The following is a 56,383-nucleotide window of genomic DNA, read 5'->3' as shown; positions in this document are numbered from 1 at the left end:
GCCCAGGACCTGGCGAAAATGCTCGGTCTTGAGCCCCAGCCCGGCGCGTTGCGGCAGGCTGGGGGCGGTCGCCCGAGTGGCGGGATGGAGGGGAAGTGGTACGGCCATGTTCATCATCGACACTCAGGCAGACGGCTGTTTTACGACTTGGCTTTGTAGGCTTGCAGCTGGCCGAAACCGGTAGGCGAGGTGCTGCTGGCGGTTTTCTCGCAAGTACCTTTAGGGACCAGCTTCCAGGCGTTGGCCTGATGATCGACTTTGCTGGTGCCGGCACAGGTGGTGCCTGCGCCCGCGGCGCAATCGTTCTTGCCTTTCATGGCGACGCCAAAGCATTTCTCCATATCGTCGGCAGCCTGGGCGGTGGTCGGCAGGGCGGCGATGCTCAAGGCAGAACCGAGGGCCAGGGCCAGGGCGGCGGCGGACAGGGTGCGAGTGGTAGCGGTCATGGTGTTTCTCCAGAAAATTGGTTGGAAAGGCAGGCTTTCGTGCCTGCTTACCCCTCTAGAGAAAGGTCGCTGGGGTTTGTTACAGCCCAGGCGAAAAAAATCCAGTTGTAGCCGCTGCCGCAGGCTGCGATCGACCGCGCAGCGGGCGCCGTTCTTGAGGCCGCCGCAAGGTCCTGCGGACCTTATCGCAGCCTGCGGCAGCGGCTACAGGTCGATTTCCAGGCAAAAAAAACGGCCCCGAAGGGCCGTTCTTTGTTGCAGCGGATGCTCAGCCGCCCAGATAGGCTTCGCGCACCTTGGGGTCGGTCAGCAGGGCTTCACCAGTGCCCTCCATCACCACCCGGCCGTTTTCCAGCACATAGGCACGGTCGGCGATCTTCAGCGCCTGGTTGGCGTTCTGCTCCACCAGGAACACCGTCACGCCGTCGCGGCGCAGCTGTTCGATGATGTCGAAGATCTGCTGGATGATGATCGGCGCCAGGCCCAGGGACGGTTCGTCGAGCAGCAACAGCTTGGGCTTGCTCATCAGCGCACGGCCGATGGCGAGCATTTGCTGTTCGCCGCCGGACATGGTGCCGCCGCGCTGGTTGAAGCGCTCCTTGAGGCGCGGGAACAGCGCCAGGACCTTGTCCATCTGCTCCTGGTAATCGCCCTTGTCGGTGAAGAACCCGCCCATGGCCAGGTTTTCCTCCACGGTCAGGCGGGCAAACACCCGACGACCTTCCGGTACCACGGCAATGCTTTTGCGCATGATATGCGACGAGTCCTGGCCGACCAGTTCTTCACCCATGTAGCGGATGCTGCCGCTATGGGCTTGCGGCGAGCCGCACAGCGTCATCAGCAGCGTGGACTTGCCGGCACCGTTGGCGCCGATCAGCGTCACGATCTCGCCCTGACGGACTTCGACGTTGACGCTGTGCAGGGCCTGGATCTTGCCGTAGAAGGTGGAAACGTTTTCGAACTGCAGCATTTACGCTTCCCCCAGGTAGGCTTTGATCACTTCAGGATTGTCGCGGATCTGCTCCGGTGTGCCGTCGGCCAGGGGCGTGCCCTGGTTGATCACGACGATGTGGTCGGAAATGCTCATGACCAGTTTCATGTCGTGTTCGATCAGCAGCACGGTGACGTTGTGCTCTTCACGCAGCACGCCGATCAGCGCCTTGAGGTCTTCGGTTTCCCTGGGGTTGAGGCCGGCGGCCGGTTCGTCGAGCATGAGGATCCGCGGACGGGTCATCATGCAGCGGGCGATTTCCAGGCGCCGTTGCTGGCCGTAGGCCAGGGTGCCGGCGGTGCGGTTGGCGAACTCTTTCAGGTTGACCTTTTCCAGCCAGTATTCGGCAAATTCCATCGCCTCGCGCTCGCTCTTGCGGAACGACGGGGTCTTGAACAGGCCGGACAGGAAGTTGGTGTTCAGGTGGCGATGCTGGGCGATCAGCAAGTTCTCGACCGCCGTCATGTCCTTGAACAACCGCACGTTCTGGAAGGTGCGCACCACGCCCTTGAGGGCGATCTTGTGGCCCGGCAGGCCCTGGATCGGCTCTCCGTCGAGCAGAATGCTGCCGCCGGTTGGCTGATAGAAACCGGTCAGGCAGTTGAACACGGTGGTCTTGCCGGCGCCGTTCGGCCCGATCAGTGCAACCACCTGCTTTTCTTTCACGGTCAGGGCCACGCCGTTGACCGCCAGCAAGCCGCCGAAGCGCATGCTCAAGTTTTCGACTTTAAGGATCTCGCGGCTCATTTGCGCAGCTCCATGTGTGGGCGTTGCATCGGCAGCAGACCTTGTGGACGCCAGATCATCATCAGCACCATCAGGGCGCCGAACATCAACATGCGGTATTCACTGAACTCACGCATCATTTCCGGCAGCAGGATCATCACCACGGCCGCCAGGATCACTCCCAGCTGCGAGCCCATGCCGCCGAGGACGACGATGGCGAGGATGATTGCCGACTCGATGAAGGTGAACGACTCCGGCGTCACCAGGCCCTGGCGGGCGGCGAAGAAGCTGCCGGCGAAACCGGCGAAGCTCGCACCGAGGGTGAAGGCGGAGAGCTTGATCACGGTCGGGTTCAGGCCCAGCGCGCGGCAGGCGATTTCGTCTTCACGCAGCGCTTCCCATGCACGGCCGATCGGCATGCGCAGCAGGCGGTTGATGATGAACAGCGCGCCGAGCGCCAGCAACAGGGCCACCAGGTAAAGGAAGATCACCTTGTTGATGGAGTTGTATTCGATGCCGAAGTACTCGTGGAAGGTCTGCAAGCCCTCGGCGGCCCGGCGTTCGAAGGACAGGCCGAAGAACGTCGGTTTCTCGATGTTGCTGATGCCGTTCGGGCCGCCGGTGAGGTCGGTCAGGTTGCGCAGGAACAAGCGGATGATCTCGCCGAAGCCCAGGGTCACGATCGCCAGGTAGTCACCGCGCAGGCGCAATACCGGGAAGCCGAGCAGGAAGCCGAAGGTGGCCGCCATCAGGCCGGCAATCGGCAGGCAGATCCAGAAGCTCAGGCCGTAGTAGTGCGACAGCAGCGCGTAGCTGTAGGCGCCGACGGCATAGAAGCCGACGTAACCGAGGTCGAGCAGGCCGGCCAGGCCGACGACGATGTTCAGGCCGAGGCCGAGCATCACGTAGATCAGGATCAGCGTTGCGATGTCCACCGCGCCACGAGAGCCGAAGAACGGCCAGACCAGCGCGCCGAGGATCAGCGCGATGATGACGTAGCGCTGGGTGGTCGGCAGGGTCAGGAAGTTGCTGGCCTTGGCTGGGATCAGCGGCATGCCCGGCGAGGATTTCCACGCCTTGCTGATCTGCTGGTTGAACAGCACCCGCAGGAACATCAGCACCGAACACACGGCGATGGTCGCCAGGATGGCGGGGCTCGTGCCATGCACTTCCAGGTTGATGCCGACGATGGTCAGTTTCAGACCGAGTACCGGGTAGGCCACGGCCCACACCAGCAAGGCGCTGAACAGCGCCTGTTTAAGATTCCTAGTCATACTTTCTCAACCTCCGGACGGCCCAGAATGCCGGTCGGACGGAACAACAGCACCAGAACCAACAAGCCGAAAGCCACGACGTCCTTGTACTGGTCGCCGAAGATATCGGCGCCAAAGGCTTCCGCCACCCCAAGCACCAACCCGCCGAGCATGGCGCCGGGGATGCTGCCGATCCCGCCCAGTACCGCGGCGGTGAAGGCCTTGAGACCGACCAGGAAGCCGGCATTGGGGTTGATCACGCCGTATTGCATGCTCAGCAGCACGGCCGCGATGGCCGCCAGCGCGGCACCGATGACGAAGGTCAGGGCGATGATGTTGTTGGTGTTGATGCCCAGCAGGTTGGCCATCTTGATGTCCTCGGCGCAGGCACGGCAGGCGCGACCCAGGCGAGAGCGGGAGATGAACAGCGTGAGGCCGAGCATGGCGACCAGGGTCACCACGAACACCACGATTTGCATGTAGGAAATCAGCACTTCATGTGCGCCACCTGGCCCGATGGAGAAGTTGCCCGGGATCAGGTTGGGGATGGATTTGTCCTTGGAGTCCTGCGATAGCAGAACCGTGTTCTGCAGGAAGATCGACATACCGATTGCGGAAATCAGCGGGATCAGACGGTTGCTGCCGCGCAGGGGGCGGTAGGCGATCCGTTCGATGCTGTAACCGTAGGAACTTGTCACGACGATGCTCGCGATGAAGGCTGCGGTCATCAACAACGGGACACTGTCGAGTCCCATCATGGTCAGCCCAGCGATGGCGATGAACGCCACATAGGAACCGATCATGTATACCTCGCCGTGGGCGAAGTTGATCATTCCAATGATGCCGTAGACCATCGTGTAGCCGATGGCGATCAGGGCATACGTGCTGCCAACGGTAAGACCGTTAACCAGCTGTTGGAAAAAGTGATAGAGGTCAGGCATTACAGCGCTCCTAAAAACCTGATACGCATTTCACTGGTGGAGTCATTTTCCCGCCTGCGCCCCGTGGATCTGCATCCACTTCGGGTCAGGTTTTGCCAGCGAACCGCTGATGACGGTTTTGAGATTTTCAGGTGGGCGGGCTTCCGGATCACGGAAAACAGGCCCAATACGTTCGTAAAACAAAGCCCACGGCACGCCGTGGGCTTTATTGGCAGTCAGTCAGGCAGGGCCTTATTGAGGCGAGACTTCGGTTTTAGGTTTGCCGAAGTGCCACTCGTAGACCACAAATTTGAAGTCTTTCAGGTCGCCCTTGGCGTCGAAGCTCAAGTCGCCGGTAGGGGTCTTGAAAGTACCGGCGTGGATGGCTTCGGCCACTTTGACCGGGTCTTCGCTCTTGGCGGCAGTGATACCGCCGGCGATGACTTCAACTGCGGAGTAGGAAGGGAATACGAACGGACCGCTCGGGTCTTCTTTCTTGGCCTTGAACGCATCCGCCAGGGCAATGTTGGCCGGGTCCTGGTCGAAGGATTTCGGCAGGGTCACCAGCAGGCCTTCGGAAGCGTCCTTGGCGATCTGCGAAATGGAGTCGTTACCCACGCCTTCCGGACCCATGAACTTGGCCTTCAGGCCTTTTTCCTGGGCTTGGCGCAGGATCAGGCCCAGCTCCGGGTGGTAGCCGCCGTAGTAGACGAAATCGACGTTGGCTTGCTTGAGCTTGGCGATCATCGAGGAGAAGTCTTTGTCGCCGGCGTTGATGCCTTCGAACACGGCAACCTTGGTGCCTTTCTTCTCGAGGGTCTGCTTCACGGCAGTGGCGATACCTTCACCGTATTGCTGCTTGTCGTGCAGCACGGCAACGATTTTCGGTTTCACGTGGTCGGCGATGTAATTGCCGGCGGCAGGGCCCTGGGCGCTGTCCAGGCCGATGGTGCGGAACACCATCTTGTAACCGCGGGTGGTGATGTCCGGGCTGGTGGCGGCGGGGGTGATCATGACCACGCCTTCGTCTTCGTAGATGTCCGAAGCCGGTTGAGTGGAGCTGGAGCACAGGTGACCGACCACGAACTTGACGCCGTCGTTGACGACTTTGTTGGCTACGGCCACGGCTTGTTTCGGATCGCAGGCATCATCGTATTCGACAGCCTGGAGTTTCTTGCCATCGACGCCGCCCTTGGCGTTGATTTGCTCGATAGCCATTTTGGCGCCACTGAACTGCATGTCGCCGTACTGGGCTACAGGGCCGGTCTTGGGGCCGGCGATGCCGATCTTGATGGTGTCAGCTGCGAACGAATGGCTGGCGACTCCGGCCAGAACCATAGCGGCAAACAGTTTGGAAATCTGCTTAGTAGCCTTATTCATAGTGCTCCACTCTTACTGTTGTAATTTTTATAGTCCTGGCGCCGTAGCAGCAGAACCGGGTCAGATATCTCTTGGGATACCCCCGGAAAATGCCCCCGGCAACTGTACCGGTACAGTGTAGAGCGCCGATTGTCAGCCTGGGAAGCTGGCGCCAGGGGGCAAAATCAGGGGGTGTCGCTTTATTGAAAGAAAAAGACAGAATCGCGGCGGGGGTTTGACCGTATTTACCGAGCAATCCTTGGCTTTCCTGCACTTCTCTATCGTTGACGCATTTGCAACCGGGTTTGTCTGCCAGAGCACCGACGTTATGATTGCGCCGATTTCTTTTCGGGACAGGCCCATGACTCAAGAACCTAGCACCCTCTATGCCAAGCTGCTTGGCGAAACCGCATCTATTACCTGGAAGGAGCTGGAGCCGTTCTTCGCCAAGGGTGCCCTATTGTGGGTCGACGCCGACCTGGATTTGATCGAGGCAGCCGAGGCCATGGCCGAGAACCAGGCCGAGAAAGTCTCTGCCTGGCTGGCCGCCGAGAAGGTTGGGAAAGTGTCTGCGACGCGGGCGCTGGATTTGGTGGAGCGCGATCCGCTGTTGTGGGCGGTGGTGGTTTCGCCGTGGATCCTGGTCCAGGAAAGGGCATCGACCGAAGATTGAGCACCAAAAGAGTGCCTGGTTTTCCCGGGCAAAAGTGTGTAGCCGAGTAACCGCGTCCACGGTGATGGCAAGTTGCCCGTGGAGAAAGGCCCCACCGATTCAGGCTGACGGTGACGTAAGCGGAATGGGAACAGTTTGCAAGGCAGCCTGAGGGCTGCCTGATTGTTCCTGGATAAACGCCACTAAACGCCATTCCCTGTAGGAGCGAAGCTTGCTCGCGATGGCGTCCAGCCAGTCGACATCGCTTCAGCCAGGTGCCGCTGATCGCAAGCAATCGAGCGTCGACCGGCTGCTCCTACAGGTGAGGGGGCAGCTGTCAGTAAGCCGTCCTGCCCGTGTGGTTGTTCAGCGAGATGACCTTGGTCTTGCCGATGCGGTGGCGGTAAATCTCGCGCAGGTACTTGATGGCCTTCTTCACGCAATCGCGAGACAGGCGGATGTCATTGATCGAGACGAACTTCTCCTTGTCGTTGATCAGCTCGCGGTACTTCTTCTCATACATCGGCTTGATCGCGTACCAGTTGGTGTCGAGGATCTTCGCCGGGTTCTCGAACTCGTTGAGCAGCTCGTCGATGCGGCTTTCATCGAAGTCCTCGCTGACGATGAAATCGAGGATCGAGTTGTCCAGGGTTTCGTCGAAGCGGTACGGGTTGCGGGCGAAGCAGCGCTTGATAAAGGCCACGATCAGGGTCAGGAAGTCATCCGACAGGCATGGGCTCTTGGCGATCAGGGTGGTCAGCGAGAGGTTGGCCGAGGCGCCGATCACCAGGGCGTAACGCTTGAGGGTGGTGTTGGGGAACAGGCTGTTGAGGTGGGTCTTGAGCCGGTTCAGGTCCATGTAAGACAGCTTGTAGTCCTTCGGCAGGGAGACGATCGACACCACCGACGAGCAGTTCTTGAAGAAATGCAGGTCGTGCAGGGCGGCCGCGTCGTAGCCGGAAGCCTTGTATTGCTCCAGCGCCGCGCGATAACGCTTGGATTCGATCGGCAGCAGGCTGATGCCCTCGATGGCCTGGGTCACCTTGTTGAAGTGCGGCAGGTCGATGGAGCGGAAAAACAGGTCGTCGATGTTCAGGCGCTGCGGCTCTTTCTCGAACACCTTGAACTTGTCGCCGGTCGGTACCGGGGTTTCCGGGACCACGGACTCGGCGTAGGCGATCGCCACCGGGCCGGCCAGGCTCATGAACAGGTCGTTGGCATCCAGGCGGATGGTCTCGCCGATGTCGATGCCGGCACGCCGGAAATAGTTCTGGTCGTAGTCGGTGGTTACCGCCTGGGCCGTCAGGATGTTGAAGATCTGCTGGGAGATGTACTGGTTGGCGTGCTTCTCCATGGCGTTGACGTCGATGTTCTGGATGTTGCCGTCATCGCTTTCTTCGGCGTAACGCATGATGTCGTTGGAGATCAGCATCATCGCGTTCCATGGGCGGATGCGCCCCATGACGCTGGCTTCGCTGCTGTCTTCGTTGGCGAAGTTGTAGGAGAAGTCCCATTCCTCCGACAGGTATTTGCACAGCAGGCGTCCGGCATTGATGTGCAAGGCTTCGGACATCTCGCTGCGGTGATCGGAGATGTTCGGCAGTACGCAGATGCCGCTGGTGAAGATCGGCTCGAAGACGAAGGAGTGGCCGCTCTTGCTGTCGTGCTCGTCGACCGGCTTGGTGTCGAACGTCTTGTTCATGTACGAGTATTGCTGGGCCAGGCCGAACTCCGAGGCCATCCCCGAGCCGGTGCCGCCGCCGGCGCTGAAGATCGAGAAATACAGGCGCGACTGGTTGGCCTTGATGCCGCAGGAGTCGATCAGGTACGAGTGGATCATTTTCCAGTCGGGGCTGGAGAAGCGCTGGGTGTCCTTGTTGAGGATGATCTTGGCCAGGTACTGGCCGAGGATCGGCGCGTTACCGGCGCCGCCGGCATGGACTTCCGAAAGGTCCATGATCTTCATCTTGCTGTAGTCGCGGATAAAGCCGCTTTTCTCACCCTTGCGCGAAAAGCGGATGCGCCCGGCGATGTCCTTGTCCAGGTCGCCCAGCATCACCAGCGGTTCGACCAGGAATACCGGCTTGCTGGCCTTGCCCTGGCCCAGGCGCAGGTTGTGGCGGATCCACTGGCCGGGGCTGTAGCCCTTGTCGGCATAGGCCTTGTCGTCGTTGTTGAATTCGTTGAGGTAGAACTTGCGGGCGTTGTACACCAGCTCCGCAACATCCAGGGCGATGTTCGAGCCGCAGCGGCCCAGGCCGATCAGGCAGACCGAAGGAAACTCCTGCTCGCGGCGCGCGTCGAGCTCGTCTTCCAGATGCGGCGCGCGGGGGAACACCGAATCGCGCAGGCCGTCGAGGTTGTCGAGGATGCGGTCGGTATTGGTCTCGGTGAAATAAAGGTATTGCTGGGGCGCCTGCGGGCGCGAACTGGACAATGGCTTCGAATCTGAAAAGCTCTGGCTGCCCGCGGTCAGCGTCAGTTCGGATACTGCGTTGGCAGAATTGTTTTTAGAAGTCATTGTGCGCCGTGTGCCTGGACTGGTCGGCTCGGTGATCGGATGTCAAAGAGCCATCAAGTGGGATTTCGCGACTTTACAGTGCGCTATTGGCCCCAGCGAGGGATAAGTCTGATGGACGCTAGGGGGAATCCTTTCCTAAGTTCAGATAAATCGGCCAGTTTTCGGTGTTCTTTAATCAAAAGGAGGCAAAATGATGGCAATGCTACCCACCCTTGGGTTCGCCGGTATTGGCCTGATGGGCTTGCCCATGTGTCGTCGCCTGCTGGCGGCGGGTTACCCGCTGGTGGTGTGGAACCGCAACCGGGAAAAATGCGCGCCGCTGCTGGCGGCAGGCGCGACACTGGCCGAAACCCCGGCCCAACTGTGTGAATCCGCGGACCTGGTGTTGCTGTGCCTGGCCAATACCGAGGTGGTGCGCGAGGTGGTGTTCGGTGCCCAAGGCATCGCCCAGGGCGCCCGGACCGGCCAATTGCTGGTGGACCTTTCCAGCCTGGAGCCGACCGCCACCCGGGAAATGGCCGCGCAATTGGCCAGCAGCACCGGCATGGGCTGGGTCGATGCCCCGGTGTCCGGCGGCACGCCCGGTGCCGAGGCCGGCAGCCTGGCGATCATGGTCGGCGGCGAGGCGGCGGATATCGAGCGGGTCCGGCCGGTGTTGCTGCATTTGGGGCAGCGGGTGACTCACATGGGCGGTGTCGGTGCCGGCCAGGTGACCAAGGCCTGCAACCAGATGATCGTCGCCTGCAATGCGCTGGTGATTGCCGAAGTGGTGGCGCTGGCCGAACGTTCCGGGGTCGATGCCTCATTGCTGGCCGAGGCGCTGGCCGGTGGCTTCGCCGATTCCAGGCCGTTGCAGATCCTCGCCCCGCAGATGGCGCAAAGCCGCTTCGAGCCGATCAAGTGGCACGTGCGCACGTTGCTCAAGGATCTGGACGGGGCGGTGAAATTTTCCCGCGAGCAGGGCTCGGCCACGCCGATTAGCGGATTGGCTGCACAACTGATGCGCCTGCATGGCGGCCAGGGCTATCTGGAGCAGGATCCCGCGACCCTGGTCCGCCTGTATCGCGAACCGGCGTCAGAGGGCTGAGCGCGGGGAAGATAGGCAGCATGCGCTGCTCGATTTCGTCGATCACCCCGGGCAGTTCCTCCAGGGGCATCGCCCGGCTGAGCAGGTAACCCTGGATGAAGTCGCAGCCGTACTGGGCGAGAAACTCGTACTGCTGCAGGCTTTCGACGCCTTCGGTCACCACCTGCAGGTGCAGGGTATGGGCCATGACGATGATCGCCTGGACGATTTCCTTGTCCTGGGTCGACTGGGGCACGTCCTGAATGAACGAGCGGTCGATCTTCAGGGTGTTGAGCGGCAGGCGCTTGAGGTAGGCGAGGGACGAATAGCCGGTGCCGAAGTCGTCGATCGACAGCGACACGCCAAGATTGCGGATCTGCCGCAACAGGGTCACGGTGCTGTCGATATTGCCCATCAGGGCGTTTTCCGTGACCTCCAGCTCCAGGCGCTGCGGCGCGACACCGGCGCTGTCCAGGGCGTTGGCGATCTCCTCGGCCAGCTCCTCCCGCGCCAGGTTCAACGCCGAGCAGTTGACGGCGATTTTCAGCTCGGCAAAACCGTGGCGGGACAGCGCAGCCAAGTCCTCGCAGGCCTTGCGCAGCACCCAGTTGTCCAGTTCGGCGATCAGCCCGTTGGCCTCGGCGATCCCGATGAAGCGGTCCGGGGCCAGCAGCCCGTGCAACGGATGCCGCCAGCGCACCAGGGCTTCGAGCTTGCTGACCTTGCGGCTGCCCAGGTCGTAGATGGGTTGGTAATACAGGGCCAGCCCGGCTTCGGTGCGCAGGGCGTTGCGCAGTTCTTCCTCCAGTTGCAGCTCCAGGCTCGCGCGGGTTTTCAGGTTGGTACTGAAGAAATGCAGGCTGTTGCGACCGCTGCCCTTGGATTGATAGAGCGCCAGGTCGGCATGCTTGAGCAGCTCTTCGCTGGTCCTGCCATCGTCGGGAAAGACGCTGATGCCGATGCTGGTGGTCATCACCATGCGCCTTCCTGCCAGCTCGATGGGTTCCTTCATCTTGTTCATGATGCGCTGCGCCATGTGCTGGGCCTCGTCGCGCTCGCTCAAGCTCATGAGGATGCAGAACTCGTCGCCGCCGAAGCGCGCCACCACGTCTTCATGGCTGCGGGTGGAGCTTTTGATATGGCCGGCAATCACCTTCAGCAGTTCGTCGCCAGCATCGTGGCCGAGGCTGTCGTTGATCCGCTTGAAGTGGTCGATGTCGAGGAACATCACCGCCAACATGCCGCCCTGCACGGTCTTTTCGATGAGTTTTTCGGCGAACAGCTGGTTGAAGCCGCGGCGATTGATCAGGTTGGTCAGGGCGTCGTAATGCGCCACCTGCTGCAGCGCCACCCGGGCCTGGTCGAGTTGGCTCAGCAGCGTGTTGACCCGGCGCAGGTCCTGTTCCTTGTATTGCAGCTTCTTGTCCGCCAGGGCCGCGCTGATGCTGCTGCCGATGATCAACAGGGCAATCACGGCGATGGTCAGGCCCAGTTGCAAGGGGTTGTTGTCCACCGCTACGGGGGGCGTGCCCGCCGCCGGCATCACCAGTTTCAACGACCACATGCCGGTGAAATGCATGGCGACTATGCCGCCTCCCAGGAGCAGGCTGGAGGCATATTTGAGCAACTGATGGAACATGCCGCTGCCATTGCTCAGGTAGCGCGACAACAGCAGCGCGACCAGGCTCGCGCTGATGGCGATGGCAACGGACAAGCCGAAGAGGTCGGGCTGGTAATAGGCCGTGGCCTGCGAGCGCATGGCCGCCATGCCGACGTAATGCATGGTAGAGATGCCCAGGCCGATCCAGACCGACGCCAGCAGATAGCGCCACAACTGCAGCCGGGGATGGCTGAGGGTTTTCATCGCCAGCCAGGATGCAATCACCGCGATCAACAGCGACAGCAGGGTCATCGGCAGGTCGTAATGGGTTTTGATGGGTATCTGCAACGCCAGCATGCCAATGAAATGCATGGCCCAGATGCCGCCGGCCAGGCAGAAGGCACCGACCCAGCGCCAGCGTTGCTGGGCCTCGGGAACGTCGACATGACGCACCCGCTCGGCCATGTCCAGGGTGGCGAAACTGCCGGCGCAGGCCACCAGGTATGCGAGGAGCACCAGCACGGGGTTGTGGTTGCAGGTGAGCAATACCTGCCCGCCTGCGGGGAGCTCGGTAAAAAAATGCAGACCAAGCCATTCCATCGCAGGCTCCGTTTCTAGAGTCATCCTGAGCCAGCCCTGGCTGACCAATGGGGTTGAGTATAGAAAGCCGAGGCAAGGCCGGGAGCGGTGCTGGCAAATTGACTTAAATGATTTTGTAATTCAGCCAATAGCCAATAGAACTAAGCGCTCTGTTCGAAGTACAGCGTCGGTTCCAGGGGCGCCAGCCCGAATGCCGCACGCGCCGCGTCGCAATCGACGTTCTGCTGGCCATTTTCCCAGGACGCCTCGAACTCGCGGCAAGTGCTGGAGCGCTGGTGATAGATCGAACAACTCACTTCTTTGCCGACTTCGCCGGTCAGCGCGGTGCAGCGGGTCGGCTTGCAATCGGTACCGAGCATGGCGACCCGGCTGGGGCTGATGGAGGCCACCAGGTCGTCAGGGACCGTTCCGCCGGAAGAGGCGCATTCACCCCAAAAAAAAGACACACGAAAGTGTGAACAGCAGGCACCGCAATTCAGACACGGACTGGCTTCGGACATGGGCGTATTCAAAGGGGAGGAGTTTGATGAGGGGGGCAGCAAGGCCGCTATTCTAGGCTTCGCAACGGCCTTGGGAAGGGGGCGCGCGAGGTATTTTTCAGGCCCTGCGCAAGCCCTTGAAAAATCGGGTTTTAGCCCCGGTATCCGGGGGCTTGCGCGGTGTTCGGCGGGAGGCGATTGCAGCCGCTGGTCGGATGCTGGACGTGGCCCACGAGCGGCGTTGCGGATTGCCCGATATCAGCCTTACGAATCATTACAGACAAGCGCGACGGGGCTGACTAGATTGCAAGTTCCAGGCTCGGTTGCGTCTGGCCGAATAACAATAAAGAGACCGACCCATGCAGAACTCGACCCAAGCGGCGAATGCCTGGCGCATTCTGTTCCTGTTGTTCCTGGCTAACCTGTTCAACTTCTTCGATCGCACCATTCCGGCCATCATCATCGAGCCGATCCGTATGGAATGGCACCTGAGCGATTTCCAGATCGGCATCATCGGTACCGCCTTCACCATCGTCTACGCCATTGCCGGTCTGCCCCTTGGGCGCATGGCCGATACCGGTTCGCGCAGCAAACTCATGGGCTGGGGCCTGGCGGCGTGGAGCGGGCTGACCGCGGTCAACGGCCTGGTGGGCAGTTTCTGGAGTTTCCTTGTCGTGCGCATGGGCGTCGGTATCGGCGAAGCCAGCTATGCGCCGGCGGCCAACTCGCTGATCGGCGACCTGTTCCCGGCGCATCGCCGGGCCCGGGCCATGGGCATCTTCATGCTGGGCCTGCCGCTGGGCCTGTTGCTGGCGTTCTTCACCATCGGCGCGATGGTCAAGGCGTTCGACAGCTGGCGCGCGCCGTTTTTTATCGCCGCGGTGCCGGGGCTGTTGCTGGCGGTGTTCATGTTTTTCATCAAGGAGCCCAAGCGCGGGGCGGCGGAAACCGTCGCGGTGTCCCAGGAGCGCGTCGACCGGCCGATCCGCCGGGTGCTGGCGATCCCGACCTTTCTCTGGCTGGTGCTGGCGGGGCTGACCTTCAACTTCGCGACCTACGCCTGCAACTCGTTCCTGGTGCCGATGCTGCAGCGTTATTTCCTGATGCCGCTGCAGGAGGCCGCGGTGGCGACCGGGGTGATAGTCGGGGTCACCGGCCTGGTTGGCCTGACGCTGGGCGGCTGGGTCGCCGACAAGATTCACCAGCGCGTCGCCAATGGCCGGTTGCTGTTCGCGGCCTTCAGCATGCTGGTCTCGACGCTGTGCACCGCCTGGGCCCTGCATGCCGGGCGCATTGAAATCGGGGTGTTCGTCGCGGTGTTCAGCCTCGGCTGGCTGTTTGCCTACAACTTCTATACCTGCGTCTACACGGCGATCCAGGACGTGGTCGAACCGCGCCTGCGGGCCACGGCCATGGCGCTGTTCTTTGCCGGCCTGTATCTGTTGGGCGGTGGCCTGGGGCCGGTGGTGGTGGGGGCATTGTCCGACCACTTCGCCCATTCGGCGATGTACGCCGCCGGGGCGGGGCAGATGACCGAGGCGTTCAAGGCAGTCGGCCTGCACGACGCCATGTACCTGATTCCAGTGGCGTTGCTGCTGACCATGCTGTTCCTGTTCCTGGCCTCGCGCTGCTTCGTGCGCGATGCGCAGCGGATGAAGGACGGGCTGGTGCCGGGCGAACCGGCAGCGGCTGCGGTGGCGGCTTGAACAGTGCTTTGTAGGAGCGAGGCTTGCCCGCGATGAACGATGACGCGGTAAAGCTGTAGAACGCGTTGCGACCATCGCGGGCAAGCCTCGCTCCTACAGACGCAGATAAAAAAAGGCCCGCATTGTGCGGGCCTTTTTATTTACCGGAAGGGCAGGGGGATCAGCCCGCCACCAGGACCCGGATCGCTTCCAGGCGCAGCGCCGCTTTCTCAAGCATCGCCAGGCCTTGTTCGCGTTGTTGGCGCAGGGCCACCAGCTCGCTGTCGCGCACGGTCGGGTTGACCGCCTGCAACGCGGTCAGGCGCGCCAGTTCTTCGTCGGTATCGGCGGCCAGGCGACGTTGTGCCTCGGCCACGCGCTCGGCGTGACGCGGGGCGATCTTCGCTTCGCCGGCGTTGATCTTCGGCGTCAGCTGGTCGCGCTGGGCCTGGATGAACTTGTTGGCGCTGGCCCGTGGCACGCTTTCCAGCTGGTCGTTGAGGGTCTCGAAGGCGACGCGCGCCGACAGGTCGTTGCCGTTGGCGTCCAGCAGGCAGCGCAGGGCGGCCGGTGGCAGGTAGCGGCCCAGTTGCAGCGAGCGCGGGGCTACCACCTCGCTGACATACAGCAGCTCAAGCAGCACGGTGCCGGGTTTCAGCGCCTTGTTCTTGATCAGCGCCACGGCGGTGTTGCCCATGGAGCCGGACAGCACCAAGTCCATGCCGCCTTGCACCATCGGGTGTTCCCAGGTGATGAACTGCATGTCTTCGCGCGACAGCGCCTGGTTGCGGTCGTAGGTGATGGTCACGCCTTCGTCGTCGCCCAGCGGGAAGCTGGCGTCGAGCATTTTTTCGCTCGGCTTGAGGATCAGCGCGTTGTCCGAATGGTCTTCGCTGTCGATGCCGAAGGCGTCGAACAGGGTTTCCATGTAGATCGGCAGGGCGAACTGGTCGTCCTGCTCGAGGATCGCCTCCACCAGCGCATCGCCTTCGCCAGCGCCGCCGGAGTTGAGCTCCAGCAGACGGTCGCGACCGGTGTGCAGCTCGGCTTCAAGACGCTCGCGCTCGGTGCGCGCCTCGTCGATCAGCGCTTGCCACTCGCCATCGTCGGCTTCTTCCAGCAGCGGCAGCAGGCGCGGGCCGAACTGATGCTGCAGGGCGTTACCGGTCGGGCAGGTGTTGAGGAAGGCGTTCAACGCTTCGTGGTACCACTGGAACAGGCGCTCTTGCGGGCTGGTTTCCAGGTACGGCACATGCAGCTCGATCACGTGTTTCTGGCCGATCCGGTCGAGACGGCCGATCCGCTGTTCCAACAGGTCTGGGTGCGACGGCAGGTCGAACAGCACCAGGTGGTGAGCGAACTGGAAGTTGCGGCCTTCACTGCCGATTTCCGAGCAGATCAGCACCTGGGCGCCGAACTCTTCGTCGGCGAAGTAGGCGGCGGCGCGGTCGCGCTCGAGGATGTTCATGCCTTCGTGGAACACCGTGGCCGGAATGCCGGAGCGCACGCGCAGGGCGTCTTCCAGGTCCATGGCGGTTTCGGCGTGGGCACAGATCACCAGGACCTTGGTGCGCTTGAGCATCTTCAGTTGGTCGATCAGCCACTCGACGCGTGGGTCGAATTTCCACCAGCGTTCTTCTTCGCCGGCGTCCGGCTGGGCCTGGAAGCTGACTTCCGGGTACAGCTCGGCGTGCTCGCCCAGTGGCAGTTCCAGGTATTCGTCCGGGCATGGCAGCGGGTACGGGTGCAGCTTGCGTTCCGGGAAGCCTTGCACCGCGGCGCGGGTGTTGCGAAACAGCACGCGGCCGGTGCCGTGGCGGTCGAGCAGCTCGCGCACCAGGCGCGCGCTGGCCTCGCTGTCGCCATCGTTGACGGCGGTCAACAAGGCTTCGCCTTCGTTGCCGAGGAAACCATGGATGGTCTGGTGCGCTTCGGGCGACAGGCGGCCCTTATCCAGCAGCTCCTGCACGGCTTCGGCCACCGGGCGATAGTTTTCGCTCTCGGCACGGAAGGCGGCCAGGTCGTGGAAACGGTTCGGGTCGAGCAGGCGCAGACGGGCGAAGTGGCTGTCCTGGCCCAGCTGTTCCGGGGTAGCGGTGAGCAGCAGGACGCCGGGGATCACTTCGGCCAGTTGTTCCACCAGCGCGTATTCCGGGCTGACCTGGTCTTCGTGCCACACCAGGTGGTGAGCTTCGTCGACCACCATCAGGTCCCAGCCGGCGGCGAACAGCGCGTCCTGGGCTTTCTCGTCGTCCACCAGCCATTCCAGGGCCACCAGGGCGAGCTGGGTGTCCTCGAAGGGGTTGGCGGCATCGCTTTCGATAAAACGTTCTTCGTCGAACAGTGCGACCTGCAGGTTGAAGCGCCGGCGCATCTCCACCAGCCATTGGTGCTGCAGGTTTTCCGGCACCAGGATCAGCACGCGGCTGGCGCGGCCCGACAGCAGTTGGCGGTGGATCACCAGGCCGGCTTCGATGGTCTTGCCCAGGCCCACTTCGTCCGCCAGCAGAACCCGCGGCGCGATACGGTCGGCGACTTCACGGGCAATGTGCAGCTGGTGGGCGATAGGCTGGGCGCGTACGCCACCCAGGCCCCACAGCGACGATTGCAGCTGGCGGCTGGTGTGTTCCAGGGTGTGGTAGCGCAGGGAGAACCAGGCCAGCGGGTCGATCTGCCCGGCGAACAGACGGTCGCTGGCCAGACGGAACTGGATGAAGTTCGAGAGTTGGGTTTCCGGCAGGGTGACGACTTCGTTCTGCCCGTTGAGGCCGTGGTAGACCAGCAGGCCGTCGACGTCGTCGACTTCGCGCACGGTCATTTTCCAGCCTTCGAAGTGGGTGATGGTGTCACCCGGGGAAAACCTCACGCGAGTGAGGGGCGCATTCCGTAGCGCATACTGGCGAGTGTCGCCAGTGGCCGGATAGAGCACGGTCAGCAAGCGGCCGTCCTGTGCCAGAACGGTGCCTAGACCTAGCTCGGCTTCGCTGTCACTAATCCAGCGTTGCCCCGGTTGATACTGCTGCGCCATGCTGCCTGACTCCCGCCTTGAAAAAGCCGACTATGTTAACGGATCGGCGCCCTCAGGCCAAAGGACTCTAACAAAAACAACTACGCTGGACGGTAGCGTATCGGGCGTATTTGTCGGGCTTGGGCACGATCGGGTGACGACTGGGTCACAACTTTGCGACCGATGGCTCAAGTCGCCCCCACAGCAGCCGACAGCCTGCCGACAGGAGACCAAATAATATGCTGCCCCCGATGCTGCCCTTGAGTGCCGTGCCAGTGACCTCCCAGCAGGACCCCATCCGGCCGCGCCCGGATATCCCGCCGGTGGTGTCGGTGCAACAAAGTTCCAACGAAAGCACCATCGACTTGCAGAAGCGCGATGCCGAACAGTCGGCACTGCTGCTGCGCGAAGAGCAGCAGCGCCAACAGCAAAAACGCCAGCGCCAGCGCGAGGCCGAGGAGGATCCCGAACTGCACCTGGCCGTGCCTGGGGACGAGCTGAATGCCGACAACACCGTGCCCGTGGTGCCGCTGATCGAGGATGCGCCACGCCAGGGGCTGTGGGTCGACGTCGAGGTTTAGAGGTCGCGGCTTCAATACTGGCGATCGCGGAGTCGGCTGATCCTCTGGGGGCGGCGGGATCGCCAGCCTGTCGGTTTTAATTGCACTCAATGTCGGCCGATCACTGTTCAGTCGCCGCGTCACGCCGCATTATTGGCAAACCCGCAAAGGCCGCAGCTCTTCTATATAGAAGCTTCGGTCGACATTGACCTGAATGATGCAAGCCAACGCCATGAGCCAAGACGACAATCTGATCGACCTGAATGCCGAACGTGCCAAGCGTGTGCATGACCTGAAGGAAAAGCGCCTGAATGAAGTGCGCCAGGCGTTCGAACAGGCAATGCCCCTGGGCAAGCCGAAGAAGAAGCCGAAAAAACCGAAAAAGCGCTGAAATGGGCGCGATCCGTTGATGTAAATCAGTTATTCCCCCTCCTCGTCGCCCGGTCTTGGGCGACATTGACCCCGGTCAATTTTCCCCGCCGCCTCTTTGGTTAACTTAGCCCCATCAACAACCGGGCAAGAGCAGGAGGCCAGTCATGTTTTTCGACAATGTGGTGATCGCCGGAGTGCTGACTGTCGGCCTCATGGTTCTGTTTTTCGCCGGGTTTGGATTTTTCATCTGGAAAGATGCGCATAAACGCAAAAAACCTTAAGTCTTTCCGGTAACGAGCACGCAAGGCATTTTGGGCAACTTCGGTTGCCCTTTTTTTTGCCTGTGTGTTTTGTAGGCGCGAGGCTTGCCCGCGATGGCGTCCGCTTTGCGCGATACAGGTCTCCAGGTAGAACGCGGAATCAGCTTTCAAGACTGCCTTGCAGCCCATCGCGAGCAAGCTTCGCTCCTACAGAGGTCGATCATTTATTTCAGGCATAAAAAAAGGTGCGACCCCTGGGGGCGCACCTTTTTGCTGGGGCTGAACGAATCAGCTCGCGAGGGCTTTCGACGCCAGCCAGAACAGGCCGCCCGACAGCGCCACGGTCGCTGGCAGGGTCAGCACCCAGGCCAGCAGGATGGTCCGTACGGTGCCGCCTTGCAGGCCGCTCTTGTTCGCAACCATGGTCCCGGCAACACCCGAAGACAGCACATGGGTGGTCGATACCGGCAGGCTGAAGATGTTGGCCATGCCGATCAGGCCGGCGGCGGTGATCTGTGCCGACATGCCCTGGGCGTAAGTCATGCCTTGCTTGCCGATCTTTTCACCGATGGTCTGCACCACGCGTTTCCAGCCGATCATGGTACCCAGGCCAAGGGCCAGGGCCACGGCCAGGATCACCCAGAACGGTGCGTATTCGGTGGTGGCGGTCAGGTCTTTGCGCAACTTGTCCAGGTCAGCCTTTTCACGGGCCGCGAGGTGCGGCAACTTGCCGACTTTCTTCGCGGTATCGTCCAGGCAGAGCAGGTAGCGACGCACTTCGATGCGGCTTTCGGCCGGCAGCGAGTGATAGTCGGCGACGCCCTTGAGGGTGCCCAGCAGCGCGGCGATGGTCGGTTCGGTCTGCTGCGGGTTGCAGCGGAACTTGCCCGGCAGGTCGTCTTTCACGCTTTTGCCCAGGGCCAGGAACTCGCCCAGGGAATCCTGGTTGCGCTGGTAGAACTGGCTCAGGTGCAGGGTGGCGTCGCGGGTGCGTTCGATCTGGTAGGTGGTGCTATTAAGGTCGAGCACGAACTGCGCCGGAACGATACCGATCAATACCAGCATGATCAGGCCGATACCTTTCTGGCCGTCGTTGGAGCCGTGCACGAAGCTGACGGCCATGGCCGAGATGACCAGCACCAGGCGGTTCCAGAAAGGCGGGTGTTTCTTGTCGTCGACCTTGCGGCGTTGTTCCGGGGTCTTGTGCATCTTCGAGATCGGGCGCCACCACTTCAGGCCGATCAGCACCAGAGCGGCAATCAGGAAGCCGGCCATGGGCGAGAACACCAGGGAAGCCCCGATATCGAACGCTTTCTGCCAGTTCACGCCATCGCGCAGTGGGATGTCGTTGAGCAGGGTATTGGCCAGGCCGACGCCGAGGATCGAACCGATCAGGGTGTGCGAACTGGAAGCAGGAATACCGAAGTACCAGGTGCCCAGGTTCCAGGTGATGGCCGCGGCCAGCAACGAGAAGACCATGGCCAGGCCGTGACCGGTGTTGACATTGATCAGCAGCTCGACCGGCAGCAGGTGGACGATGGCATAGGCCACGCCGACACCGCCCAGCAGCACACCGAGGAAATTGAATACACCGGAAAAGAATACGGCCAGGTGCGGCGGCATGGCTTTGGTGTAGATAACAGTGGCAACCGCATTTGCGGTGTCATGAAAGCCGTTGATGAACTCGTAGGCGAGGACAAAAGCCAGGGCGAGCAAGAGGCTCACAAGCACCCAAGCATCCAGTCCGCTGAATAAATCGATCATGAAGGTTTTCTGACCCGGTCATAAGGGGGCGCGATTATGCCAGAAAACCCTGGTAATCGATGCACTAGGTGCTGGTTGGTAACATTCTTCAACGAAAAAGCTGGAGGCAGGCCAATGGCCATGCCGTTTTTCGGGGCATGGGCAAGCCATTGATTTTATTGGGGCTGATCTTCGGGGGCAGGGATGCAACGTTCAGCCAAACGTCTCAAACACGTGTATGAAATTTCAATTTCATGACGGTTTTTGAGCTCTTTTGTGGCTATTCGCCGCAGCCCCGGAAGGCACCTGCCAGCCTGGCGATCAGCTTTTACCCGCAAGGCTACCCAGCGGGACGAACCTGGGGGAGAGCAGCGTCACGGCTGTTCGGCCTTGAGTTCTTTTTCCATCTTTTGCAGTTCTTGGGTAAAGGCCTGATCAAGAATGCTGGCACGCTTGCGCCAAGGTTTGCGTTCTGGTTCGGGCTGGGCGGCGTAAGTGGTGACTTCGCCTCCGTAAACTTCCTTGTAACGTTGTTCCTGGCGCTCAAGTTCAGCGCGCAGTTCGTCTTTCGTCACAGTGTTACCTAACTGAGTTGAGATAATTCCGATGATACGCATTGCCTCGATCGGCTTTATCAAACCGCCTTCGTACTCGGCTCGCTTATTGAAGCCAGGTGGCGATGGGTTTGCAAAAACCGCTTCTTGTTGCATGCGGCCACGGCATCGGACAAGAACAGCTGTCGTAGCAACAGTTACTTTTTGGCAAGCGCACTGGCCGGGCATATTCAGATGAGCGTCAAGCGCTTGCAGCAGGAGGCGTCATTTACCGATACGCAACCTGGTGATACTGCCGAACGCAAGAAAACGCCGGTGATCACTTTACTCATTATAGCGGCGGCCATGAATAACTCTATCGGCAATAAGTTAAAAATCATCAACTAAATATCAGGGTTTTGTTACACGAAAGTTTTAATCCGGATGACAGAGTGTTCCCACGCAGTTCTGTAACAAGGCCTGACAAGTTGCATGGATTAAACCCGCAAAGCGAGACTTTATTGGCGGCGGAAAACAGTCATGGCCGCGGCACGGCCCTGAGGTGCGATCGATTGCGATTATCGGTCGACGGTTCGATAATCGCCCAATGTTGGCCGTGCAGGCTTGTGCATCCTCTTCAGTACGGCTTGTAATAAGCCGGACTTCCGTCGTAGAGAACCTGAAATGAACGATCAATTGCGTAATTCCTTCGCTTCCGTGGCGCCTCCGATTGTCGCTTCGCCGGCCAAGCGGATCCAGGCGCTGACCGGTGATCCGGATTTCATGACTTCTCTGGCTCGCGGCCTGGCGGTGGTCCAGGCCTTTCAGGAGCGCAAGCGCCATCTGACCATCGCGCAGATCAGCCATCGCACGGAAATCCCTCGCGCGGCGGTGCGCCGCTGCCTGCATACCTTGATCAAGCTTGGCTATGCGACCACCGATGGCCGTACCTATTCGCTGCTGCCCAAGGTGCTGACCCTGGGCCACGCCTACCTGTCTTCCACGCCGCTGGCCGTGTCGGCCCAGCCTTACCTGGACCGCATGAGCGAACAGCTGCACGAAGCCTGCAACATGGCCACCCTGGAGGGCGACGACATCCTCTACATCGCCCGATCGGCCACCACCCAGCGCCTGATTTCGGTCGATCTTTCGGTCGGTGGCCGCCTGCCGGCGTATTGCACGTCCATGGGGCGGATCCTGCTAGCGGCGCTGGACGACGCCTCGCTGCGCGAATACCTCGAGCATGCCGACCTGCAAGCCAAGACCAGTCGAACCCTGCACACCCCGCAGGCGCTGCTCGAATGCCTGCAGCAAGTCAGGCAGCAAGGCTGGTGCATTGTCGATCAGGAACTGGAGCAAGGCCTGCGCTCCATTGCCGTCCCGGTATACGACGCTTCGGGCCAGGTTTTGGCCGCGCTGAACGTCAGTACCCACGCCGGCCGCGTCAGCCGCGCCGAGCTGGAGCAACGCTTTTTGCCGGGGCTGCTCAGCGCCAGTCGCGACCTCAGCGCCCAATTGTTCGCTTGAGGGCTGCCTGCTTAAGCTGTTCGATAAACGCACAGATCCGCGCTTGCTGAATTGACGCTCTTTCCCTTGCCTCATTAATGTCGCGGCAGCGTCATCCGGCCATTGGAGCATCACCTCCGATGGCTGCGTGGCGACCCCATAATAATGAAGAGGCCAACCCCCATGAGCATCGCCCGCGCGCCCAGCCGTGTCCCTTTGTCCTGCCTTCGCCTGCCGAAGGCCTGATCTGCCAAGACCCTTTTCGAGTTGAACCGCCCAGCCCAGCTGGCACCTGTTCGCCTGCGTTTTTTCGCGTGGAATAAAAATAATGAACCAGCCTCAATCCGCTGTAGGGAACTGCCTCGACGTGCAGTCCTTTATCAATGCCCAGCCGCTGTCGCGCTATCAGTGGCGAGTAGTGATCCTGTGTTTCCTGATTGTTTTCCTCGATGGCCTGGATACCGCGGCCATGGGTTTCATTGCGCCGGCGCTGTCCCAGGATTGGGGCATCGACCGCGCCAGCCTCGGCCCGGTGATGAGCGCCGCGTTGATCGGCATGGTCTTTGGCGCGCTGGGCTCCGGCCCGCTGGCTGACCGCTTCGGGCGCAAAGTGGTGCTGGTGGGCGCGGTGCTGCTGTTCGGCGCCTTCAGCCTGGCGTCGGCCTACAGCACCAATGTCGACCAGTTGCTGGTACTGCGTTTTCTCACCGGCCTGGGCCTGGGCGCCGGCATGCCCAATGCCACCACGCTGCTGTCCGAATACACCCCCGAGCGCCACAAGTCGTTGCTGGTGACCAGCATGTTCTGTGGCTTCAACTTGGGCATGGCCGGTGGCGGTTTCATTTCCGCCAAGCTGATCCCGGCATTCGGCTGGCACAGTTTGCTGCTGATCGGCGGGGTCTTGCCGCTGATCCTGGCGCTGGTGCTGCTGGTCTGGCTGCCGGAGTCGGCGCGTTACCTGGTGGTGCGCAATCGGGGCACGGACAAGGTGCGCAAGGCCCTGGCGCCAATCGAGCCGGGCACGGTCAACCAGGCGTCGAGCTTCAGCGTGCCGGAACAGAAGACCGTGAAGGCGCGCAACGTGTTTGCGGTGATTTTCTCCGGCACCTACAGCGTCGGCACCTTGCTGTTGTGGCTGACCTATTTCATGGGGTTGGTGATTGTCTACCTGCTGACCAGCTGGCTGCCGACCCTGATGCGCGACAGCGGCGCGAGCATGGAGCAGGCGGCCTTTATCGGCGCGTTGTTCCAGTTCGGTGGCGTGCTTAGCGCCGTGGGGGTGGGCTGGGCCATGGACCGCTTCAACCCGCACAAGGTCATTGGCACCTTTTACCTGCTGGCGGGCGTCTTTGCCTACGCGGTAGGGCAAAGCCTGGGCAACATCGCCTTGCTGGCGACCCTGGTGCTGGTCGCCGGCATGTGCGTCAACGGTGCGCAATCGGCGATGCCGTCCCTGGCCGCGCGTTTCTACCCGACCCAGGGCCGCGCCACTGGCGTGTCGTGGATGCTCGGCATCGGTCGCTTCGGTGCGATCCTCGGTGCCTGGATGGGCGCTACGCTGCTGGGGCTGGGCTGGAACTTCGAGCAGGTGCTGACCGCGCTGGTGATCCCGGCGGCGCTGGCAACCACGGCGGTGGTGATCAAAGGCATGGTCAGCCATGCGGATGCGACCTGAGCGAATGAGCAAAGCGCTCCCTGAAGGGAGCGCTGAATACCTGTAGCCACTGCCGCAGGCTGCGATAAGGCCGAAGGCCTTCAGCGATCCTGAGATATTCGCGACCGTTCTCCGAACGCGGCCCGGGTCGATCGCAGCCTGCGGCAGCGGCCACAACACAATCGATAGTCAGACAACAATCTGTTCGATAAACGAACACTCAGTCGATTATCGGATTGTTTGGGTTTTTCCCCCGGCTTAATCTTCAGTCACTCCGGCGCATCCTCCGGCGCCTTTTTCTTCCAATCGCTCAATAACAATCGGGAGATCCCCATGGCTGAAATCCTTTCGCTGCACGACGCGGTGAAGCAGTTCGTCAACGACGGCGATACCGTCGCGCTCGAAGGCTTCACCCACCTGATCCCGACGGCCGCGGGTCATGAAATCATTCGTCAGGGCAAAAAAGACCTGACCCTGGTACGAATGACCCCTGACCTGATCTACGACCAGTTGATCGGTGCCGGTTGTGCCCGCAAGCTGATTTTCTCCTGGGGCGGCAACCCGGGCGTGGGTTCCCTGCATCGCCTGCGTGACGCGGTCGAGAAGCAATGGCCCCATGCCCTGGAAATCGAAGAACACAGCCACGCCGACCTGGCCAACGCCTATGTGGCGGGCGCCTCGGGCCTGCCGTTCGCGGTGTTGCGTGCGTATGCCGGCTCCGACCTGCCGAAGGTCAACCCGTTGATCAAGAGCGTGACCTGCCCATTCACCGGCGAAGTGCTGGCGGCCGTGCCGTCGGTGCGCCCCGACGTCACCGTGATCCACGCGCAGAAAGCCGATCGCAAGGGCAACGTGCTGCTGTGGGGCATTCTCGGCGTGCAGAAGGAAGCGGCTCTGGCTGCCAAGCGCTGCATCGTCACCGTGGAAGAGATCGTCGACGACCTGAACGCGCCGATGAACGCCTGCGTGCTGCCGACCTGGGCCCTGAGCGCGGTCTGCCATGTGCCGGGCGGTGCTCATCCGTCCTACGCCCACGGCTACACCGAGCGCGACAACATCTTCTACCAGGCCTGGGACCCGATCGCCCGCGACCGTGAGACCTTCACCGCCTGGATCAACGAATACATCCGCGGCAGCGCTGATTTCAGCGAATTCCAGGCCAAGCTGGCCGCCGCAACGGGGGCCAAATAATGACTTACTCCACCAATGAAATGATGACCGTTGCCGCCGCCCGCCGCCTGCAGAACGGCTCGGTGTGTTTTGTCGGCATCGGCCTGCCGTCCAAGGCCGCCAACCTGGCGCGCCTGACCTCGTCGCCGGACGTGGTGCTGATCTACGAATCCGGCCCGATCGGCGCCAAGCCCAGCGTGTTGCCGCTGTCCATCGGTGACGGCGAGCTGGCCGAGACCGCCGACACCGTGGTGCCGACCGGCGAGATCTTCCGCTACTGGCTGCAAGGCGGGCGCATCGACGTCGGCTTCCTCGGCGCCGCCCAGGTCGACCGTTTCGGCAACATCAACACCACCGTGGTCGGCGACTACCGCCAGCCGAAAGTCCGCTTGCCGGGCGCCGGCGGTGCGCCGGAGATCGCCGGTTCGGCCAAGAGCGTGCTGATCATCCTCAAGCAGTCGTCGCGTTCGTTTGTCGACAAGCTCGACTTCATTACCTCGGTCGGTCACGGCGAAGGCGGCGATTCGCGCAAGCGCCTGGGCCTGCCAGGGGCCGGGCCGGTGGGGATCATCACCGACCTGTGCATCATGGAGCCGGAAGCCGGCAGCCATGAATTCGTCGTCACCTCGCTGCACCCGGGCGTGACCCGCGAACAGGTGGTGGCCGCCACCGGTTGGCCGATCCGTTTCGCCGAGCAGGTTGCAGAGACCGCCGCGCCGACCGAAATCGAATTGACCGTCCTGCGTGACCTCGAGGCCCGCACCGCCGCGGCCCATGGCCAGACCCCGGGAGAAGCCTGATGCGCGACGTGTTTATCTGTGACGCCATTCGTACCCCTATCGGCCGCTTTGGCGGCGGCCTGTCGACGGTGCGGGCCGACGATCTGGCCGCCGCGCCGATCAAGGCGCTGATCGAGCGCAACCCATCGGTGGACTGGAACGCGGTGGACGAGGTGTTCCTCGGCTGCGCCAACCAGGCCGGCGAAGACAATCGCAACGTGGCGCGCATGGCGCTGCTGCTGGCCGGCCTGCCGGAAAGCATTCCGGGCGTGACCCTCAACCGCCTGTGCGCTTCGGGCATGGATGCCATCGGCACGGCCTTCCGCGCCATTGCCAGTGGCGAGATGGAGCTGGCCATCGCCGGCGGCGTCGAGTCGATGTCCCGTGCGCCCTTTGTCATGGGCAAGGCCGACACGGCCTTTTCGCGCAACATGAAACTCGAAGACACCACCATCGGCTGGCGCTTCATCAACCCGCTGATGAAGGCCCAGTACGGCGTGGATGCCATGCCGCAGACCGCCGACAACGTCGCCGATGACTACCGGGTGTCGCGCGCCGACCAGGATGCGTTCGCCCTGCGCAGCCAGCAGCGCACGGCCGCGGCGCAGGCCGCCGGGTTCTTCGCCGAGGAGATCGTGCCGGTGCGCATCGTCCACAAGAAGGGCGAGACCGTTGTCGAGCAGGACGAGCATCCGCGGGCCGACACCTCGCTGGAAACCCTGGGCAAGCTCAAGCCGGTCAACGGCCCGGACAAGACGGTCACCGCCGGCAACGCCTCGGGCGTCAACGACGGGGCGGCGGCGCTGATCCTGGCGTCGGCCGAGGCGGTGAAAAAACACGGCCTGACTGCCCGGGCCCGGGTGTTGGGCATGGCCAGCGCCGGCGTCGCGCCACGGGTGATGGGCATCGGCCCGGTGCCGGCGGTGCGCAAGTTGACCGAGCGCCTGGGCGTGGCGGTCAGCGATTTCGATGTGATCGAACTCAACGAAGCCTTCGCCAGCCAGGGCCTGGCGGTGTTGCGCGAACTGGGCCTGGCGGACGATGCGCCCCAGGTCAACCCCAACGGCGGCGCCATCGCCCTTGGCCATCCGCTGGGCATGAGCGGCGCGCGCCTGGTATTGACCGCGCTGCACCACTTGGAAAAAACCGGTGGCAAGAAGGGCCTGGCAACCATGTGCGTCGGTGTCGGCCAGGGCCTGGCACTGGCCATCGAGCGCGTGTGACGCGCTTCTTATAAGAACGAGGATCGAGCATGACCGACAAGCCCGGTTACCGGCGCCCGCAATCAGGTACTCAGCCTGATTACCTGCACCCGGCCTACAAATCCACCAACACCCGCTCGCCGTCCAAGCCGCTGGTGTTCCTGCCGCATTCGCTGTCGGAAATCACCGGCCCGACCATCGGCGCCGATTACCTGCAGGACAAGGACAACGACCTGACCGCCCAGCATGCCGGCGAGCCCCAGGGCGAGCGCATCATCATCCACGGCCGGGTGCTGGACGAGAACGGCCTGCCGGTGCCGGGGATCCTGGTGGAGATCTGGCAGGCCAACGCCGCCGGCCGCTACAACCATGAGCGCGACCTGCACGACGCGCCGCTGGACCCGAATTTCACCGGCACCGGGCGCACCGTCACCGACGCCGATGGCTGGTACCAGTTCCAGACCATCAAGCCCGGCGCCTACCCCTGGGGTAACCACCACAACGCGTGGCGTCCGGCGCATATCCACTTCTCGCTGTTCGGCCCGAGCGTCCTCACGCGCCTGGTGACCCAGATGTATTTCCCGGGCGACCCGCTGCTGGCCTACGACCCGATCTACAACTGCGTGCCGGACACCCGCGCCAAGGAACGCCTGATCGCCAGCTTCGACCTGGAGAAAACCATTCCGTCCTACGCCCTCGGCTACCGTTGGGACATCGTCTTGCGCGGCCGCGATGCCACGCCGATGGAGAAATAAGATGACGCTGACCGCGACCACATCCCACACCGTCGGCCCGTACTACCACATCGGCCTGACCTGGCTGAACCGCGAAGACCTGACCCAGGCCGAGACCCTCGGCGAGCGTGTGGCAATCACCGGCCAGGTAGTGGACGGCAACGGCGATTTCGTCAACGACGCCATGCTGGAAATCTGGCAGGCCAATGCCGCCGGTAAATACGACCACCCCGAAGACGATCAGGCCAAGGCCCTGGACCCCAACTTCCAGGGTTTCGGCCGGGTGCCGGTGGATGGAGAAGGGCGCTTTCGCTTCACCACCATCAAGCCGGGCAGCGTGCCGGGCCTGCAGGGTTCGACCCAGGCGCCGCACCTGGTGGTGCTGGTGTTTGCACGGGGCCTGGTCAAGCACCTGCTGACGCGCATCTATTTCGACGGCGAGCCGGCCAACGCCGCTGATCCACTGCTGGCCCGCGTGCCTGAAGAACGTCGCGCCACCTTGTTGGCCAAGGCCGATGCGACGGGCCACTACCAGTGGAACGTGATCCTGCAGGGGACCGAGGCGGAAACCGTGTTCTTCGATTACTGAGTGTGCCTGGGGGAGGGGCCGCGAGCTGGTTAGCGACAGGGCCGGAGCGGCCATTCCCCCAAGGTCGTCTTGTGGAACGGGACTGTTACAAAGTATGTCTAGACTCCACAACGTCCCCAAAGAGTGAGAATCCATGACAACGTTAACCAGTCACTACACGACCGAGGAACGCAGCAAGAGGATCTTCGCGATCGTCGGCGCCTCCTCCGGCAACCTGGTCGAATGGTTCGATTTCTATGTCTACGCCTTCTGCGCGATCTATTTCGCCCCGGCGTTTTTCCCCTCCGACGATCCCACGGTGCAACTGCTCAATACCGCTGGCGTGTTCGCCGCCGGGTTCCTGATGCGACCTATTGGTGGCTGGCTGTTCGGTCGGGTGGCCGACAAGCACGGGCGCAAGAATTCCATGATGATCTCGGTGCTGATGATGTGCGCAGGCTCCCTGGTCATCGCCTTCCTGCCGACCTACGCCAGCATCGGCGCCTGGGCGCCGGCGCTGCTGCTGTTGGCGCGGCTGTTCCAGGGGCTGTCGGTGGGCGGGGAGTACGGCACCACCGCGACCTATATGAGCGAAGTCGCGCTCAAGGGCCAGCGTGGGTTTTTCGCCTCCTTCCAGTACGTGACCCTGATCGGCGGGCAACTGCTGGCGGTGCTGGTGGTGGTGATCCTGCAGCAGTTTCTCGACGAGGCGGAGCTCAAGGCCTGGGGCTGGCGGATTCCGTTCGTGATCGGCGCCATCGCGGCCTTGATCTCGCTGTTGCTGCGGCGCTCGCTGAAAGAAACCTCCAGCAAGGAAATTCGTGAAGACAAGGATGCCGGCAGCGTGGCCGCGCTGTTCAAGCATCATTCGAAGGCTTTTGTCACCGTGCTCGGCTACACCGCCGGCGGTTCGCTGATTTTCTACACCTTCACCACCTATATGCAGAAATACCTGGTGAACACCGCCGGGATGCACGCCAAGACCGCCAGCTACATCATGACCGGCGCGCTGTTCCTTTATATGTGCATGCAGCCGCTGTTCGGCATGCTGGCGGACAAGATCGGCCGGCGTCGCTCGATGCTCTGGTTCGGCGCGCTGGGCACGCTATGCACCGTGCCTATTCTGCTGACCCTGAAAACCGTCACCAGCCCGTTCCTGGCTTTCGTGCTGATCACCCTGGCCCTGGCGATCGTCAGTTTCTACACCTCGATCAGCGGCCTGGTAAAAGCCGAAATGTTCCCGCCGCAAGTGCGCGCGCTGGGGGTAGGCCTGGCCTATGCGGTGGCCAACGCGCTATTCGGCGGTTCGGCGGAATACGTGGCCCTGGGCCTGAAATCCCTGGGCATGGAAAATACTTTCTACTGGTACGTGACGGCGATGATGGCGATCGCCTTCCTGTTCAGCCTGCGTCTGCCCAAACAGGCGGCGTACCTGCACCACGACCTGTGACCTGCCTGCGTGCGCCCGTTGCGGGCGCGCGCTCCTAAGGATTGTTTATGAGCACACCGGCGAGCAACCAACTGTTCGATGCCTACTTCACCACCCGCGATATGCGCGAGGTGTTCTGCGACCAGGGCCGGGTCCAGGCCATGCTCGACTTCGAGGCCGCGCTGGCCCGGGCGCAGGCGCGGGTGGGCGTGATTCCGGCCGCCGCGGTGGCGCCGATCGAGGCGGCTTGCCAGGCCGGGCTCTATGACTTTTGCGCCCTGGGCCAGGCCATCGCCACGGCAGGCAATTCGGCGATCCCGCTGGTCAAGGCCCTGGGCAAACAGATCGCCAAGGCCGATCCCAGTGCCGAGCGCTATGTGCATTTAGGCGCCACCAGCCAGGATGTGATGGACAGCGGGCTGGTTCTGCAACTGCGGCAGGCATTGGCCCTGATCGACAACGACCTGGCGCGCCTGGGCGGCATCCTGGCCGCGCAGGCCCAGCGTTATGCGGACACTCCGATGGCTGGCCGGACCTGGCTGCAACATGCCACGCCGGTCACCCTCGGCATGAAAATCGCCGGCTGGCTGGGCGCGCTGACTCGCAGCCGCGAGCGCTTGGCGCAGCTCCAGCCGCGCCTGCTGGTGCTGCAGTTCGGCGGCGCCTCCGGCACCCTCGCGGCCCTGGGCGAGCAGGCCCTGCCGATTGCCCAGGCGCTGGCCGAGGAGTTGCAACTGAGCCTGCCGGAACAGCCCTGGCATACCCAGCGCGACCGGCTGGTGGAGTTCGCCGCGGTGCTCGGCCTGATCGCCGGCAGCCTCGGCAAGCTGGGCCGCGACATCAGCCTGCTGATGCAGACCGAGGCGGCAGAAGTCTTCGAGCCGTCGGCGCCGGGCAAGGGCGGTTCCTCGACCATGCCGCACAAGCGCAACCCGGTGGGCGCGGCGGTCCTGATCGGCGCGGCGACCCGGGTTCCCGGGCTGCTGGCGACCATGTTCAGCGCCATGCCCCAGGAACATGAACGCAGCCTGGGCCTGTGGCACGCCGAATGGGAAACCCTGCCGGAAATCTGCTGCCTGGTGTCCGGTGCCTTGCAACAGGCGCGGCTGGTGGCCGACGGGCTGGAAGTCGATGCCGCGCGCATGGGCCAAAACCTCGACCTGACCCAGGGGCTGGTGCTGGCGGAAGCCGTGAGCATCGCCCTGGCCCAGCGCCTTGGACGCGAGACCGCGCATCATCTGCTGGAGCAATGCTGCAAGCGCGCGGTGGCCGAACAGCGGCATCTGCGCGCGGTGCTGGGGGATGAGCCGCAAGTGACCGCCGAACTGTCGGCGGCGGAACTGGATCACCTGCTGGACCCGGCGCATTACCTCGGCCAGGCGCAAGCCTGGGTCGAGCGCGCCGTGGCCGAACATTTTGCCTTGAACGCCTGAAGGAGACTGCCGTGGCATTCGTACAACTCGCCGATGGCGAACTGCATTACCAACTGGACGGCCCGGACAACGCGCCGGTGCTGGTCCTGTCCAACTCCCTGGGTACCGACCTGCACATGTGGGATATCCAGGTTCCGGCCTTTACCGAGCACTTCCGGGTGCTGCGATTCGACACTCGCGGCCATGGCAAGTCCCTGGTCACCGAAGGCCCCTACAGCATCGAGCAGTTGGGCCGCGATGTGCTGGCGCTGCTGGATGCGCTGCATATCCAGCGCGCGCATTTCTGCGGGCTATCCATGGGCGGGTTGATCGGCCAGTGGCTGGGCATCCGTGCCGGCGAGCGCCTGAACAAACTGGTGGTGTGCAACACCGCGGCGAAGATCGGCGATCCGTCGGTGTGGAATCCGCGCATCGAAACCGTGCTGCGCGACGGCCAGGCGGCGATGGTGGCGCTGCGCGATGCGTCGATCGCCCGCTGGTTCACCCCGGACTTTGCCGCGGCGCACCCGGACCAGGCCAAGCTGATCACCGACATGCTGGCGGCCACCTCGCCCGAAGGTTATGCCGCCAACTGCGCGGCGGTGCGCGATGCGGATTTCCGCGAACAACTGGCGGCGATCGAGGCGCCGACGCTGGTGGTGTCCGGTACTGAAGACGCAGTCACGCCGCCCTCGGGCGGGCACTTCATTCAGGAGCGCGTACGCGGCGCCGAATACGCCGAGTTCCATGCGGCGCACCTGTCCAACGTCCAGGCTGGCGCTGCGTTCAGCGAGCGGGTCGTGGCCTTTCTGCTGGCCGGCCAGAATATTTGAGGAAGCCCCGATGGACGAGAAACAACGTTACGCCGAAGGCATGCAAGTGCGTCGCGCGGTGCTGGGCGATGCCCATGTCGATCGCAGCCTGAACACCCTCACCGAGTTCAACTCGGAGTTCCAGGAAATGATCACCCGGCATGCCTGGGGCGATATCTGGACGCGTCCGGGCCTGCCGCTCCATACCCGCAGCCTGATCACCATCGCCATGCTGATCGGCATGAACCGCAACGAAGAGCTCAAGCTGCACCTGCGCGCCGCCGCCAACAACGGCGTGAGCCGCGGTGAGATCAAGGAAGTGATCATGCAGAGCGCAATCTACTGCGGTATTCCGGCGGCCAATGCGACCTTCCACCTGGCCGAGTCGGTGTGGGACGAGCTGGGCGTCGAATCCCGCGGCTGATAACCCACGACCTGCAAACAAACGCGGCGCCGAGCAACTCGGCGCCGCTGCGTTTTCGCTGTCGGAGCGAGCTTGCTTGCGATGAACCTGAGAGCGCCGCGTTTAGCCAGTCAGTACGCGTCATCGTTGAGGATTATCGCGAGCAAGCTTCGCTCCTACGAAAACAAGACGGGTGTTTACAGCAGGCTGATCGGGTAGCTGATGATCAAGCGGTTCTCGTCGAATTCGTTGGTACTGAAGTCGCGACGCATCGTCGAGTTGCGCCATTTGACGTTGAGGTTCTTCAGTGTGCCGCTTTGCACGGTGTAGGCCAGTTCGCTCTCGCGTCCCCATTCCTTGCCGTCGGTGATGGTGCCGGTGTGCACGTTGTCGCCCTTGATGTAGCGGTTCATCAGGGTCAGGCCGGGAATGCCGGCGGCGGCGAAATTGTAGTCATGACGCAGCTGCCAGGATCTTTCCTGGGCGTTGTCGTAGCTGGCGTTGTAGCTGTCGTTGGCCAGGGTGCCGCCGCTGGTGCCGTAGACGCGCATCCAGGCGCTGTCGCCGGTGAGTTTCTGCAGGCCGACGTAGAAGGTGTGGCCGCCGTACTTGGCCGAGAACAGGCCTGACCAGGTCTTGTTGTCCAGGTCGCCGGCGCGGGCGCTGCCATCCTCCTTGCCGTAGAAGAAGCCGATGTTGGCGCCCAGGGTCCAGTCGCCCAGCGGCTGGCTGTGGATCAGGTTGAGGTATTGCTGGCTGTAGATGTCCTTGAGCTGGGCGTTCCACACCCCGACCTGGGTGCGCTTGTCGTTGAAGCTGTATTCGCCGCCCTGGAAGTTGAAGCGGTCGGAGGTGAAGGCCGCTTTGCCGGTCATCGACATGTCGCTCATGCTGCTGTCGTCACGCGGGCTGTTGGCGCGGAACTGGCCGCCATAGAGGGTCAGGCCGTCGATTTCCTTCGAGGTGACCTGGCCGCCGCGGAAGGTCTGGGGCAGGGAGCGACCGTCGTCCGAGCGCAGGATCGGCAGCACCGGCATCCATTCGCCGACCTTGAGCTCGGTCTGCGACAGCCGGGCCTTGAACGCCACGCCCATGCGGCCGAAGTTGTCGGCCGGCCGCCCGTCGTGATCCAGCGGCAACAGCTGGGTGCCGCCGGTGCCCTTGCCGCCATCGAGTTTCAGCGAGTACAGCCCCAGCACGTCAATGCCGAAGCCGACCGTGCCCTGGGTGAACCCGGACTTGGCGTCGAGGATGAAGCTCTGGGTCCACTCTTCAGCCTTGCCCTGGCTCTTGGCCGGGTTGGTGAAGTTGCGGTTGATGTAGAAGTTGCGCAGGGTCAGGTTGGCCTTGGCATCTTCGAGAAAACCGGACTCCTCGGCCATGACCGGCAGGGCCGTGCCGGCGATGCCGACGGCCAGCAGGCTGGGCAGCAGGGAACAGGGAATGCGAGTGGATGGCTTCATGGATCGGGCTCTCTAATTATTAGGGATGAGGCTGGGCGCTGCCGCAACGTCAGGTTGCAGACAAAATTTGAAATCGGAGGGCGAACGGAATGGCGTTAGCCGGAGCGGGCAGGGCGCGGGGTCATGATGACGAACCTGTTGTTATTGGTTTTTGTAGGTGCGGGGAATGGTGCGTTGGATCAACGGCCCTGTTCAATTGGCCCGGGCGGGTTCTGGGCGATTAGCGAACACAACTGATGGCGGTTTTCGGCCCATAAAAAAGCCCACCGCAAGGTGGGCTTTTTTCAAGCGTCAGGCACTCAGAACAGCTTCAGTGGCGGTGCCTCTTTGCTCACTGCGGCGTTCTGCGAACTTTGCTCGTTCCAACCGCCGCCCAGGGCCTTGTACAGGTTGACCTCGCTGGTCAGCTGCGCAAGGCGGTCGGTGATCAATGCTTGCTGCGCGCTGAACAGCGAGCGCTGGGCATCGAGGAAGGTCAGGTTGCTGTCGACACCGATGCGGTAGCGACGCTCGGCCAGACGGTAGTAGTCCTGGTTGGCGTTGACGAAGTCACGCTGGGCCTGCAACTGCTGGTTGTAGGTCTGGCGTGCGGCCAGGCCATCGGAGACTTCCTGGAAGGCGGTCTGGATGGACTTCTCGTATTGCGCCACGTTGATGTCTTTCTGGATCTTCGAGTAATCCAGGCTGGCGCGCAGGCTGCCTGCGTTGAAGATCGGGATGTTGATCTGCGGCGCGAACGACCAGGTGCCCGAGCCGCCCTTGAACAGGCCGCCCACATCGGGGCTCAAGGTCCCGGCATTGGCGGTCAGGCTGATGCTCGGGAAGAACGCTGCGCGTGCCGCGCCGATATTGGCGTTGGCCGCTTTCAGGTTGTGCTCGGCGGCGAGGATGTCCGGACGGCGTTGCAGCAGTTCCGACGGCAGGCCGGCCGGCAACTCGCTGAGCAGGTCAGCCGACAACGGCTGCGGGCTCGGCAGGTTGGCCGGAATCGCGGTACCCAGCAGCAGGGTCAGGCTGTTTTCGTCCTGGGCCACCTGGCGGGTATAACGCGCCAGTTGCACCCGGGCGTTTTCCACCGAGGTCCGCGACTGGCTCAGGTCCAGGGCAGAGGCCACGCCGACTTCGTTGCTGCGCGAGGTGAGCCGGTAGCTCTCCTCGTAGGCCGCCAGGGTGTCCTGGGTCAGCTTCAGCAGTTCCTTGTCGGCCTGCCAGGTCAGGTAGGCGTTGGCCACGCTGGCCACCAGGCTGATCTGCGTACTGCGCCGGGCTTCTTCGCTGGAGAAGTAGGTCTGCAAGGCCTGCTCGCTCAAGCTGCGAACGCGACCGAACAGGTCCAGCTCATAAGCGCTGACACCCAGGGTTGCCGAGTATTGGCTGGAGATGGCTGCTTCACCGGTCTGCGACATCCGCGCCGGGGTGCGTTGCCGGCTGCCGCTGCCGTTGGCCGAAATCGCCGGGAACAGGTCCGCGCGCTGGATCTGGTACTGCGCGGCATAGGCGTCGATGTTCAGCGCCGCGACCCGCAGGTCGCGGTTGTTCACCAGCGCGGTCTGGATCAGTTGCTGCAGCGCCGGGTCATGGAAGAACTGCCGCCAGCCCTGTTCGGCGGCTGCCTGGTTGGCAGCCTCCGCAGGCGAATAGGCCGGCCCTTGCGGGTATTGCGCCGCGACCGGCGCTTCCGGCTGCTGATAATCCGGTATCAGCGAGCAACCACTCAGCACGGCGGCGGTGATTGCGAGGGAGAGTAGCGACTTGCTCATTGGCCAGCCTCTTCAGGAGTTTCAGTAGTTTCTGCTTTGTCTGCCTTGCGGCGGCCCATCGCGGACACGGTGACGAAGAACAAAGGCACCCAGAATATCGCCAGGACAGTCGCGGTGAGCATGCCGCCAATTACCCCGGTACCGATCGCATGCTGGCTACCCGAGCCTGCGCCGGTGGAGATTGCCAGCGGTACCACACCGAGCACGAAGGCCAGGGACGTCATGATGATCGGACGCAGACGCATGCGGCAGGCTTCAACTGCCGCGTCGATCAGGCTGCGGCCCTGCTCGTGCAGTTCCTTGGCGAACTCGACGATCAGAATGGCGTTTTTCGCCGCCAGACCGATAGTCACCAACAGCCCCACCTGGAAGTACACGTCGTTGGACAGGCCGCGCAGGCTGGTCGCCAGCAGTGCACCGATGATCCCCAGCGGTACCACCAGCATGACCGCGATCGGAATCGACCAGCTTTCATACAGCGCCGCCAGGCACAGGAACACCATCAGCAGCGACAAGGCGTACAACGCAGGCGCTTGCGAGCCCGACAGGCGTTCCTCGTAGGACAGGCCGGTCCAGGAAATACCGACACCGGCCGGCAGCTTCTTGGCAATGGCTTCGACTTCGGCCATGGCTTCACCGGTGCTGTAGCCCGGGGCCGGAGCACCCAGGATTTCCATCGCCTCGACGCCGTTGTAGCGGGCCAGCTTCGGCGAACCGTAGATCCACTCGCCCTTGGCGAAGGAGGAGAACGGCACCATGGTCCCGGCGCTGTTGCGTACGTACCACTTCTTCATGTCTTCCGGGCTCATGCGAGCGCCGGGTTGACCCTGGATGTACACCTTCTTCACTCGACCGCGGTCGATGAAGTCGTTGACGTAGCTACTGCCCAGGGCGATCGACAGGGTGTTGTTGATGTCGGAGATGGTCACGCCCAGGGCGCTGGCCTTCTCGTCGTCGATTTCCAGTTGGTACTGCGGTTCGTCGTTCAGGCCGTTCGGACGTACCTGGCTGAGGATCTTGCTCTGCGCCGCCATGCCGAGGAACTGGTTGCGGGCTTCCATCAGTTTCTCGTGGCCGATACCGGCGCGGTCCTGCAGGAACACGTCGAAACCGGTGGCGTTACCCAACTCCAGTACCGCCGGGGGAGCGAAGGCGAACACCATCGCGTCGCGGAAGGTGAAGAAGTGCTGCTGGGCGCGAGCGGCCAGGTTGAACACGTTGTTTTCCACGGACCGCTCGTCCCATGGCTTGAGCATGATGAATGCCATGCCCGAGCTCTGGCCACGACCGGCGAAGTTGAAGCCGTTCACGGTAAACACCGAAGCCACGGTATCCGCTTCGTCCTTGAGCAGGTAGGCGCGCATTTCATCGATCACCACCTGGGTCCGCTCGGCACTGGAGCCGGCTGGAGTCTGAACCTGGGCGAACAGGACGCCCTGGTCTTCTTCAGGCAGGAACGCAGTTGGAATGCGAGTGAACAGCCAGATCATGCCGACCACGATCAGCACGTAGGCCAACAGGTAAGGCGCCTTGTGCCGCAGGATGTTGCCCACGCCACGCTCGTAGCTTTTGACGCTGCGGTCGAAGGTACGGTTGAACCAGCCGAAGAAGCCTTTTTTCGGCGCACCGTGCTCGCCATGGGGAATGGCCTTGAGCATGGTGGCGCACAGGGCCGGGGTGAAGATCAGGGCAACCAGTACCGACAGGGCCATGGCCGAGACCACGGTGATCGAGAACTGCTTGTAGATCACACCGGTGGAGCCGCTGAAGAACGCCATCGGCAGCAGTACCGCCGACAGTACCAGGGCAATACCCACCAGCGCGCCCTGGATCTGGCCCATGGACTTCTTGGTAGCTTCCTTGGGCGACAGGCCTTCCTCGGCCATTACCCGCTCGACGTTTTCCACCACGACGATGGCATCGTCCACCAGCAAGCCGATGGCCAGCACCATGCCGAACATGGTCAGGGTGTTGATGCTGAAGCCGGCGGCCGCGAGGATCCCGAAGGTACCCAGCAATACCACCGGTACAGTCATGGTGGTGATGACGGTGGCGCGGAAGTTCTGCAGGAACAGGAACATCACCAGGAACACCAGCACGATCGCTTCGACCAGGGTTTCAACCACACCCTTGATCGACTCGGTCACCACCGGGGTGGTGTCGTACGGGAATACCACTTTCATCCCTTCGGGGAAGAACGGTTCCAGGTCATTGATGGTCTTGCGCAGGGCCTTGGCGGTGTCCAGGGCGTTGGCGCCGTTGGCCAGTTTCACTGCCAGGCCGGAAGCCGGGGCACCGTTGAACTGGGCGCTGACGGAATAGTTTTCACCACCCAGGCCGACATCGGCGACGTCGCCCAGGCGCACTTGCGAACCGTCGGCGTTGACCTTCAGCAGGATGGCCTTGAACTGCTCGGCAGTCTGCAGGCGGGTCTTGCCGATGATGGTGGCGTTCAGTTGCTGGCCCGGCAGGGCAGGCAAACCACCGATCTGGCCGGACGACACCTGGACGTTCTGCGCCGCCACGGCGTTCTTCACGTCGACCGGAGTCAGGTTGAAGTTGTTCAGCTTGGCCGGGTCGAGCCAGATACGCATGGCGTACTGGGCACCGAACACCTGGAAGTCACCCACGCCCGCGGTCCGCGAGATCGGGTCCTGCATGTTGGACACGATGTAGTTCGAGAGGTCGTCCTTGGACATGCTGCCGTCCTCGGAAACCACACCGATCACCAACAGGAAGTTCTTCACCGCCTTGGTCACGCGGATACCCTGTTGCTGCACTTCTTGCGGCAGCAGCGGGGTGGCCAGGTTCAGCTTGTTCTGTACCTGGACCTGCGCGGTATCCGAGTTGGTGCCCTGCTCGAAGGTCGCGGTAATGGTCATGCTGCCGTCGGAGTTACTTTCCGAAGACACATAACGCAGGTTATCGATACCGTTGAGCTGCTGCTCGATGACCTGGACCACGGTGTCCTGCACGGTCTGTGCGGAAGCGCCTGGGTAGGTCACGGAGATGGCGATCGCCGGTGGCGCGATGCTCGGGTATTGGTTGATCGGCAACTTGAGGATCGATAAAGCCCCGACCAGCATGATCACCAGGGCGATTACCCAGGCGAAAATCGGACGGTCGATAAAAAATTTCGACATGGTTTACTCCCCTTTGCCGCCTGCAGCGTTATTAGTCGCCTGTGCAGTGGCCGGGTTTTTCGCGGGAACGTTGGTCGCTTCGCTGGCTTTGACTTCGACGCCAGGTCGGACGAATTGCAGCCCTTCGGTGATCAGGCGATCGCCCGCCTTCAGGCCGTCCTCGATCAGCCACTGGCTGCCGACGGTGCGGCTGGCCTTGAGCTGGCGCAGTTCAACCTTGTTGTCCGGGCCAACTACCAGGGCGGTCGGTGTGCCCTTGAGGTCACGGGTCACGCCTTGTTGCGGAGCGAGAATCGCCGCGGCATTCACCCCGGCCTGCAGTTGCGCATGCACGAACATGCCTGGCAGCAGGGTGTGTTCCGGGTTCGGGAACACCGCGCGCAGGGTCACGGAACCGGTGGTTTCGTCGACCGACACTTCGGAGAATTCCAGCTTGCCGTCAAGCTTGTACTGGCTACCGTCTTCCAGGGTCAGCTTGACCTTGGCGGCATTGTCGCCAGCCCTTTGCAGGCGACCGCTTTCCAGCTCGCGGCGCAGCTCGAGCAGTTCAACCGACGACTGGGTCACGTCGACGTAGATCGGGTCGAGTTGCTGGATCACCGCCATCGCATTGGACTGGCCGTTGCTGACCAGCGCGCCCTCGGTGACCGAGGAACGGCCGATACGGCCGGAGATCGGCGCCAGCACCTTGGTGTAGCGCAGGTCGATCTGGGCGCTCTGCAGCGAGGCTTCCGATTGCAGGCGGTTGGCGACGGCGGTGTCGTATTCCTGGCGGCTCACGGCTTGTTCGTCGACCAGTTGCTTGTAGCGATCGGAGATCGACTTGGTCGATTGCAGGTTGGCCTGGGCGCTCTTGAGGGTCGACTCATAGACCGACGGATCGATCTGATAGAGCTGCTGACCTTCCTTGACGTCGCCGCCTTCCTTGAACAGGCGCTTGAGAATGATGCCATTGACCTGCGGACGGACCTCGGCGATCCGGAACGCAGTGGTGCGCCCCGGAAGCTCGGACGTCAGGGTAAAGGCTTGAGGTTGCAGGGTGACCACGCCGACCTGAGGGGCTTGTGGAGCTGGAGCCGCCTCTTCCTTTTTACATCCGCTGAGCAGCGATGCCAGGGCGACGGCAGTGACCAGAGCGGTAACAGCTGGCTTGAGTTGCATGAAGATCCTCGGGTCAGGCGCGCAGAATGCGCACTCGAAAAGTGGAAGGGTAAAAAACGAGTGCTGAGTGGATAAGTAGCTTGCTAAGGAATATACTTACGTTCATGGTTGTTTGTAAATACCTTGGCGGCGTATCCAATCGGTTACAAAAGCCGTTGCAAGTGTCGAATTGTAGGCCGGACAAACGGCACCCAAGAGGCCGTTCCATATTTATTCAGATGAGCTTTTTGCATCACTGAAGCATCCTGATCGAGGTTTACTGCCATGGTCCGTCGTACCAAAGAGGAAGCTCAAGAAACCCGCAAACAGATACTCGAAGCGGCCGAAAAAGCTTTCTACGAGCGCGGTGTAGCTCGCACCACGCTGGCTGATATCGCGGCGTTGGCCGGTGTCACGCGTGGCGCTATCTATTGGCATTTCAGCAACAAGGCGGATCTGGTTCAGGCCATGCTCGATACCTTGCGCGAGCCACTGGATGAAATGTCCAGGGCGAGTGAAGACGAAGAAGAAGTCGATCCGCTGGGGTGCATGCGCAAACTGCTGATTCATTTGTTTCATCAAATTGCCCTGGACCCGAAAACCCGACGCATTAATGAGATTTTGTTTCACAAGTGCGAATTCACCGATGAAATGTGCGACTTGCGACGCCAGCGTCGCGCGGCCAGCCTGGATTGCAACCTGCGTATCGAACTGGTGCTGCGCAATGCCATGCGGCGGGGGCAACTCCCCGACAACCTGGATGCTGCTCGCGCGGCCATCAGTATCCACGCCTATATTGATGGCATTCTTTATCAGTGGCTGTTGGCGCCGGACAGTTTCGAGCTCTATAAGGAAGCGGAGCGCTGGATCGATACCGGATTGGAGATGCTGCGCCTGAGTCCCAGCCTGCGTAATTGAGACAAAATGCGGAATTACGCCAGCAGATGTCAACATTTGCCCGCTATAAAGCTGGATGTTTCATTCGTCATGGCTCACCGGGATGCCTTTATATACGGGCCGCCTTTATCTTGATAGATAGCGAGCTATGTATTTTGTAGGGAAATTGTTGCAGGTGTGTGAATGAGTGTGAGTACCTCCGCTTACAAGGGCACCGAGCAACCTGCAAAAGGTATCGCACTGATTTGCCTGGCGGTTTTGCTGTTCGCCAGTCATGACACCCTTTCCAAATACCTGTCCGGGTTCTATCCCATCGTCATGGTGGTCTGGGCCCGGTATGTGGTGCACACGCTGTTGATGCTGGTGGTGTTCGTGCCGCGCAGCGGTTTTTCCGCCGTGGTGCGTACCAAGCGGCCGGGCCTGCAATTGTTGCGCGCCTTGTGCCTGATCGGCACCAGCCTGTTTTTTACCACCGGCCTGCGCTATATCCCCCTGGCCGAAGCCACTGCGGTCAACTTCCTCGCGCCTTTGCTGGTCACCGCCTTGTCCGTGCCGTTGCTGGGCGAGCGGGTGACCCGCAGCCAGTGGCTGGCGGTGCTGGCCGGTTTTGTCGGGGTACTGATCGTGATTCGACCGGGCGGCGCCTTGTTCACCCCGGCGATCCTGCTGCCGCTATGCTCGGCGTTGTGCTTTGGCTTCTATCAGCTGCTTACCCGCAAGCTCAGCGGTGTCGACAGCCCCACCACCAGCAACTTCCTCACCGGGATTCTCAACAGCCTGATCATGAGCGCGGCGCTGCCGTTCTTCTGGAGTACGCCGACCCTGTGGCACGGCCTGTTCATGATTGGCCTCGGCACCTGCGGCATGCTCGGCCACCTGTTGTTGACCCAGGCTTTTCGCCATGCCGCGCCGGCGATGCTGGCACCGTTCAGTTACGGGCAGATCCTGTTCGCCGGCATGTACGGCTACCTGATCTTCGATCACACCCCGGACAGCTTCGGCATCGTCGGCATCGCGGTTATCTGCCTCAGCGGCCTGGCCGTGGCCTGGGGGCAGCGCAAACGCAGCTGATCGCCCCACCTTCTGTAGGAGCGAAGCTTGCTCGCGATGGTGGTCAACGATAACGCGGTATGCCTGAAGCTACCCGTTGCCCTTGGGTTTATCGCGAGCAAGCTTCGCTCCTACAGGTGAATGCCCATGAAAAAGCCCCGGCTGTTGCGAGTCCGGGGCTTTTTATTGAGGCCGGTTACAGCGTCGGGTAGTCGATATAGCCGACCGGGCCCTTGGCGTAGAACAGCTCGGGACGCGCTTCGTTCAGTGGCGCATCGGCTTTCAGGCGGGCCGGCAGGTCCGGGTTGGCGATGAAGGGCACACCGAAGGCCACGGCATCGGCCTTGCCGCTGGCCAGCCAGGCGTTGGCGCTGTCCTTGGTGAAACGTTCGTTGGCGATGTAGGGGCCGCCGAAGGCTTCTTTCAGTTGTGGGCCGAGGCTGTCGGCGCCTTCTTTCTCGCGGGAGCAGATAAAGGCGACACCGCGTTTGCCCAGCTCGCGAGCGAGGTAGGTGAAGGTCTCCGAGAGGTTCTCATCGCCCATGTCGTGCAGGTCGGCACGGGGGGACAAGTGCATGCCCACACGGCCGGCGCCCCAGACTTCAATCGCCGCGTCAGTCACTTCCAGCATCAGCCGCGCACGGTTTTCCACGGAACCGCCATATTGGTCGGTGCGCTGGTTGGTGGAGCTTTGCAGGAACTGGTCGAGCAGGTAGCCGTTGGCGCCGTGGATTTCCACGCCGTCGAAGCCGGCGGCCTTGGCGTTCTCGGCGCCGACGCGGTAGGCGTCGACGATATCGGCGATTTCAGCGGTTTCCAGGGCGCGTGGGGTCGGGAAGTCGGCCAGCGGACGCACCAGGCTGACATGGCCCTTGGGCTGGATCGCGCTGGGCGCGACCGGCGTTTCGCCGTTCAGGTAACTCGGGTGGGAAATACGGCCCACGTGCCACAGTTGCAGGAAGATCTTGCCGCCCGCGCCGTGAACGGCCTTGGTCACGTTGCTCCAGCCACGCACCTGATCGTTGGACCAGATGCCCGGGGTATCCGGGTAGCCGACGCCCAGCGGGGTCACCGAGGTGGCCTCGCTGAGGATCAGGCCAGCGGAGGCGCGTTGTACGTAATATTCGGCCATCAGCGCGTTCGGTACGCGGCCTTCATCAGCGCGGCAGCGGGTCAGCGGCGCCATGATGATGCGGTTGGCCAGCTCGAGGTCGCCGAGTTTGATCGGATCGAAAATAGTCGTCATGGAATACACCCTTCTTTAGATGAACGTATCAGTTGGTGGCAGGAGCCAGTTCGGCATTGCCGCCCTGGCGAAAGGTAATCAGCGTGACCAGCAGGGCCAGGACCGCCAGCGCGGCAGCTGCCAGCGGCACGCTGGTCAGGCCGTAGCCGTGGGCGATGACGCTGCCGCCGACCCAGGCACCCAGCGCGTTGCCGATGTTGAAGGCGCCGATGTTCAGCGTGGACACCAGGTTGGGCGCGGCCTGGCCGAAGGTCACCACGTTGACCTGCAGGGCCGGCACTGCGGCGAAGCAGGCGGTGGCCCAGAGGAACAGGGTGATTTCGGTAGGAATCAGCGCGACGCTGGTCCAGGTCAGCACCGAGCTGGTCACGGCCATGGCGATCAGCACGCCGACCAGGGTTCCCGACAGGCTCTTGTCGGCCATCTTGCCGCCGATGATGTTGCCCAGGGTCAGGCCCAGGCCGATCAGCACCAGGGTCCAGGTCACGCCGTGGGGCGAGACGCCGGTCACCTCGCCCAGCAGCGGGGCGACATAGGTGAACAGGGTGAACACCGAGGCGGCGAACAGCGCGGTCATGCTCAGCGACAACCAGATCCCGGCCCCCTTGAGGGCGATCAGTTCCGAGCGCATGTCGAGCTTCTCTTCATCGCGCTTGGCGGGCAGGAAGCGGATCAGGCCGATCAGGGCAATCACACCGATCACCGTCACCGCCCAGAAGGTCGAGCGCCAGCCGGCCTGTTGACCCAGCGCGGTGCCCAGCGGTACGCCGAGCACGTTGGCCAGGGTCAGGCCGGTGAACATCAGGGCCACGGCGGAGGCACGTTTGTTGGCGGGCACCAGGCCGGCCGCGACCACCGAACCGATACCAAAGAAGGCGCCATGGCACAGGGCGGTAACCACACGGGCGAACATCAGCACGTTGTAGTCACTGGCCAGCGCACACAGCAGGTTGCCGACAATGAAAATCCCCATCAACGCAACCAGGGCGGCCTTGCGTGGCAGCCTGGCGGTGGCCAGGGCCATGAACGGCGCGCCGATCGCCACGCCCAGGGCGTAGCCGGTCACCAGCCAGCCGGCGCCCGGGATCGACACACCCAGGTCGTTCGCCACATCGGGCAGCAGGCCCATGATGACGAACTCGGTGGTGCCGATGGCGAAGGCGCTCAAGGCCAGGATGAGAAGCGAGAGGGGCATTGTCGGTTCCTTGTCAGTCTTTGATGCGAAGTTCGGCGATCAACTGCTCGAGGAAGGCCTGGATCACATCTTCGTTGCGTTTGAAAAAATGCCACTGGCCGGCTTTCTGGCTGCTGATCAGGCCCGCCCGCTGCAAGGTCGCCAGGTGCGCGGAGACGGTCGACTGCGACAGGCCGCAGCGTTGGTCGATCTGTCCGGCGCAGATGCCGTATTCGTGGTTGTGGGTCTGATCGGGGAACTGGACCTTCGGATCCTTGAGCCAGATAAGGATGTCTCGTCGTACTGGGTGCGCCAGGGCTTTTATTATTTCGTCGAGGTCGATGGACATGGCGGTGCTCGTTTTCCGTAAAACGTTATATCGCGATGAAGCGAACTTTAAATCGGTATTTCGCGATATACCAATATGATTTTGATCTGAGATCAGCTCGAATCGATATATCGGGTTATAACGATATGTGAGGGGCAGTGCTAAGCTGCGCGAATGAATTATCTCGCACATCTGCACCTCGGCGGCCAGCGCCCCGGTCAATTACTCGGCAGTTTGTATGGCGACTTCGTCAAAGGGCGCCTGCAGGGCCAGTTCACCCCGGAGATCGAGGCGGCAATCCAGCTGCATCGCAGCATCGACATGTTCACCGACCGCCATCCGTTGGTGGACGCAGCGCTGTCGCGTTTTTCCCTGACTCGCCGACGTTATGCCGGCATCGTGCTGGACGTGTTTTTCGACCATTGCCTGGCCCGCGACTGGGCGCTGTATGCCGACCGGCCGTTGGCGCTGTTCACTTCGGATGTGTACCGGGTGCTGGCGGCCGAGCCCAGCTTGCCCGGGCGCCTGGCGCAGATTGCGCCGCACATGGCCGCCCATGACTGGCTGGGTTCCTACCGCGAGTTCGAGGTGCTGGAGCAGGTGTTGCGGGGAATTGCCCGGCGCCTGTCACGCCCGGAAGAGCTGGCGGCGGCGATGGGCGAGCTGGAGCGGCTGTATCAGCCGTTGAGCGAGGACTTCCGGGTGTTCTACCCGCAGTTGCAGGCATTCGCCGCGCAACATATGCGGCCGCGTTAGGAGCCGGCACGCCGGCTCCCCGAGGCTCAGGCAGCGATCAGTTCACCGGCACGCCGTGGCTGCGCAGGCTGGGCGATATCGCCAAACAGCACTTTCTGCACCGCCTGTTGTGCCTGGAAGGCCAACGCCGCGCGTTCCTGGCCCTGGCAGGCAATCGGCTTGAGCAGATGGATTTCCACCCGGCCCCGATCGTTGGCGAACAGGCGCATCAGGTGCGACAGCAGATCGTCGTCGCCGATGAATGGCGCCAGCGGGTCGATATCGCCATCGCGCAGGTAACGAATGGCCACCGGTTGCAACGCCACATCGGCCTCGATGGCGCTGGCCAGCAGGCGGCCGTGGAAGGTGCGCAGGCTGCGGCCGTCGGTGGTGGTGCCCTCGGGGAACATCAGCAGCGGGTGAGTCTGCTGCAAATGGCGGGTCATCTGCTTGCGGATCAATTGGCTGTCGCCCGAGCCGCGGCGGATAAACAGGCTGCCTGCCTTGGCGGCCAGCCAGCCGGCGACCGGCCAGGTACGCACTTCGGCCTTGGACAGGAACGATAGCGGCGTCAGCGCGCCGAGCAGCGGGATATCGGTCCAGGACACGTGATTGCTGACCCACAGCATCGGTTGCTTCGGCACCTCGCCGTGCACCGTCACGCCGAAGGGCAGGGCGTTGCTCAGGCGTGCCATGAAAAAACGCGACCAGCGCTGGCGCCGGACCATGGAATTGGCGATGCCCAAGCGTTCGAACACGCCGAATACACAGGCCATGCCCATGCCCAGCGCCACCACCAGCAGCACGCGGGCGATGCGCCCGTAGACCCGCAGCCGGCGCATCACACGGCCGCCTTGAAGTGACGGGCGTAGCGCGGGCACAGCTCGTCGCGCTTGAGCAGGATGAATACATCGGCCACCTGGAAGTCCTGGTCCCAGCACGGTTCGCCGCAGATCTTCGCGCCCAGGCGCATGTAGGCCTTGAGCAGCGGCGGCATTTCGGCGATGACATTGGACGGAATGTCGAGGTTGGGCAGCGGGTGCTTCGGTTCGGCGCGCAGATGTTCAGTGCACAGGTAGCGTTCGCGCAGGCGCTGCATGATCGCGTGGGCCTGTACGCCGCCGTCCTGCATCGGGATGCTGGCGCAGCCCATCAGGTAGCTGTAGCCGCCCTGGTTGAGCACTTCGGCCAGTTCGCCCCAGAGCACGGCGATGGTGCCGCCATTGCGGTAGGCCGGGTCGACGCAGGTACGGCCGATCTCGAGGATCGGGCCCTTGAGCTGGACCAGGCCGTGCAGGCTGAATTCTTCTTCGCTGTAGAAACGCCCCAGGCTGCTGGCGGCCTGGTGGTCGAGCAGGCGGGTGGTGGCGACCAGGCGGCCGCTGTTCAAGTCGCGTACGCCGATGTGGCTGCAGTGAACATCATAGTCATCCATGTCCAGACCCAGCTCGGCGCCTTTCAGTTTGGCGTTGAACTCGCCGCTGAAGACGTTGAAGCGCAGGGCCTGGGCTTCTTGCAGGGCCGCGGCGCCCACCAGGCGCTCGGCTTGCAGGCGGCGTTCATTGCCGGTGTCGCTGATGCGGGCGATCTGAGTCATTGTGAATCTCCGTGCGGGCCACTGACCCGCCTTGGGTTGCAGCCAATCGACTTTGTTGTGCAAAGTCAGGCTATGTAGCCCCGGTGTCATCGCCATGAAGCTTTGGTGATGCTTATATGACAGCCCCTGAGGACCCGCTTATGCCCTGGCAAGCCTTGCTGCACAGCCGTCGACGACTGCCCGCCCACCCGGACCTGGCCGAAGGTTATGCCGTGTTGTTACAGGAGCTGGGATCGGTGACGCCCTTCGAACTGGCCGTGCGCGGCGGACGGCTGATGGCCACTCCGGGGCTGGCGTTCCTGGTGGGCTACCAGGCGGCGCTGCGCATGCTCTGGCCCAGCGCGCCGTTGAGCCTCGGCGCCCTGTGCGCCACCGAGCAGCGCAGCCTGCGCCCGGCCGATATGCAGACCCGGCTGCACAACCTGCACTTGAGCGGGCACAAGGATTTCGTTACCGCCGGCGATGCCGCCGACTGGCTGCTGATCGCCGCCCGCTGCGAAGACCAAGGCGAACCGCCGCGCCTGAGCCTGGCGGTGGTCTATGCCGGCGAGCCCGGGGTCAAGGTCGACAAGTTGCCGGCGATCCCGCTGATGCCGGACATCAGCCACGGCCGCCTGCAACTCGACAACGCCCTGTGCGAACTGCTGGCGGGCGACGGTTGGGATGCCTACGTCAAACCCTTTCGCACCCTGGAAGACATTTATGTGCTCAGCGCCATGACGGCCTGGCTGTACGGCGTCGGCCAGGACAACGACTGGCCGCAGGCCCTGCTTCTGCAATTGCTGGCCTTGCTTGCCGGTTGCGCCGAGGTCAGCCGGCAGAACCCATCGCTGGGCAGCGGGCATGTGTTGCTGGGTGGCCTGTTCGCCCAGTTCGACGGGCTCAAGCCGGCCATTGAGCAAGCCTTTGCCGATGGCCCGCCGGAGTGGGCCGAATTGTGGAAGCGCGACCGGGCGGTGCTGGACCTGGCGGCGGGGGCGCGGAGCAAACGCCTGGCCAAGGCGCTGGCTATTAAATAGAAGGGAGTCGCGGGAGCGCCGGCTGGACAAAAACTGTCATGTCCCTGGTCTACCCTCAGCAGGTTGCCCAGTCCGAGTTCCCGCCATGTTCAAAGGCCCGATCCTGCTGCTCGCGTTGCTGCTGCTCATATGTTCCCCGGCCCGGGCCGAAAACTGGCCCGGCGCGCAATGGAGCCAGGGCCCCGCCGCTAGCGGCCCGGCCCTCGCGGCGCTGGAGGCATATGCCTTCGCCCCGCGCAACGAGGCGACCCGCCTGGGCATCCGCAGCGACGCCTTGCTGGTGATCCGCGACGGCCAGTTGATCTATGAGCGCTACGCCGGCCCGACCAGCGCCCAAACCCCACACCTGACCTGGTCCATCAGCAAAAGCCTGCTCGCCGCGGTGCTGGGCGTGGCCTATGGCGAGGGGCGTTTCCAGTTGCAGGACAAGGCTGCCCGTTTCCTTCCCGCGTTGCGCCAGCACCCGGATATCCGCATGGCCGACCTGCTGCATTGGGCCTCGGGCCTGGACTGGCAGGAAGATTACGAGTACGCGCCGCTGAAGTCTTCGGTGGTGGCCATGCTCTACACCCGCGGCCACGACGATATGGCGAGCTTTACCGCCGCGCACCCGGCCTTCAGCGCACCAGGGCAGGTGTTTCGCTATTCCAGCGGCGACACCAACCTGCTGTCGGCGGCCCTGAAAAACCTGCTGGGCCCCCAGCGATATGCCGACTACCCGTGGCAGGCGCTGTTCGAGCCGTTGGGCATTACCCAGGCCGTGTGGGAAAGCGACGCCAGCGGCACCTTCGTCGGTTCGTCCTACGCCTACCTCACCGCCCGCGATCTGGCGCGGGTCGGGCTGTTGATGCTGCGTGACGGGCGCTGGGGCGAGCGCCAACTGCTGCCCAGGGACTGGGTCGAATTCAATCGCACGCCGTTCGCCGGCTATCAGGCGAACCAGGACGAACTGGTGCCGGGCGGGCATTGGTGGCTCAATCGCGCCGTCGCGGGCAGCCCGTCGCCCTGGGTGGACGCACCGGCCGACACCTTCGCGGCGCTGGGCCATTGGGGGCAGGCGTTGTACGTGATTCCCAGCGCCGGGCTGGTGATCGTGCGCTATGCCGACGACCGCGACGGCAGCTATAGCCACAACACATTGCTCAAGCTCGCGCTGGCGGCCTTCGCCCGGCAGGTGCAGCCATGAACCGACGTCCGTGGGTCGCGCGCCATCCCTTCGCCAGCCTGCTGTTGCTGGCGCTGCTGGCCTTGCTCGTCTGGGGCTGGAGCGAGCGGGGCGCCCTGCAAGCCTTTCCGGACATCCTCAGCGCCTACAGCGCCAAGGAGTACTGCTCGTGCCGGTACGTGATGCACAACACCGCCGAGTACTGTGAAGGTTATGTGCAGCAGTACCTGCCGCTGGAGGCCTTGCGCGACGATGCCGAGCACAAGCGGGTCAGCGCCAGTGGCCTGGGGCGCAGCCACAGCGCTGTCTGGCTGGGCGAGCGCCAGGGCTGCCGGCTGGCGCCCTGAACGGCGCCACGCAACGATTGGCAATCCTTTGCCGAGGCTGCCAGGCCCCAGCTGGCGGGCTGGGGGGACCAGGTTCCACCCTGTGGAACCACATTTGATTGTCGCAGGCGACGGCTCGCGGTTATCTGAGGGCACGCCGCGATCACGCCTTGCTGCACCGTGAGACGCTCCGAAAAAAAGAACGGGATTACACCCGGCCCGAGGAGATACGTCATGACCCGCTTCCCGCATATCTTTGCCTGGCTCGACGACGTCGCCAGCGACTTGCGCGCCGTTCGCCAGGACATCCACGCCCACCCCGAGCTCGGCTTCGAGGAGAACCGCACCTCGGCGCTGGTCGCCCGCGCCCTGCAGGAGTGGGGCTACGAAGTGCACACCGGGGTCGGCAAGACCGGCGTGGTCGGCGTCCTGCGCAACGGCAACAGCCCGCGCAGGCTGGGCCTGCGCGCCGACATGGACGCCTTGCCGATCCTCGAGAATACCGGCGTGGCCTACAGCAGCCGCCACAGCGGTTGCATGCATGCCTGCGGGCATGACGGCCACACCGCCATGCTCCTCGGCGCGGCGCGCTACCTGGCGGCCACGCGCCAGTTCGAGGGCACCCTGACGCTGATTTTCCAGCCGGCCGAAGAGGGCCAGGGCGGCGCCGAAGCGATGCTCGCCGACGGCCTGCTGGAGCGTTTTCCCTGTGACGCGCTGTTCGGCATGCACAACATGCCGGGGCTGCCGGCCGGCCACCTGGGCTTTCGCGAAGGGCCGATGATGGCTTCCCAGGACCTGCTCACCGTGACCCTCGAAGGCGTGGGCGGGCATGGTTCGATGCCGCACCTGACGGTCGATCCACTGGTGGCCGCGGCCAGCGTGGTCATGGCCTTGCAGACCGTGGTGGCGCGCAACATCGATGCCCAGGAGGCGGCGGTGGTGACGGTCGGGGCGCTGCAGGCCGGCGAGGCGGCCAACGTCATTGCGCAGCAGGCGCTGCTGCGCCTGAGCCTGCGAGCGCTGAACGCGCCAGTGCGCGAGCAGATGCTCGAACGGGTCAAGGCGATCATCCACACCCAGGCCCAGAGCTTCGGCTGTTCGGCCAGCATCGAACACCGCCCGGCCTATCCGGTGCTGGTCAATAGCCCGGAGCAGACCGAGTTCGCCCGCCAGGTCGGGGTGGCGCTGCTGGGCGAGCAGGCGGTCGACGGCAACACGCGCAAGCTCATGGGCAGCGAAGACTTCGCCTGGATGCTCCAGCGTTGCCCCGGCAGCTACCTGTTCATCGGCAACGGCCTGTCCCGGCCGATGGTCCACAACCCCGGCTACGACTTCAACGACGACATCCTGCTGACCGGCGCCGCCTATTGGGCCGCGCTGGCCGAGAGCTGGCTCGAGCCGGCCTGAGTTTTTCCTTTCTTCTGCCGCTGAATCGGGCGCCTGTGGCGCCCGGCACTTCCCATAAGGGCTCGGCTCTCCACGCGAGACGCTCCCGAGACCCGACAAGAATAGAAGGACAGCGCTCATGCACGCCTCGAGATCCAGTGTTTCGCGTACCCGCCAAGTGGTCGCCGCCGTGATCGGCAACGCCCTGGAGTGGTACGACTTCATCGTCTACGGCTTTCTGGCCAGCATCATCGCCCGGCAGTTTTTCCCCTCCGACGACGAGTACGCCTCGCTACTGATGGCCCTGGCCACCTTCGGCGTGGGCTTCTTCATGCGCCCGGTGGGCGGCATCCTGCTGGGCATGTATTCGGACCGCAAAGGCCGCAAGGCCGCCATGCAGCTGATCATCCGCCTGATGACGGTGTCCATCGCCCTGATCGCCTTTGCCCCCAACTACGCGGCCATCGGCATGGGCGCGCCGCTGATGATCGTGGTCGCGCGCATGCTGCAAGGCTTCGCCACCGGCGGCGAATACGCCAGCGCCACGGCCTTCCTGGTGGAAAGCGCGCCGGCGCACCGCAAGGGCCTGTACGGTTCCTGGCAACTGGTGGGGCAATGCCTGGCGGTGTTCTCCGGGGCGGCGATGGTGGCGTTGGTCACCCATCTGTTCTCGCCCGAGGACCTCGACCTGTGGGGCTGGCGCCTGCCTTTCGTGATCGGCTTGCTGATCGGCCCGGTGGGCCTGTGGATCCGCAAGTACATGGAGGAGCCGGAAGCCTTCGTCGAGGCCCGCAAGCAGGTGCGCGGCAACGGCCCGGGGTTGCTGCAGGTAGTACGCGAGCACCGGCGCAGCATTCTGGTGTCCATGGGCCTGGCCTGCGGCGCGACGGTATCGTTCTACGTGGTGCTGGTGAACATGCCGACCTTTGCCCACAAGAACCTCGGCTTGCCGCTGGACCAGGTGTTGCTGGTGCAGATGTTCGCGGTGGCGCTGATGACGCTGGTGATTCCGTTGTCCGGCGCGTTGTCGGACCGGCTGGGGCGGCGCCCGGTGTTGCTGGCCTTCACCCTGGCATTTTTTGTCATGGTCTACCCGCTGTACGTCTGGGTCGCCGCGGCGCCCTCGATCGAGCGCCTGCTGGTGATGCAGGTGTTGCTGTGCAGCGCCATCGGCGGCTTCTTCGGCCCGGCGCCGACCGCGCTGGCCGAACAGTTCCCGGTGCAGGTGCGCTCCACCGGGGTGTCGGTGGCCTATAACGTGTCGGTCATGGTCTTCGGCGGTTTTGCCCCGCTGATCGTGACCTGGCTCAGCAAGGTGCTGGGTACCCCGGTGGCCCCGGCGTTCTATGTGTTGTTCGCCTGCGTGCTGACGCTGTTGGGCACTTACTGCCTGCATGAGTCACCCAAAGAGAAGAAACCCGGCGCGCTGAATTTCGGGGTGAAGCCTTGATGGATATCGCCGCACACGACCCAGGGCCCATCGTTGAGCTGGGCGCCGTCGAACTGTCCCGGGCGATTCATGCCCGCAGGTTTTCCTGTCGCGAAGTGATGTCGGCCTATCTGGACCGGATCGAGCGCTGCAACCCACAGGTCAATGCCCTGGTGTCGCTGCGCGAGCGCCAGGTATTGCTGGTCGAGGCCGAGGAGCGCGACCGCCAGCTGGACCGAGGCCAATCCCTGGGCTGGATGCACGGCATGCCCCAGGCGATCAAGGACCTGGCGGCCACCGCCGGGCTGCGTACCACCCTGGGTTCGCCGCTGTTCGCCGAACAGATACCGGCCCACGACGCCATCTGCGTGGCGCGGGTCCGGGCCAGCGGGGCGATCATCGTCGGCAAGAGCAACGTGCCGGAGTTCGGCCTGGGCTCGCAGACCTACAACAAGGTGTTCGGCACCACCGGCAATGCCTACGACCCGACGCGCAATGCCGGTGGCAGCAGTGGCGGGGCAGCGGTGGCCCTGGCGTTGCGCATGCTGCCAGTGGCCGATGGCAGCGACATGATGGGCTCGTTGCGCAACCCGGCGGCCTTCAACAATGTCTTTGGCTTGCGCCCGTCCCAGGGCCGGGTACCCCACGGCCCGGCCGCGGAATTGTTCGTCCAGCAACTGGCCACCGAGGGCCCGATGGGCCGCAGCGTGGCCGATATCGCGCGCCTGCTGGCCACCCAGGCCGGGTATGACCGGCGGGTGCCGCTGTCGCTCAAGGACGACCCGGCGATCTTCGGCGAGCCCTTGCCGCGGGATTTTCGCGGCGCGCGCCTGGGCTGGCTGGGCGACTACGACGGCTATCTGGCCATGGACGATGGCGTGCTGGCGCTATGCGAGGCGGCGCTGGGGGATTTTCGCCAGCTGGGCTGCGAGGTCGAGGCCTGCCAGCCGGCGTTTTCCATGGCGGCGCTGTGGCAGTGCTGGCTGGTGCATCGGCATTGGCTGGTCCAGGGCAGCCTGGGACCGCTGTATGCCGATCCGCAAAAGCGCCAGCTGCTCAAGCCCGAGGCACAGTGGGAGGTGGAGGGCGGGCTGCGTTTGAGCGCGGCGGATGTCTACCAGGCCTCGCAGATCCGCAGCGACTGGTACCGGGCCCTGGAGCGCTTGTTCGAACGTTACGATTTCCTGCTGTTGCCCAGCGCCCAAGTGTTCCCTTTCGATGCAGGGGTGCCTTGGCCGCGCGTTGTCGGAGGGCGGGCAATGGACACCTACCATCGCTGGATGGAGGTGGTGATCGGCCCGACCCTGGCCGGCCTGCCGAGCCTCAGCGTGCCGGTCGGCTTCAATCCGGCGGGCTTGCCCATGGGCCTGCAGATCATCGGCCCGGCCCAGGCCGACCGGGCGGTGCTGCAGCTCGGTCATGCGCATGAGCAACTGACGCAGTGGGTCAGGCGCCGGCCGCCGGGACATGCGTTGTAACCCTCGAACCGAAGCGTGCGGGTTTATCGGGCCCGCATCTTGCTGCGTGAAACGCTCATCCATCCGCTTATCAGGGAGGTCGGCATATGGCCAGCAAGGTGGAAAGCGGCAGCGTGCGTTCGGTCGAGCGGGCGTTGGCGATTGTCGAGCTGCTGGGCCAGCACCAGGCTCTGGGCCTGGAGGAGCTGCATTACCTCACGGCGCTGCCCAAGGCCACGGTATCGCGCATGCTCTTGACGCTGCAGGAGCAGGGTTGGGTCTATCGCGGCCTGAGCGATCGGCGTTACCGGTTGTGCGCCAAACGGCTGTTCGGCGACCAGCAGCAACGTTTCAAGCGGCAGTTGGTGGAGCGCGCCGCGCCCTGGTTGCAGACGCTGAGCGAGCGCACCGGGCTGGTGGTCGACCTGTCGTGTTTCGACGGCGAACGCCTGGAGGTCATGGAAAGTTCGATCCCGGCGGTGTTGCGCAAGCGCTATCCGCATAACTGCCAGATCGTCGGCCACTATTCGAGCCTGTTCCATTCGGCGATGGGCAAGGCTTGCCTGGCCGAACTGGACCACGAACAGGTCCAGCGCCTGGCGCTCCGCGAGCGGGTGCCCCAGGAGGATCAATACCGCGCCTGCGAACAATCCCAGCATCAGGGTTTCGGCCAGCGCACCGAGGGGTATTGGGAATACCCGGTGCGGCTGCCGTTCCTGATCCGCGCCGTGGCCTTGCCGATTCGAAACCAGGGCCGGCTGGTGGGCAGCATGGCCTTGCATTGGCCAATGGACCAGGCCCCGGTGGAGCGGGTGTTGAGTTTGCATCTGGCCAGCCTTGCGGCGACTGTCCAGGATGTTGAGCGCAGTCTGATGTAGCGGCTGTGAGGGCGATCGGGTTGGGCGATTCGGGCCTGGTGGGGTATTTGGAATATCGAGGGGGCTTTTTGGGGCCGCTGCGCGCCCCAGCGCAGCCTGCGGCAGCGGCTACAGGGATCTTTTTCGTCTTTATGCGCTCCGAGTATTCGCCGTTCACGGCCCTGTCGCTGTTTGCAAGCGCACGCGGGCCGGTTAAGGTTCCGCTCAGGTTTATCGACCCCACGAGTCTTGAATGTTCAACACCTCTTTCCCCAAAGCCCTGGCCGCTTTGCTGCTGGCCTGCGCGGCCTGGCCGGCGCAGGCCAACTGGTACCTGGACAACGAGTCCTCGCGCCTGTCGTTCGTCACCAGCAAAAACGCCAATGTCTCCGAAGTCCATCGCTTTCTGGTCCTGCACGGCAAGGTCGACGCCAAGGGCATGGCGCAGCTGGAAGTCGAGCTGGACTCGATCAACAGCGGAATTCCGCTGCGCGACGAGCGCATGCGCAAGGAGCTGTTCGAAGTCGGCCAGTACCCGAATGCGTTGATCAACGCGCAGATCAACCTGCGCCCGATCAATGACCTGGCGTCTGGCGCGCAGATCGAACTGCGGTTGCCGGTCAACGTCACCTTGCACGGCAAGCAGCACGAATACACCGCCGAAATCCTCGCCACACGCCTGGACGATCGGCGGTTCCAGGTGGTGACCCTGGAGCCGCTGGTGCTCAACGCCGCCGATTTCGACCTGCTGCCGGGGCTCGAGACCTTGCGCAAGGCCGCCGGCCTGTCGGCGATCAGCTTGTCGGTGCCGGTGGGTGCGGTGCTGATCTTCACGGCGCGCTGATATGGCGGGTGCGGTCTTTCCCTGGCGTGAAGGCAATCGCTTCGAACTGCTGATCGACGGTCCGAGCTTTTTCCCGCGGATGCTGGTGGCGATTGCCCGAGCTCGCGAACAGGTGGAGCTGGAGCTGTACCTGGTAGAAGCGGGCGCCTGCGCCGAGGCCATGGTCCAGGCCCTGACCCAGGCCGCCGAGCGTGGGGTGCGGGTGCGCTGCCTGTTCGACGATTACGGCAGCCTGGCGTTTACCCTGGGCTTGCGCCAGCGCCTGATGGGCGCCGGGGTCGAGCTGCGTTTCTACAATCGCCTGAGCTGGCGCCGCGGGGTGCGCAACCTGTATCGCGACCACCGCAAATTGCTGCTGGTGGATCAGGAACTGGCGGTGGTCGGCGGCACTGGCGTAACCGATGAATTCTGGAACCCGCTGCAGGACAGCTGCGACTGGCATGAAGTCATGGTGGAGATCAGCGGCCCGCTGGTGCTCGACTGGCAGATGCTGTTCGACCGGCAGTGGATCGCCAACCGCTATCGCACCGCCTGGAAGCCTGCGTCGAACTTCGGCTTGCCACGCCTGCCGCGCGTGCCGGCCCAGGGCGAAGGCATGGGCCGGGTGGCGTATGCCGACGCCCGGCAACATCGGGACATCCTGCAATCGCTGGTGCGCGCCTTGAACAGCGGGCAACGGCGGATCTGGCTGGCGACCCCGTATTTCCTGCCGACCTGGAAGGTCCGGCGTTCCCTGCGCCGCGCGGCCGGGCGCGGGGTGGATGTGCGCCTGCTGCTGACCGGGCCGCGCACCGATCACCCGTCGGTGCGTTATGCCGGCCACCGCTATTACCCACGCCTGCTGCGCGCCGGGGTGAAAATCTTCGAATACCAGCCACGTTTCCTGCACCTGAAGATGGTGCTGATCGACGATTGGGTGAGC

General features: G+C 63.1%; 52 protein-coding genes (2 of these 52 only partly in view). 30 read left to right on the top strand and 22 right to left on the bottom strand.

The window, feature by feature from the left end; translation table 11 throughout:
• The 7 genes from BLV20_RS07330 to BLV20_RS07300 all read right to left on the bottom strand — a co-directional run.
• Positions 1–108, bottom strand: partial view of an MNIO family bufferin maturase gene (locus BLV20_RS07330; protein WP_175540152.1) — the 5' end (the start) only. The gene continues 777 nt to the left of window position 1, outside the view; only the first 108 of its 885 coding nucleotides appear in the window; the start codon lies at positions 106–108; its stop codon lies beyond the left edge, outside the window.
• Between the two features lie 32 nt (positions 109–140).
• Complete coding sequence (locus BLV20_RS07325; protein WP_092299077.1) at positions 141–446, bottom strand: BufA1 family periplasmic bufferin-type metallophore; 306 nt, start codon at positions 444–446, stop codon at positions 141–143.
• A gap of 268 nt (positions 447–714) precedes the next feature.
• Complete coding sequence (locus BLV20_RS07320) at positions 715–1,416, bottom strand: ABC transporter ATP-binding protein (RefSeq protein ID WP_092299074.1); 702 nt, start codon at positions 1,414–1,416, stop codon at positions 715–717.
• Entirely contained in the window at positions 1,417–2,184 is a 768-nt protein-coding gene (gene livG / locus BLV20_RS07315; protein ID WP_092299071.1) for a high-affinity branched-chain amino acid ABC transporter ATP-binding protein LivG, read from the bottom strand. It abuts the gene before it with no gap.
• A complete protein-coding gene (locus tag BLV20_RS07310) occupies positions 2,181–3,437 on the bottom strand; it encodes a high-affinity branched-chain amino acid ABC transporter permease LivM (protein WP_092299068.1) in 1,257 nt (418 codons plus the stop codon). The genes livG and BLV20_RS07310 overlap by 4 nt, the downstream gene beginning before the upstream one ends.
• Complete coding sequence (gene livH / locus BLV20_RS07305; protein WP_092299065.1) at positions 3,434–4,357, bottom strand: high-affinity branched-chain amino acid ABC transporter permease LivH; 924 nt, start codon at positions 4,355–4,357, stop codon at positions 3,434–3,436. Before livH ends, BLV20_RS07310 begins: the two co-directional genes overlap by 4 nt.
• Before the next feature lie 231 nt (positions 4,358–4,588).
• Complete coding sequence (locus tag BLV20_RS07300) at positions 4,589–5,716, bottom strand: branched-chain amino acid ABC transporter substrate-binding protein (RefSeq protein WP_092299062.1); 1,128 nt, start codon at positions 5,714–5,716, stop codon at positions 4,589–4,591.
• 340 nt (positions 5,717–6,056) lie between these two features.
• On the opposite strand from BLV20_RS07300, the gene BLV20_RS07295 reads away from it, so the two are divergent.
• Positions 6,057–6,368: a DUF2288 domain-containing protein gene (locus tag BLV20_RS07295; protein ID WP_092299803.1), complete on the top strand. Its 312-nt coding sequence runs from the start codon at positions 6,057–6,059 to the stop codon at positions 6,366–6,368.
• Between the two features lie 316 nt (positions 6,369–6,684).
• On the opposite strand, the gene BLV20_RS07290 is transcribed toward BLV20_RS07295, so the two are convergent.
• On the bottom strand, positions 6,685–8,868 hold the full coding sequence (locus BLV20_RS07290) for a hypothetical protein (RefSeq protein WP_092299060.1): 2,184 nt from the start codon (positions 8,866–8,868) through the stop codon (positions 6,685–6,687).
• A gap of 190 nt (positions 8,869–9,058) precedes the next feature.
• On the opposite strand from BLV20_RS07290, the gene BLV20_RS07285 reads away from it, so the two are divergent.
• Entirely contained in the window at positions 9,059–9,955 is an 897-nt protein-coding gene (locus BLV20_RS07285; protein WP_092299057.1) for an NAD(P)-dependent oxidoreductase, read from the top strand.
• Here the strand turns inward: BLV20_RS07285 and BLV20_RS07280 are convergent.
• Together BLV20_RS07280 and BLV20_RS07275 are read right to left on the bottom strand one after the other, a co-directional pair.
• Complete coding sequence (locus tag BLV20_RS07280) at positions 9,846–12,134, bottom strand: putative bifunctional diguanylate cyclase/phosphodiesterase (RefSeq protein WP_092299054.1); 2,289 nt, start codon at positions 12,132–12,134, stop codon at positions 9,846–9,848. The genes BLV20_RS07285 and BLV20_RS07280 overlap by 110 nt on opposite strands.
• Before the next feature lie 140 nt (positions 12,135–12,274).
• Positions 12,275–12,634: a YkgJ family cysteine cluster protein gene (locus BLV20_RS07275; RefSeq protein ID WP_007926609.1), complete on the bottom strand. Its 360-nt coding sequence runs from the start codon at positions 12,632–12,634 to the stop codon at positions 12,275–12,277.
• Positions 12,635–12,972: 338 nt separating this feature from the next.
• Between BLV20_RS07275 and BLV20_RS07270 the strand changes: the two genes are divergently transcribed.
• Entirely contained in the window at positions 12,973–14,319 is a 1,347-nt protein-coding gene (locus BLV20_RS07270; protein WP_092299051.1) for a spinster family MFS transporter, read from the top strand.
• Between the two features lie 160 nt (positions 14,320–14,479).
• Here the strand turns inward: BLV20_RS07270 and rapA are convergent, their stop codons facing one another.
• A complete protein-coding gene (gene rapA / locus BLV20_RS07265; RefSeq protein ID WP_092299048.1) occupies positions 14,480–17,326 on the bottom strand; it encodes an RNA polymerase-associated protein RapA in 2,847 nt (948 codons plus the stop codon).
• Between the two features lie 218 nt (positions 17,327–17,544).
• On the opposite strand from rapA, the gene BLV20_RS07260 reads away from it, so the two are divergent.
• The 3 genes from BLV20_RS07260 to ccoM all read left to right on the top strand — a co-directional run bounded on the left by BLV20_RS07260 (position 17,545) and on the right by ccoM (position 18,518).
• Positions 17,545–17,886, top strand: coding sequence for an aspartate-semialdehyde dehydrogenase (locus BLV20_RS07260; protein ID WP_092299046.1), 342 nt, complete (start codon positions 17,545–17,547; stop codon positions 17,884–17,886).
• Between the two features lie 211 nt (positions 17,887–18,097).
• Complete coding sequence (locus BLV20_RS31345; RefSeq protein ID WP_023968072.1) at positions 18,098–18,256, top strand: hypothetical protein; 159 nt, start codon at positions 18,098–18,100, stop codon at positions 18,254–18,256.
• 145 nt (positions 18,257–18,401) lie between these two features.
• Complete coding sequence (ccoM, locus tag BLV20_RS31920) at positions 18,402–18,518, top strand: cytochrome c oxidase subunit CcoM (RefSeq protein ID WP_007926603.1); 117 nt, start codon at positions 18,402–18,404, stop codon at positions 18,516–18,518.
• Between the two features lie 267 nt (positions 18,519–18,785).
• On the opposite strand, the gene BLV20_RS07250 is transcribed toward ccoM, so the two are convergent.
• Together BLV20_RS07250 and BLV20_RS07245 are read right to left on the bottom strand one after the other, a co-directional pair.
• Positions 18,786–20,261, bottom strand: a complete 1,476-nt coding sequence (locus BLV20_RS07250) for an inorganic phosphate transporter (protein ID WP_092299044.1) — start codon at positions 20,259–20,261, stop codon at positions 18,786–18,788.
• A 353-nt stretch (positions 20,262–20,614) separates the two neighbouring features.
• Positions 20,615–20,815, bottom strand: a complete 201-nt coding sequence (locus tag BLV20_RS07245; RefSeq protein WP_009047397.1) for a hypothetical protein — start codon at positions 20,813–20,815, stop codon at positions 20,615–20,617.
• 183 nt (positions 20,816–20,998) lie between these two features.
• Between BLV20_RS07245 and BLV20_RS07240 the strand changes: the two genes are divergently transcribed.
• The 12 genes from BLV20_RS07240 (at position 20,999) to pcaC (ending at position 32,463) form a co-directional block, all read left to right on the top strand.
• Positions 20,999–21,181: a hypothetical protein gene (locus BLV20_RS07240; protein WP_139192688.1), complete on the top strand. Its 183-nt coding sequence runs from the start codon at positions 20,999–21,001 to the stop codon at positions 21,179–21,181.
• Positions 21,182–21,457: 276 nt separating this feature from the next.
• The gene (gene pcaR, locus BLV20_RS07235) at positions 21,458–22,300 is read left to right on the top strand and encodes a pca regulon transcriptional regulator PcaR (protein WP_092299038.1); all 843 of its coding nucleotides are present in this window, start codon (positions 21,458–21,460) and stop codon (positions 22,298–22,300) included.
• A gap of 307 nt (positions 22,301–22,607) precedes the next feature.
• Positions 22,608–23,954: a 4-hydroxybenzoate transporter PcaK gene (locus tag BLV20_RS07230; RefSeq protein WP_092299035.1), complete on the top strand. Its 1,347-nt coding sequence runs from the start codon at positions 22,608–22,610 to the stop codon at positions 23,952–23,954.
• A gap of 312 nt (positions 23,955–24,266) precedes the next feature.
• Entirely contained in the window at positions 24,267–25,124 is an 858-nt protein-coding gene (locus tag BLV20_RS07220; protein ID WP_009047400.1) for a CoA transferase subunit A, read from the top strand.
• Complete coding sequence (locus tag BLV20_RS07215) at positions 25,121–25,903, top strand: CoA-transferase subunit beta (RefSeq protein WP_175540157.1); 783 nt, start codon at positions 25,121–25,123, stop codon at positions 25,901–25,903. Before BLV20_RS07220 ends, BLV20_RS07215 begins: the two co-directional genes overlap by 4 nt.
• Positions 25,900–27,105, top strand: a complete 1,206-nt coding sequence (pcaF, locus tag BLV20_RS07210) for a 3-oxoadipyl-CoA thiolase (protein WP_175540156.1) — start codon at positions 25,900–25,902, stop codon at positions 27,103–27,105. Before BLV20_RS07215 ends, pcaF begins: the two co-directional genes overlap by 4 nt.
• A gap of 29 nt (positions 27,106–27,134) precedes the next feature.
• A complete protein-coding gene (gene pcaH, locus BLV20_RS07205) occupies positions 27,135–27,839 on the top strand; it encodes a protocatechuate 3,4-dioxygenase subunit beta (protein WP_092299025.1) in 705 nt (234 codons plus the stop codon).
• Position 27,840: 1 nt separating this feature from the next.
• Positions 27,841–28,407, top strand: coding sequence for a protocatechuate 3,4-dioxygenase subunit alpha (pcaG, locus tag BLV20_RS07200; protein ID WP_092299022.1), 567 nt, complete (start codon positions 27,841–27,843; stop codon positions 28,405–28,407).
• A gap of 133 nt (positions 28,408–28,540) precedes the next feature.
• On the top strand, positions 28,541–29,836 hold the full coding sequence (locus BLV20_RS07195; protein ID WP_092299019.1) for an MFS family transporter: 1,296 nt from the start codon (positions 28,541–28,543) through the stop codon (positions 29,834–29,836).
• Positions 29,837–29,883: 47 nt separating this feature from the next.
• Complete coding sequence (locus tag BLV20_RS07190) at positions 29,884–31,248, top strand: 3-carboxy-cis,cis-muconate cycloisomerase (RefSeq protein ID WP_092299016.1); 1,365 nt, start codon at positions 29,884–29,886, stop codon at positions 31,246–31,248.
• A gap of 11 nt (positions 31,249–31,259) precedes the next feature.
• On the top strand, positions 31,260–32,060 hold the full coding sequence (gene pcaD / locus BLV20_RS07185) for a 3-oxoadipate enol-lactonase (RefSeq protein WP_092299013.1): 801 nt from the start codon (positions 31,260–31,262) through the stop codon (positions 32,058–32,060).
• A 10-nt stretch (positions 32,061–32,070) separates the two neighbouring features.
• Entirely contained in the window at positions 32,071–32,463 is a 393-nt protein-coding gene (pcaC, locus tag BLV20_RS07180; RefSeq protein WP_092299010.1) for a 4-carboxymuconolactone decarboxylase, read from the top strand.
• Positions 32,464–32,639: 176 nt separating this feature from the next.
• On the opposite strand, the gene BLV20_RS07175 is transcribed toward pcaC, so the two are convergent.
• From BLV20_RS07175 to emhA, 4 genes are all read right to left on the bottom strand, one after another.
• A complete protein-coding gene (locus BLV20_RS07175) occupies positions 32,640–33,905 on the bottom strand; it encodes an OprD family porin (RefSeq protein WP_092299007.1) in 1,266 nt (421 codons plus the stop codon).
• A gap of 299 nt (positions 33,906–34,204) precedes the next feature.
• Positions 34,205–35,665: an AdeC/AdeK/OprM family multidrug efflux complex outer membrane factor gene (adeC, locus tag BLV20_RS07170; RefSeq protein ID WP_092299004.1), complete on the bottom strand. Its 1,461-nt coding sequence runs from the start codon at positions 35,663–35,665 to the stop codon at positions 34,205–34,207.
• On the bottom strand, positions 35,662–38,808 hold the full coding sequence (emhB, locus tag BLV20_RS07165) for an efflux RND transporter permease subunit EmhB (RefSeq protein ID WP_092299001.1): 3,147 nt from the start codon (positions 38,806–38,808) through the stop codon (positions 35,662–35,664). Before emhB ends, adeC begins: the two co-directional genes overlap by 4 nt.
• Before the next feature lie 3 nt (positions 38,809–38,811).
• Complete coding sequence (gene emhA, locus BLV20_RS07160; RefSeq protein ID WP_092298998.1) at positions 38,812–39,969, bottom strand: efflux RND transporter periplasmic adaptor subunit EmhA; 1,158 nt, start codon at positions 39,967–39,969, stop codon at positions 38,812–38,814.
• A gap of 264 nt (positions 39,970–40,233) precedes the next feature.
• On the opposite strand from emhA, the gene emhR reads away from it, so the two are divergent.
• Complete coding sequence (emhR, locus tag BLV20_RS07155; protein WP_092298995.1) at positions 40,234–40,866, top strand: efflux system transcriptional repressor EmhR; 633 nt, start codon at positions 40,234–40,236, stop codon at positions 40,864–40,866.
• 162 nt (positions 40,867–41,028) lie between these two features.
• Entirely contained in the window at positions 41,029–41,916 is an 888-nt protein-coding gene (locus BLV20_RS07150) for a DMT family transporter (protein WP_092298992.1), read from the top strand.
• Positions 41,917–42,091: 175 nt separating this feature from the next.
• Here the strand turns inward: BLV20_RS07150 and BLV20_RS07145 are convergent, their stop codons facing one another.
• Genes BLV20_RS07145 through BLV20_RS07135 form a run of 3 tightly spaced genes read right to left on the bottom strand, consistent with a single transcriptional unit; the run spans position 42,092 to position 44,664 of the window.
• The gene (locus tag BLV20_RS07145; protein ID WP_092298989.1) at positions 42,092–43,141 is read right to left on the bottom strand and encodes an alkene reductase; all 1,050 of its coding nucleotides are present in this window, start codon (positions 43,139–43,141) and stop codon (positions 42,092–42,094) included.
• Between the two features lie 28 nt (positions 43,142–43,169).
• Complete coding sequence (locus tag BLV20_RS07140; RefSeq protein ID WP_092298986.1) at positions 43,170–44,336, bottom strand: MFS transporter; 1,167 nt, start codon at positions 44,334–44,336, stop codon at positions 43,170–43,172.
• Between the two features lie 13 nt (positions 44,337–44,349).
• Positions 44,350–44,664, bottom strand: coding sequence for an ArsR/SmtB family transcription factor (locus BLV20_RS07135; protein WP_092298983.1), 315 nt, complete (start codon positions 44,662–44,664; stop codon positions 44,350–44,352).
• Positions 44,665–44,817: 153 nt separating this feature from the next.
• Here BLV20_RS07135 and BLV20_RS07130 point away from each other — a divergent pair, with 153 nt between their 5' ends.
• Positions 44,818–45,399 carry an acyl carrier protein phosphodiesterase gene (locus tag BLV20_RS07130; RefSeq protein WP_092298980.1) on the top strand — a complete coding sequence of 194 codons (582 nt, stop codon included), beginning with the start codon at positions 44,818–44,820 and terminating at the stop codon, positions 45,397–45,399.
• A gap of 26 nt (positions 45,400–45,425) precedes the next feature.
• On the opposite strand, the gene BLV20_RS07125 is transcribed toward BLV20_RS07130, so the two are convergent.
• Together BLV20_RS07125 and olsB are read right to left on the bottom strand one after the other, a co-directional pair.
• Complete coding sequence (locus tag BLV20_RS07125) at positions 45,426–46,220, bottom strand: lysophospholipid acyltransferase family protein (RefSeq protein WP_092298977.1); 795 nt, start codon at positions 46,218–46,220, stop codon at positions 45,426–45,428.
• Positions 46,220–46,975, bottom strand: a complete 756-nt coding sequence (olsB, locus tag BLV20_RS07120; RefSeq protein WP_092298973.1) for an L-ornithine N(alpha)-acyltransferase — start codon at positions 46,973–46,975, stop codon at positions 46,220–46,222. Before olsB ends, BLV20_RS07125 begins: the two co-directional genes overlap by 1 nt.
• A gap of 140 nt (positions 46,976–47,115) precedes the next feature.
• On the opposite strand from olsB, the gene BLV20_RS07115 reads away from it, so the two are divergent.
• The 9 genes from BLV20_RS07115 to BLV20_RS07075 all read left to right on the top strand — a co-directional run.
• Positions 47,116–47,994, top strand: coding sequence for an acyl-CoA dehydrogenase family protein (locus BLV20_RS07115; RefSeq protein ID WP_092298970.1), 879 nt, complete (start codon positions 47,116–47,118; stop codon positions 47,992–47,994).
• Between the two features lie 85 nt (positions 47,995–48,079).
• Positions 48,080–49,180 (top strand): serine hydrolase domain-containing protein, encoded by a 1,101-nt coding sequence (locus BLV20_RS07110; RefSeq protein ID WP_092298967.1) that lies wholly within the window; start codon positions 48,080–48,082, stop codon positions 49,178–49,180.
• The gene (locus BLV20_RS07105; RefSeq protein ID WP_092298964.1) at positions 49,177–49,506 is read left to right on the top strand and encodes an amidase; all 330 of its coding nucleotides are present in this window, start codon (positions 49,177–49,179) and stop codon (positions 49,504–49,506) included. Before BLV20_RS07110 ends, BLV20_RS07105 begins: the two co-directional genes overlap by 4 nt.
• Before the next feature lie 213 nt (positions 49,507–49,719).
• The gene (locus tag BLV20_RS07100) at positions 49,720–50,895 is read left to right on the top strand and encodes a M20 aminoacylase family protein (protein WP_092298961.1); all 1,176 of its coding nucleotides are present in this window, start codon (positions 49,720–49,722) and stop codon (positions 50,893–50,895) included.
• 118 nt (positions 50,896–51,013) lie between these two features.
• Positions 51,014–52,324, top strand: coding sequence for a citrate-proton symporter (locus BLV20_RS07095; RefSeq protein WP_092298958.1), 1,311 nt, complete (start codon positions 51,014–51,016; stop codon positions 52,322–52,324).
• Positions 52,324–53,781: an amidase gene (locus tag BLV20_RS07090; RefSeq protein ID WP_092298955.1), complete on the top strand. Its 1,458-nt coding sequence runs from the start codon at positions 52,324–52,326 to the stop codon at positions 53,779–53,781. Before BLV20_RS07095 ends, BLV20_RS07090 begins: the two co-directional genes overlap by 1 nt.
• A gap of 86 nt (positions 53,782–53,867) precedes the next feature.
• On the top strand, positions 53,868–54,638 hold the full coding sequence (locus BLV20_RS07085; RefSeq protein WP_092298952.1) for an IclR family transcriptional regulator: 771 nt from the start codon (positions 53,868–53,870) through the stop codon (positions 54,636–54,638).
• Positions 54,639–54,870: 232 nt separating this feature from the next.
• Positions 54,871–55,461, top strand: coding sequence for a YceI family protein (locus BLV20_RS07080; protein ID WP_092298949.1), 591 nt, complete (start codon positions 54,871–54,873; stop codon positions 55,459–55,461).
• 1 nt (position 55,462) lies between these two features.
• A protein-coding gene (locus BLV20_RS07075; RefSeq protein WP_092298946.1) for a phospholipase D-like domain-containing protein crosses the window boundary here: on the top strand, positions 55,463–56,383 show its 5' portion. The gene runs 237 nt beyond the window's last position; 921 of the gene's 1,158 nt are visible here — the first part of the coding sequence; its start codon is at positions 55,463–55,465; its stop codon lies off the right edge, out of view.

The sequence above is a fragment of the Pseudomonas sp. NFIX28 genome (genome assembly GCF_900107395.1).
In the GTDB taxonomy this organism is placed as follows: Bacteria; Pseudomonadota; Gammaproteobacteria; order Pseudomonadales; family Pseudomonadaceae; genus Aquipseudomonas.
This window is presented reverse-complemented; position numbering and strand designations above follow the sequence as displayed.

Coding starts and splice junctions, on each gene's coding strand:
- BLV20_RS07325 (WP_092299077.1), bottom strand. CDS start 446: ATGACCGCTACCACTCGCACCCTGTCCGCCGCCGCCCTGGCCCTGGCC.
- BLV20_RS07320 (WP_092299074.1), bottom strand. CDS start 1,416: ATGCTGCAGTTCGAAAACGTTTCCACCTTCTACGGCAAGATCCAGGCC.
- livG (WP_092299071.1), bottom strand. CDS start 2,184: ATGAGCCGCGAGATCCTTAAAGTCGAAAACTTGAGCATGCGCTTCGGC.
- BLV20_RS07310 (WP_092299068.1), bottom strand. CDS start 3,437: ATGACTAGGAATCTTAAACAGGCGCTGTTCAGCGCCTTGCTGGTGTGG.
- livH (WP_092299065.1), bottom strand. CDS start 4,357: ATGCCTGACCTCTATCACTTTTTCCAACAGCTGGTTAACGGTCTTACC.
- BLV20_RS07300 (WP_092299062.1), bottom strand. CDS start 5,716: ATGAATAAGGCTACTAAGCAGATTTCCAAACTGTTTGCCGCTATGGTT.
- BLV20_RS07295 (WP_092299803.1), top strand. CDS start 6,057: ATGACTCAAGAACCTAGCACCCTCTATGCCAAGCTGCTTGGCGAAACC.
- BLV20_RS07290 (WP_092299060.1), bottom strand. CDS start 8,868: ATGACTTCTAAAAACAATTCTGCCAACGCAGTATCCGAACTGACGCTG.
- BLV20_RS07285 (WP_092299057.1), top strand. CDS start 9,059: ATGATGGCAATGCTACCCACCCTTGGGTTCGCCGGTATTGGCCTGATG.
- BLV20_RS07280 (WP_092299054.1), bottom strand. CDS start 12,134: ATGGAATGGCTTGGTCTGCATTTTTTTACCGAGCTCCCCGCAGGCGGG.
- BLV20_RS07275 (WP_007926609.1), bottom strand. CDS start 12,634: ATGTCCGAAGCCAGTCCGTGTCTGAATTGCGGTGCCTGCTGTTCACAC.
- BLV20_RS07270 (WP_092299051.1), top strand. CDS start 12,973: ATGCAGAACTCGACCCAAGCGGCGAATGCCTGGCGCATTCTGTTCCTG.
- rapA (WP_092299048.1), bottom strand. CDS start 17,326: ATGGCGCAGCAGTATCAACCGGGGCAACGCTGGATTAGTGACAGCGAA.
- BLV20_RS07260 (WP_092299046.1), top strand. CDS start 17,545: ATGCTGCCCCCGATGCTGCCCTTGAGTGCCGTGCCAGTGACCTCCCAG.
- BLV20_RS31345 (WP_023968072.1), top strand. CDS start 18,098: ATGAGCCAAGACGACAATCTGATCGACCTGAATGCCGAACGTGCCAAG.
- ccoM (WP_007926603.1), top strand. CDS start 18,402: ATGTTTTTCGACAATGTGGTGATCGCCGGAGTGCTGACTGTCGGCCTC.
- BLV20_RS07250 (WP_092299044.1), bottom strand. CDS start 20,261: ATGATCGATTTATTCAGCGGACTGGATGCTTGGGTGCTTGTGAGCCTC.
- pcaR (WP_092299038.1), top strand. CDS start 21,458: ATGAACGATCAATTGCGTAATTCCTTCGCTTCCGTGGCGCCTCCGATT.
- BLV20_RS07230 (WP_092299035.1), top strand. CDS start 22,608: ATGAACCAGCCTCAATCCGCTGTAGGGAACTGCCTCGACGTGCAGTCC.
- BLV20_RS07220 (WP_009047400.1), top strand. CDS start 24,267: ATGGCTGAAATCCTTTCGCTGCACGACGCGGTGAAGCAGTTCGTCAAC.
- pcaH (WP_092299025.1), top strand. CDS start 27,135: ATGACCGACAAGCCCGGTTACCGGCGCCCGCAATCAGGTACTCAGCCT.
- pcaG (WP_092299022.1), top strand. CDS start 27,841: ATGACGCTGACCGCGACCACATCCCACACCGTCGGCCCGTACTACCAC.
- BLV20_RS07195 (WP_092299019.1), top strand. CDS start 28,541: ATGACAACGTTAACCAGTCACTACACGACCGAGGAACGCAGCAAGAGG.
- BLV20_RS07190 (WP_092299016.1), top strand. CDS start 29,884: ATGAGCACACCGGCGAGCAACCAACTGTTCGATGCCTACTTCACCACC.
- pcaC (WP_092299010.1), top strand. CDS start 32,071: ATGGACGAGAAACAACGTTACGCCGAAGGCATGCAAGTGCGTCGCGCG.
- BLV20_RS07175 (WP_092299007.1), bottom strand. CDS start 33,905: ATGAAGCCATCCACTCGCATTCCCTGTTCCCTGCTGCCCAGCCTGCTG.
- adeC (WP_092299004.1), bottom strand. CDS start 35,665: ATGAGCAAGTCGCTACTCTCCCTCGCAATCACCGCCGCCGTGCTGAGT.
- emhB (WP_092299001.1), bottom strand. CDS start 38,808: ATGTCGAAATTTTTTATCGACCGTCCGATTTTCGCCTGGGTAATCGCC.
- emhA (WP_092298998.1), bottom strand. CDS start 39,969: ATGCAACTCAAGCCAGCTGTTACCGCTCTGGTCACTGCCGTCGCCCTG.
- emhR (WP_092298995.1), top strand. CDS start 40,234: ATGGTCCGTCGTACCAAAGAGGAAGCTCAAGAAACCCGCAAACAGATA.
- BLV20_RS07150 (WP_092298992.1), top strand. CDS start 41,029: ATGAGTGTGAGTACCTCCGCTTACAAGGGCACCGAGCAACCTGCAAAA.
- BLV20_RS07145 (WP_092298989.1), bottom strand. CDS start 43,141: ATGACGACTATTTTCGATCCGATCAAACTCGGCGACCTCGAGCTGGCC.
- BLV20_RS07140 (WP_092298986.1), bottom strand. CDS start 44,336: ATGCCCCTCTCGCTTCTCATCCTGGCCTTGAGCGCCTTCGCCATCGGC.
- BLV20_RS07135 (WP_092298983.1), bottom strand. CDS start 44,664: ATGTCCATCGACCTCGACGAAATAATAAAAGCCCTGGCGCACCCAGTA.
- BLV20_RS07130 (WP_092298980.1), top strand. CDS start 44,818: ATGAATTATCTCGCACATCTGCACCTCGGCGGCCAGCGCCCCGGTCAA.
- BLV20_RS07125 (WP_092298977.1), bottom strand. CDS start 46,220: ATGCGCCGGCTGCGGGTCTACGGGCGCATCGCCCGCGTGCTGCTGGTG.
- olsB (WP_092298973.1), bottom strand. CDS start 46,975: ATGACTCAGATCGCCCGCATCAGCGACACCGGCAATGAACGCCGCCTG.
- BLV20_RS07115 (WP_092298970.1), top strand. CDS start 47,116: ATGCCCTGGCAAGCCTTGCTGCACAGCCGTCGACGACTGCCCGCCCAC.
- BLV20_RS07110 (WP_092298967.1), top strand. CDS start 48,080: ATGTTCAAAGGCCCGATCCTGCTGCTCGCGTTGCTGCTGCTCATATGT.
- BLV20_RS07105 (WP_092298964.1), top strand. CDS start 49,177: ATGAACCGACGTCCGTGGGTCGCGCGCCATCCCTTCGCCAGCCTGCTG.
- BLV20_RS07100 (WP_092298961.1), top strand. CDS start 49,720: ATGACCCGCTTCCCGCATATCTTTGCCTGGCTCGACGACGTCGCCAGC.
- BLV20_RS07095 (WP_092298958.1), top strand. CDS start 51,014: ATGCACGCCTCGAGATCCAGTGTTTCGCGTACCCGCCAAGTGGTCGCC.
- BLV20_RS07090 (WP_092298955.1), top strand. CDS start 52,324: ATGGATATCGCCGCACACGACCCAGGGCCCATCGTTGAGCTGGGCGCC.
- BLV20_RS07085 (WP_092298952.1), top strand. CDS start 53,868: ATGGCCAGCAAGGTGGAAAGCGGCAGCGTGCGTTCGGTCGAGCGGGCG.
- BLV20_RS07080 (WP_092298949.1), top strand. CDS start 54,871: ATGTTCAACACCTCTTTCCCCAAAGCCCTGGCCGCTTTGCTGCTGGCC.